General features: G+C 44.2%; 44 protein-coding genes and 1 pseudogene (1 of these 45 cut by a window edge). 8 read left to right on the top strand and 37 right to left on the bottom strand.

Annotation, left to right across the window (positions count from 1 at the left end; genetic code table 11):
- The 7 genes from KG118_RS06250 to KG118_RS06220 form a co-directional block, all read right to left on the bottom strand.
- Window positions 1-1,017: the 5' portion of a PI-PLC domain-containing protein gene (locus KG118_RS06250; RefSeq protein WP_233514879.1), read on the bottom strand. 324 nt of this gene lie to the left of the window's left edge; 1,017 of the gene's 1,341 nt are visible here — the first part of the coding sequence; it begins with the start codon at window positions 1,015-1,017; the stop codon falls past the left edge of the window.
- Window positions 1,018-1,029: 12 nt separating this feature from the next.
- Window positions 1,030-1,962: a phosphatase PAP2 family protein gene (locus KG118_RS06245; RefSeq protein ID WP_117711405.1), complete on the bottom strand. Its 933-nt coding sequence runs from the start codon at window positions 1,960-1,962 to the stop codon at window positions 1,030-1,032.
- Window positions 1,959-2,612, bottom strand: coding sequence for a CDP-alcohol phosphatidyltransferase family protein (locus KG118_RS06240; protein WP_117711404.1), 654 nt, complete (start codon window positions 2,610-2,612; stop codon window positions 1,959-1,961). The genes KG118_RS06245 and KG118_RS06240 overlap by 4 nt, the downstream gene beginning before the upstream one ends.
- Window positions 2,613-2,623: 11 nt before the next feature.
- Window positions 2,624-3,130, bottom strand: a complete 507-nt coding sequence (locus KG118_RS06235) for a GtrA family protein (RefSeq protein WP_117711403.1) — start codon at window positions 3,128-3,130, stop codon at window positions 2,624-2,626.
- Entirely contained in the window at window positions 3,115-3,588 is a 474-nt protein-coding gene (locus tag KG118_RS06230; RefSeq protein ID WP_117711402.1) for a phosphatidylglycerophosphatase A family protein, read from the bottom strand. Before KG118_RS06230 ends, KG118_RS06235 begins: the two co-directional genes overlap by 16 nt.
- Before the next feature lie 150 nt (window positions 3,589-3,738).
- Entirely contained in the window at window positions 3,739-5,028 is a 1,290-nt protein-coding gene (locus KG118_RS06225) for an inositol-3-phosphate synthase (protein ID WP_117711477.1), read from the bottom strand.
- Between the two features lie 107 nt (window positions 5,029-5,135).
- Window positions 5,136-7,673: a DUF5686 and carboxypeptidase-like regulatory domain-containing protein gene (locus KG118_RS06220; protein WP_117711401.1), complete on the bottom strand. Its 2,538-nt coding sequence runs from the start codon at window positions 7,671-7,673 to the stop codon at window positions 5,136-5,138.
- Window positions 7,674-7,851: 178 nt separating this feature from the next.
- On the opposite strand from KG118_RS06220, the gene aspT reads away from it, so the two are divergent.
- Together aspT and aspD are read left to right on the top strand one after the other, a co-directional pair.
- Entirely contained in the window at window positions 7,852-9,546 is a 1,695-nt protein-coding gene (gene aspT, locus KG118_RS06215; protein ID WP_117711400.1) for an aspartate-alanine antiporter, read from the top strand.
- A gap of 126 nt (window positions 9,547-9,672) precedes the next feature.
- On the top strand, window positions 9,673-11,298 hold the full coding sequence (gene aspD / locus KG118_RS06210; RefSeq protein WP_117711399.1) for an aspartate 4-decarboxylase: 1,626 nt from the start codon (window positions 9,673-9,675) through the stop codon (window positions 11,296-11,298).
- Here the strand turns inward: aspD and KG118_RS06205 are convergent.
- From KG118_RS06205 to KG118_RS06130, 16 genes are all read right to left on the bottom strand, one after another.
- The gene (locus KG118_RS06205; protein WP_117711398.1) at window positions 11,284-12,600 is read right to left on the bottom strand and encodes a sensor histidine kinase; all 1,317 of its coding nucleotides are present in this window, start codon (window positions 12,598-12,600) and stop codon (window positions 11,284-11,286) included. The two genes, aspD and KG118_RS06205, sit on opposite strands and share 15 nt — an antisense overlap.
- A gap of 27 nt (window positions 12,601-12,627) precedes the next feature.
- Entirely contained in the window at window positions 12,628-13,986 is a 1,359-nt protein-coding gene (locus KG118_RS06200) for a sigma-54-dependent transcriptional regulator (protein ID WP_117711397.1), read from the bottom strand.
- A gap of 119 nt (window positions 13,987-14,105) precedes the next feature.
- Entirely contained in the window at window positions 14,106-15,593 is a 1,488-nt protein-coding gene (locus KG118_RS06195) for a TolC family protein (RefSeq protein ID WP_117711396.1), read from the bottom strand.
- Between the two features lie 365 nt (window positions 15,594-15,958).
- Window positions 15,959-17,107, bottom strand: coding sequence for a bifunctional histidinol-phosphatase/imidazoleglycerol-phosphate dehydratase HisB (gene hisB / locus KG118_RS06190; protein WP_117711395.1), 1,149 nt, complete (start codon window positions 17,105-17,107; stop codon window positions 15,959-15,961).
- Window positions 17,108-17,131: 24 nt separating this feature from the next.
- Window positions 17,132-18,172: a histidinol-phosphate transaminase gene (hisC, locus tag KG118_RS06185; protein WP_117711394.1), complete on the bottom strand. Its 1,041-nt coding sequence runs from the start codon at window positions 18,170-18,172 to the stop codon at window positions 17,132-17,134.
- Window positions 18,173-18,192: 20 nt separating this feature from the next.
- Entirely contained in the window at window positions 18,193-19,485 is a 1,293-nt protein-coding gene (hisD, locus tag KG118_RS06180) for a histidinol dehydrogenase (protein WP_117711393.1), read from the bottom strand.
- An 11-nt stretch (window positions 19,486-19,496) separates the two neighbouring features.
- On the bottom strand, window positions 19,497-20,348 hold the full coding sequence (gene hisG / locus KG118_RS06175; RefSeq protein WP_117711392.1) for an ATP phosphoribosyltransferase: 852 nt from the start codon (window positions 20,346-20,348) through the stop codon (window positions 19,497-19,499).
- A gap of 255 nt (window positions 20,349-20,603) precedes the next feature.
- Complete coding sequence (locus KG118_RS06170; protein WP_117711391.1) at window positions 20,604-21,095, bottom strand: PaaI family thioesterase; 492 nt, start codon at window positions 21,093-21,095, stop codon at window positions 20,604-20,606.
- Between the two features lie 49 nt (window positions 21,096-21,144).
- Entirely contained in the window at window positions 21,145-22,521 is a 1,377-nt protein-coding gene (locus KG118_RS06165) for an MFS transporter (RefSeq protein WP_117711390.1), read from the bottom strand.
- 15 nt (window positions 22,522-22,536) lie between these two features.
- The gene (locus KG118_RS06160) at window positions 22,537-23,439 is read right to left on the bottom strand and encodes a glycerophosphodiester phosphodiesterase family protein (protein WP_187120016.1); all 903 of its coding nucleotides are present in this window, start codon (window positions 23,437-23,439) and stop codon (window positions 22,537-22,539) included.
- Between the two features lie 10 nt (window positions 23,440-23,449).
- Complete coding sequence (locus KG118_RS06155; protein WP_117711389.1) at window positions 23,450-24,649, bottom strand: ComEC/Rec2 family competence protein; 1,200 nt, start codon at window positions 24,647-24,649, stop codon at window positions 23,450-23,452.
- 1 nt (window position 24,650) lies between these two features.
- Complete coding sequence (locus KG118_RS06150; RefSeq protein ID WP_117711388.1) at window positions 24,651-26,045, bottom strand: RagB/SusD family nutrient uptake outer membrane protein; 1,395 nt, start codon at window positions 26,043-26,045, stop codon at window positions 24,651-24,653.
- A 12-nt stretch (window positions 26,046-26,057) separates the two neighbouring features.
- Entirely contained in the window at window positions 26,058-29,573 is a 3,516-nt protein-coding gene (locus KG118_RS06145) for a TonB-dependent receptor (RefSeq protein ID WP_117711387.1), read from the bottom strand.
- 259 nt (window positions 29,574-29,832) lie between these two features.
- Window positions 29,833-30,822 (bottom strand): FecR family protein, encoded by a 990-nt coding sequence (locus tag KG118_RS06140; protein WP_117711386.1) that lies wholly within the window; start codon window positions 30,820-30,822, stop codon window positions 29,833-29,835.
- A 142-nt stretch (window positions 30,823-30,964) separates the two neighbouring features.
- On the bottom strand, window positions 30,965-31,567 hold the full coding sequence (locus KG118_RS06135; RefSeq protein ID WP_117711385.1) for an RNA polymerase sigma-70 factor: 603 nt from the start codon (window positions 31,565-31,567) through the stop codon (window positions 30,965-30,967).
- Between the two features lie 112 nt (window positions 31,568-31,679).
- Window positions 31,680-32,927, bottom strand: a complete 1,248-nt coding sequence (locus KG118_RS06130; protein ID WP_117711384.1) for a hypothetical protein — start codon at window positions 32,925-32,927, stop codon at window positions 31,680-31,682.
- A 268-nt stretch (window positions 32,928-33,195) separates the two neighbouring features.
- Between KG118_RS06130 and KG118_RS06125 the strand changes: the two genes are divergently transcribed.
- The gene (locus tag KG118_RS06125; RefSeq protein ID WP_117711475.1) at window positions 33,196-34,293 is read left to right on the top strand and encodes a DUF4421 domain-containing protein; all 1,098 of its coding nucleotides are present in this window, start codon (window positions 33,196-33,198) and stop codon (window positions 34,291-34,293) included.
- 14 nt (window positions 34,294-34,307) lie between these two features.
- Here KG118_RS06125 and KG118_RS06120 read toward each other — a convergent pair whose 3' ends face one another.
- The 4 genes from KG118_RS06120 to KG118_RS06105 all read right to left on the bottom strand — a co-directional run bounded on the left by KG118_RS06120 (window position 34,308) and on the right by KG118_RS06105 (window position 38,233).
- Entirely contained in the window at window positions 34,308-34,970 is a 663-nt protein-coding gene (locus tag KG118_RS06120) for a DUF2490 domain-containing protein (protein ID WP_117711383.1), read from the bottom strand.
- Window positions 34,971-35,148: 178 nt separating this feature from the next.
- Window positions 35,149-35,817, bottom strand: a complete 669-nt coding sequence (locus KG118_RS06115; RefSeq protein ID WP_117711382.1) for a CatA-like O-acetyltransferase — start codon at window positions 35,815-35,817, stop codon at window positions 35,149-35,151.
- 62 nt (window positions 35,818-35,879) lie between these two features.
- The gene (locus tag KG118_RS06110) at window positions 35,880-37,910 is read right to left on the bottom strand and encodes a protein-disulfide reductase DsbD family protein (protein ID WP_117711381.1); all 2,031 of its coding nucleotides are present in this window, start codon (window positions 37,908-37,910) and stop codon (window positions 35,880-35,882) included.
- A gap of 23 nt (window positions 37,911-37,933) precedes the next feature.
- A complete protein-coding gene (locus tag KG118_RS06105) occupies window positions 37,934-38,233 on the bottom strand; it encodes a Dabb family protein (protein ID WP_117711474.1) in 300 nt (99 codons plus the stop codon).
- Window positions 38,234-38,335: 102 nt separating this feature from the next.
- Between KG118_RS06105 and udk the strand changes: the two genes are divergently transcribed.
- Both udk and KG118_RS06095 read left to right on the top strand, forming a co-directional pair.
- A complete protein-coding gene (udk, locus tag KG118_RS06100) occupies window positions 38,336-38,941 on the top strand; it encodes a uridine kinase (protein ID WP_117711473.1) in 606 nt (201 codons plus the stop codon).
- Window positions 38,942-39,047: 106 nt separating this feature from the next.
- On the top strand, window positions 39,048-40,385 hold the full coding sequence (locus KG118_RS06095) for an MltF family protein (RefSeq protein WP_117711472.1): 1,338 nt from the start codon (window positions 39,048-39,050) through the stop codon (window positions 40,383-40,385).
- Window positions 40,386-40,403: 18 nt separating this feature from the next.
- On the opposite strand, the gene metH is transcribed toward KG118_RS06095, so the two are convergent.
- The 5 genes from metH to KG118_RS06070 form a co-directional block, all read right to left on the bottom strand.
- Window positions 40,404-43,175, bottom strand: a complete 2,772-nt coding sequence (gene metH, locus KG118_RS06090) for a methionine synthase (protein WP_117711380.1) — start codon at window positions 43,173-43,175, stop codon at window positions 40,404-40,406.
- A gap of 2 nt (window positions 43,176-43,177) precedes the next feature.
- A complete protein-coding gene (gene smpB, locus KG118_RS06085; RefSeq protein ID WP_004290321.1) occupies window positions 43,178-43,630 on the bottom strand; it encodes an SsrA-binding protein in 453 nt (150 codons plus the stop codon).
- 8 nt (window positions 43,631-43,638) lie between these two features.
- Window positions 43,639-44,184 (bottom strand): Yip1 family protein, encoded by a 546-nt coding sequence (locus KG118_RS06080; protein ID WP_187120017.1) that lies wholly within the window; start codon window positions 44,182-44,184, stop codon window positions 43,639-43,641.
- 30 nt (window positions 44,185-44,214) lie between these two features.
- A complete protein-coding gene (locus KG118_RS06075; protein ID WP_147331367.1) occupies window positions 44,215-45,018 on the bottom strand; it encodes a hypothetical protein in 804 nt (267 codons plus the stop codon).
- A gap of 83 nt (window positions 45,019-45,101) precedes the next feature.
- Entirely contained in the window at window positions 45,102-45,602 is a 501-nt protein-coding gene (locus KG118_RS06070) for a DMP19 family protein (RefSeq protein ID WP_117711377.1), read from the bottom strand.
- Between the two features lie 471 nt (window positions 45,603-46,073).
- On the opposite strand from KG118_RS06070, the gene KG118_RS06065 reads away from it, so the two are divergent.
- Both KG118_RS06065 and KG118_RS06060 read left to right on the top strand, forming a co-directional pair.
- Entirely contained in the window at window positions 46,074-46,775 is a 702-nt protein-coding gene (locus tag KG118_RS06065) for an iron-sulfur cluster assembly scaffold protein (RefSeq protein WP_004290317.1), read from the top strand.
- 19 nt (window positions 46,776-46,794) lie between these two features.
- Entirely contained in the window at window positions 46,795-47,805 is a 1,011-nt protein-coding gene (locus tag KG118_RS06060) for a GGGtGRT protein (protein ID WP_004290316.1), read from the top strand.
- 381 nt (window positions 47,806-48,186) lie between these two features.
- Here KG118_RS06060 and KG118_RS06055 read toward each other — a convergent pair whose 3' ends face one another.
- The 3 genes from KG118_RS06055 to KG118_RS06045 are packed head-to-tail and all read right to left on the bottom strand — an operon-like array spanning window position 48,187 to window position 52,837.
- Window positions 48,187-50,808 (bottom strand): Lcl domain-containing protein, encoded by a 2,622-nt coding sequence (locus KG118_RS06055; protein ID WP_117711363.1) that lies wholly within the window; start codon window positions 50,806-50,808, stop codon window positions 48,187-48,189.
- A gap of 15 nt (window positions 50,809-50,823) precedes the next feature.
- Complete coding sequence (locus tag KG118_RS06050) at window positions 50,824-51,723, bottom strand: FimB/Mfa2 family fimbrial subunit (protein ID WP_117711362.1); 900 nt, start codon at window positions 51,721-51,723, stop codon at window positions 50,824-50,826.
- 1 nt (window position 51,724) lies between these two features.
- Window positions 51,725-52,837: a fimbrial protein gene (locus KG118_RS06045; protein WP_117711361.1), complete on the bottom strand. Its 1,113-nt coding sequence runs from the start codon at window positions 52,835-52,837 to the stop codon at window positions 51,725-51,727.
- A gap of 452 nt (window positions 52,838-53,289) precedes the next feature.
- On the opposite strand from KG118_RS06045, the pseudogene KG118_RS06040 reads away from it, so the two are divergent.
- Window positions 53,290-54,508: pseudogene (locus KG118_RS06040) on the top strand (IS256 family transposase).
- Window positions 54,509-54,786: 278 nt separating this feature from the next.
- Here the strand turns inward: KG118_RS06040 and KG118_RS06035 are convergent.
- Both KG118_RS06035 and KG118_RS06030 read right to left on the bottom strand, forming a co-directional pair.
- Window positions 54,787-55,680: a dihydrodipicolinate synthase family protein gene (locus KG118_RS06035; protein ID WP_117711360.1), complete on the bottom strand. Its 894-nt coding sequence runs from the start codon at window positions 55,678-55,680 to the stop codon at window positions 54,787-54,789.
- Between the two features lie 67 nt (window positions 55,681-55,747).
- Window positions 55,748-57,226: a sodium:solute symporter gene (locus tag KG118_RS06030; RefSeq protein ID WP_117711359.1), complete on the bottom strand. Its 1,479-nt coding sequence runs from the start codon at window positions 57,224-57,226 to the stop codon at window positions 55,748-55,750.
- Between the last annotated feature and the right edge of the window lie 445 nt (window positions 57,227-57,671).

The raw sequence follows: 57,671 nt of genomic DNA, 5'->3' as shown, positions 1-57,671 counted from the left end.
GCAAGTTACCGGGAAAGGCTCTCCATCAACCACCGGCGTATAAAACCGAAGCTGATAGCCGATATACTCTTTCACCCCATCCTTCATATCTTCCAATTGATATGAATTAAAGAGGACTATTTTTCCCCTTGTTTCACCCAATACGGGAATCACCACTCCATGTTCATCTTTTACACCGGCTCCGGAATATTCCTCAGACCAGCTCCAGAACCATTGCCGATAACGCCCTATCACTTCCTTTTCCAAAAGGTTTCTGTAAGCGGACTCATCCTGAGTATTTTCCGACTTTACACGTAAAAGAACCGTTTCATCCGGATGCTCGCCCAAAAATCTCACCAATGGCTGCATAGCGTCTTCCGACACCAGCTTCAAATCCGTAGCGCCATGATAAAAGCGCATCGTATGGTCCAAACGAAGGTCAAAAAAGCGTGCGCCCATTTTAAGTTGCTCTTCCAAAGATTTAGCTTGGCAGGCCGCCGTAGCATCCAGAATAAGCCCCCATTTTTTTTGTTCTATTACCTCCTTTATGAGATTCTTATGATAGCACGTATAGCTCATAGTATCATGGGTACCGGGAATTGAAATTCCGGATAATAGAGTATCATCCGGCACGCAGGACATCCAATCTTCATGCTCCCAACCCCAATTGCCAGCTTCAACAGGTTCACCGGTCGGAATTTGTTCCAATTCGTTTTCCGGAAGCACCTGTATCTTATCGGCGGCAAAGCCCATTTCATCAAAAGTGACAGAATCAAGAATCGGCAGTTTCAGGCAGCCATTTACACTCAAATAAACTTTATTGTCCGAGTCTGCCACCAACCGGGACGAAACAGACAAGAATTCGCCATCCGGCAACACATTCAGGCATTTGTCAGTAACCCGCGTATAATACGGGCGTACAAATAACTTCTCCATGACTTCATCGCCTGCAATCGCATATTTCTTGCCATGAAGGACCAAATAGGTACTGTCGCCGCTTCCTCTGACAACAGCACAATTTAAAATCCTGTGTTTCATACCTTTCTATGTTTATCGAATATATTGACTGTATCTTTCAAAGAAACGTTTAAACGTCCCCCACTTCATCAGCCCTTGCTCAAATACCAGAATACCCAGCAGAGAACAGGAAATGCCCAGCATTACATCAATCAAATAATGATGTCCGGAGTAGACAGCCGTCCACCAGATGCCCACCATGACAACAGAGAACAGAGCTATCAGCCACTTCTTGCAACGCCCCATAGCGGCATATGCCACAGCTACCACCATATAAGCTGCGTGCAGCGAAGGAACAGCAGCAAACACGTTGGCATTCCGCCCGTAAATGGAATTAAAGATGGAGCACCCCAACAGTTCGTCAAAACGCCCCAACCCCGCCACATTACCCGGCGTATCGAGAATCGGCTCAAAGCCGTAGTTCATAGCATACCAAGGTGGTGCTGCCGGATGAATATAATACCCGGCAAACCCGATAAGGTTTACCAACAAAAAAACCATGGCAAAGCGAAGATACAGCTTGCGTTCGCCTTTCAGATAAAGCCACAAGCCGAATGCAATGGGAACAGGAACCCAGCAGAGATAGAATATGCCTGCCAAGAAATCACCTGTCGCACAGTGGTTCTGCGCAAAATATTCACAGGGAATCAACGTTGTCCCGTTAATCGAGATACCGAATAACGACTTCTCCGCCTCATACAATCCCTGCACATCAATAGGATTCACCTCATAATTGGGATATACCCGCATCCAGTCGTAAGAAATGCCGAAGATGATAAAAGGAAGTAACGCTACCGCCAATTTACGGGTTGTTTTTCCTGCAAAGAAGAGCACCAGAAACAGACCCGCCATCAGAAGATGTTCTGTGCGCAGCCCTATACAAACGGCTGTCAACAACAAGAACAGTACCGTAATAACAACAACAGGCAACGCTTCTTTGACAGAAGGGAAGATATTTTTTCTCATCGTTGCTTCTTTAAGAGTTTATTGCAATGCGCAATACGTGCAAATGCCGTCAAATTAGCAAGGAAAGCTATCACAGCCATCGGAACAATCAGTATCAGCATGGGGTCAAACGCTTCGCAATCTCCGAAAATGCCGCAAAACAAAGCACCGAGACTGGTCAGCACCACACGTTCGGGACGTTGCATGAAACCTACCTTACATTCCAGCCCCAACCCTTCGGCACGTGCACGCACATAGCTCACCATAAGCGAGCCAATCAATGCGACAAAAGTTATCATCGACCCCCACAGATAACCTTGCAGAATCAAATAATAGAAGATACCGAACAACGTCACCATCTCGCTATAACGATCGAGCACCGAGTCGTACAATGCTCCAAATGTGGAAGACATATTGCCTACACGCGCCACACGCCCGTCCATCATATCGAACAAACCGGCAAAGAGGACAATTCCTCCTCCCCAACCCACATAGGCCAGTTCACCCGGTTTGTACATACCCGCATACACAAATACGCACGCAGCCACGATGTTCATCACCAGTCCGGTGGTAGTAATAAAATTAGGCGTAATGCCCACCTTAATCATGCCATGTACAATCGGATTTATAATCTTATAAATCAACTGTTGCAGCCAATCTCTATAATTCATATCAGTTCTATTTAGTCTCTAAAATATTGTCGTATAAATTTTCTGAAATTATGATTACGATATACGAATACCCGTTGCAGATGATAGTTCCAGAAAAATGCCACCAGAACAGCTACGATAACTTTGGACAGGATAAACACATCGTTTATGTAATGTCCCAGCAATCCGTCCACCCAGTGCATACCCGTCAGCCACTCCGTCAGGGCAAATGTACCCCATGTATTCAATAAAATACTACCTCCCCAGACAAAAAGATATTTCAGCGCAACGTGCGTCTTTTTGCAGTCATCCGCATGAAATACCCAACCGTAGTTAATGACACAATTCACCATGCCGCCAACCACAGAGCCTAAGAAAGTAGCATACAAATAAAAAAGTCCGGATAGTTTAACCAGTAAAATAGTCACCAAGAAATCCACAAGACTTGCCACATACGACGAAAGCTGAGCCTTGACAAAGACCCAAACAGCATGACGCCAACCTGCAAATCCCGATATTTCCTTTAGCCTATCAGCCATCTTACTCCGATTAAGACTACAAAGCTATAAATTCCCGCCAAAATATCATCCATCATTACTCCAAATCCGCCCGGGAAACTTTCCATGCGACGGATTCCTAACGGCTTGAAAATGTCGAACAGACGAAAAAGGGCGAATGCGCCCAGCGCATACCATACATTACCCGACGGTGCAGCCAGCAATGCAATCCATACTCCTACCATTTCGTCCACCACCACGCGCGAAGGGTCTTCCCCCCAGCAAGGTTCAAGACGATTGGTTGCCCATATTCCCATTACCGTAAAGACAAGAATTAAGGCCACTGTCAGCCACATCAGGCATATTTCCGGAACAATGAAAGACAATCCGAACCAAATAAGCGTAGCCAGCAAAGCGCCTGCCGTACCCGGAGCGAAAGGAGAAAATCCCGAACCGAAGCCCGTACCTATGAGAACCGGGAAAAAAGAGGGTTTCTTCATTGATAAAAAGGGGATAAAAAGGATGATAATGTGATAGGGGTGATAAAGCGATAAAAGTGGTAAGGTAGTAGAGTGATAAAATCTCGAAACACGAAACTTACTTATCACCCTATCACCTTATCACTTTTATAACCCTACCACTTTCTTATTTTAGTCCAAATAGCTCGGTGCAGTTTCACCTACCATGTTGCGGAGAGTTTCTTTCACCATTCTCCACTGTTGGAACAAGTCGTGTACCGGCTCGTGTTCAAAGTCGTGCATCGGGCTCTTGCAGAAGAATGACAGCCAGGTTTGGATGCCACACATACCTGCACGCAGAGCAAGGTCACTGAAGATAACCAAGTCGAGTGCGATAGGAGCTGCCAAGATAGAGTCACGGCACAGGAAGTTAACTTTGATTTCCATCGGATAACCCATCCAGCCGAAGATGTCGATATTATCCCATGCTTCCTTGTTGTCCTTACGAGGCGGATAATAGTTGATACGTACTTTGTGATATACATCACCGTACAAATCGGGGAATTTTTCAGGTTCGAAGATATTGTCGATAACAGACAGCTTGCTGACTTCTTTTGTCTTGAAGTTTTCCGGTTGGTCCAGCACTTCGCCGTCGCGGTTACCCAAGATATTGGTAGAGAACCATCCGCTTACGCCCAGCATACGAGTCTTGAACATCGGGGCGAGTACAGTCTTCATCAAAGTCTGTCCGCTCTTGAAGTCCTTACCGGAAATAGGCACATTCATCTTCTTGGAGAATTCCCACATAGCCGGAGTGTCTACGCACAAGTTAGGAGCACCCATGATGAATGGAGCACCTTCTGCGATTGCAGCGTAAGCGTAACACATACTCGGAGAAATAACTTCCGTATTGTTTTCCTTCATAGCTTTTTCCAAAGCGGCGAGAGACTTGTGCTCTTCAGCCAAAGGAACATAAATTTCAGTACTTGCAGCCCACAATACTGCGATACGGTCGCAGTTATTATTTGCCTTGAAAGTGCGGATGTCCTCACGCAACTGTTCCACCATATCCCAGCGCGTAGCGGCATTCTTGATGTGTGTACCGTTCAGACGTTTTGCAAAATTGTGGTCAAAAGCGGCAGGCATAGGTTTGATGGCCTTCAACTCATCCTTTACGAGGTTCAAGTCCTTTTCTTTCAAAACTTCTGCATACATTGCAGCTTCATACGCATCATCTGCAAAAATATCCCAACCGCCGAAAACGATATCGTTCAAATCAACCAAAGGCACTACATCCTTAATCAGATGCTCTTTGCCGTCCTGCATACGCATAGTAGCCATTTGTGCGATTGAGCCTATAGCTTTTGCCAACCCCTTACGGGCAGCTAATGTACCTGTAATCATAGTGGTTGCAACCGCACCACCTACTCCGACTACCAGTACGCCTAACCGACCGGTTGCCGGCTTAATGTTTTCTTTCATTGCCATTGTATTATTTAGAGTTTAAAAAATTGCTCAAATTTAGGGTATTTTACCCAATTGGGATTAGTCATTTTATCCGATTTAATGCTCTGTTAGTAAGATTTAAGTTAAAATGTCATATGCAGGCTGATTCTAAGCCCGGATTTATCTATATTTGGTAAATCCCGGTAAGTTAAACGCCATACATAATCCACCCGCAGCACTTTCAAAATATTCTCAATCCCCACCCCGACTTCCACGTACGGAGTATGTCCCATGGTAGTGCTTCCTGCCGGAAAAGCAAATAATCCTTCACTGAATTCGGGATTGTTCTTGTTGCTCAGGTTTCCATAAATTCCCCGGCAGGACAATACTTCACGCCATTTCAGTTTTTTCAACAACGGAATGCGGTTAAAGAGAAAACCGTTCAAGAAATAAGTCACATCCCACGAGGCATATTCATCGTTCATAAATTCCATCGCATTCATCAGTGAATAAGACTCCGGCTGAATAGTGTAAGACAGATTGGCATTGGGAATAATAAGCAACGGGAAAGGGACTTTATTCCACACCTTACCGGCTTTCAGTATGACATCCGTATAGCCAAAGGCCGAAAACCAGAAACGTTTCTGGAAACCCGCCTCCGTATAGTGGTAGGTATAATCCCCACCCAACACACCTTTAGCCGCCATAGTATGCGTCAGCGTAAAAACCGGAGCGTCCAACGACACCGGAAAACGGTTCCATTGGGTCTGGAAGAATTTTTCGTTAGGAGCATAACGCAGCTTCAATTCCAGTTCACTTGTAGAAATACTTTTTACAAACTCATCTCCGGCATCTTGCTTCACGAAAGGAATAAGATGTGAAGATTCGTCTTTCCGCAGGCGCGTAGTCAGCTGGAAAGAAAAGCCCGAATGAAATTCGTTTGTGTACGTCAGTTCCGCCTTCCGCTGATAGCCGATGCGGTCGTCCTTCTGGCGCTTCAAAGCCAGAAAGACATTATCCTGACTGGTATAGAGATAATGCTGCCCGTATTGGTTGACATCGGACAGATAGCGAAGTTTCAAGGAATGAATCGGAAACTCGTTGGCATACTCCTTTTTCTTGTGAAAAGAATATTCCAGTTCCGCCAGCCCTTTCACACGCTCATCACGAAATCCGTACGCCATATATCCCCTACCGAACAAATGCGGATTGAGCCAAGCGGTCGTCATTCCGCCGGCACGTACACGAACCCCCTCCAGCGCATTACCGCTGATAGTGGTATTCATCATGCCGATATAGAACAAGGGAGCTTTCTCTTTAGGAGCCGGGATATACCCCGTAAACAATACTTTCAGCACCTTCTCCGTCCAATAATAAACCGGATAACTGCGCAATTGAGCCATCATCTTGTCTACGGAAGTCTCCTTTTTGCTCACTTCCGCAAGCCGGTTGGCATCCCAATAAGCGTCGGAATGAGCGGAAGAATCCATGCCCTCAATCACTTTCTCGGGCTTTCGGAATGCCTGCAAAGCATCAGCGGTAAGTTCGTAGGCATAATCCTGATAATATACATCCCGCTTGGCATAGATACCGTCACTGTTATCCACCAATTTGAATTCCGTCGTGATACTTTCATTCATCAGCTGCCTTGTACCGTCCTCCGCACGGCCAAAGTTCTGTTCTATCTTCATGTAGTCCACAAAGTTCAGGTTGATTTTCTGAGGAAAGTTCATCACTACGCGACGCACGAAATACGTACTGTCCAGCATGACGTACAGATGCCCCGTAAAGCCGAACGACTCGGAGTTGAAAGGTACAAAAGTCAAGTCCACACAAGGCTTCCCGGCAACGGTCAGTGTATCCATCAGGTAATACTTGTAGAACGAAGGTCCCAAAGAAGATAGCGGACTGACGAACTTATTGGTAAACAGCGTTATATTGTTCTGATAAATATCTACATCGGTCATGGTGACGCTGATAGCCTGCTCCATGCCTTGCTGTGACAGCATTTCGTCCACACCTGCCTGCCGCCGTGCCTTTACCCATTGCTTTTCGCTATGGGGCGACTTGCGGTAATAATCCGTAGCCAGCAGCTCGCGGTTGGATACCGCCAATACAGGTTTTCCGGTAACGGCGGAAGTATCTACATAATCGGTCAGGAACTTAAACTTGCGGTACAGCCACTTCTGCTGCTTTACGCTATCGAAATTGTTAATGGCAAACGTCATTTTTTCATAACGTTCACGCTGCCAGAAGTCACGTTCATCCGGAGAATAATCGTCCCGGTGCTCTATCATCTTCCGTACAAACTCCACAGCCGGATTGTCCTTCTTTTTGTAACGCTCGCGCTTCGGCTTCACCACCACCTCGTTCAGCGCATAAGTAGCAGGGGCAAGCGCAACTTTTATACGCTCCCCGCGTGCCGGATGAATCAACCGGGTGTATTCATTATAACCCACAGCCGAGATTACCAGCCGCGCTTCCGGACGATAGGTCTTGAAAGAAAACACGCCCTTGTCATCAGTCATTCCCCCCTCTGTGGTTCCTTTCAGATAGACCGAGGTATATGGCAACGGCTCCCGTGTCAGCGAATCAGTGACAACACCTTGCACTACATATTGCGCCCTCAAGGGAACTACAATTATCTGCATCAGCAGAAACACCCTAATAAACAACCTCATACCTTACCTATCTATCATTCAGTGCGCAAAGGTACGGAAGAAAACTTTTTATAAAAGTTCGGTTTTGCGGAATAAATGTTCTAAAAAACCACTTTTATTCAAAACACTTCCCGTTAAAACCCGTTGTATAGCGAAAACGACTTGCAAAAGACGTACAAACCGACCTAAATACTTAATTATGGAATGGATTTTCAATCAACTCAGAGAACGTCCCGAATTAGCCATTTTCCTCACCATTTTCTTGGGGTTCTGGCTGGGCAAGCTGCGCATCGGCAAGTTCACTTTAGGAACCGTCACCAGTGTGCTGCTGGTAGGCGTAGTGGTGGGGCAGCTGAATATTGCCGTACCCGGCCCTATCAAGTCAGTATTTTTCTTACTGTTCCTGTTTGCCGTAGGCTACAAGGTAGGACCGCAGTTCTTCCGCGGACTGAAAAAAGACGGACTGCCGCAGGTGGCATTTGCGGTGCTGATGTGCGTATCCGTATTGGGAGTGACTTGGCTTCTTGCCTTGCTCATGGGATATAACATGGGAGAAGCGGCAGGATTGCTTGCCGGCTCGCAAACCATATCCGCCGTTATCGGAGTAGCGGAAGATACAATGGCCAATATGGGGCTGGACGAAGCGCAACGGCAGAGTTACGTCAACATCATTCCGGTATCCTATGCCGTAACTTACATTTTCGGCACTGCCGGCTCGGCTTGGGTACTATCGTCCATCGGACCGAAAATGCTGGGCGGGCTGGATAAGGTGAAAGCCGCCTGCAAGGATTTGGAAGCCCGCATGGGTAATTCCCAGGCAGACGAGCCCGGCTTCATGCACGCCGCACGTCCCGTCACCTTCCGCGCCTACCGCATAGAAAACGAATGGTTCAAAAACGGGAAAAGGGTTATAGACCTCGAAATGTACTTCCAGCAACAGGACAAGCGCCTGTTTGTGGAACGGCTCCGCAAAGCGGGCACTATCCGCGAAGTCAGCCCCAACGTGCAACTGGAGATAGGAGATGAAGTTGTGCTCAGCGGACGCCGGGAATACGTTATCGGTGAGGAGGACTGGATAGGTCCGGAAATACAAGACCAGCAATTACTGGACTTCCCTGCAGAAAGGCTGCCCGTCATGGTAACAAAAAAGACTTTTGCAGGAAAGACCGTTTCGGCAATCCGCAGCGAAAAGTTCATGCACGGTGTCAGCATCCGCAGCATCAAGCGTGCAGGCATCGACATCCCCGTCATGGCACAGACCACAGTAGATGCCGGCGACGTGGTAGAAGTAGTGGGAACCAGACAGGAAGTGGAAGCTGCCGCCAGACGTTTGGGCTATATAGACCGTCCTACCAACCAGACAGACATGATTTTCGTAGGGCTCGGCATCCTTGTGGGCGGACTGTTCGGTGCATTATCCGTTCACATCGGCGGCGTGCCAATCAGCCTGAGCACCAGTGGCGGAGCATTGATAGCGGGATTGTTCTTCGGTTGGCTGCGTAGCAAGCATCCCACCTTCGGACGCATTCCCGAACCGTCGCAATGGGTACTGAATAATGTAGGGCTGAATATGTTCATCGCCGTAGTAGGCATATCGGCAGGTCCCAGCTTTGTACAGGGATTCCATGACGTGGGCATCAGCCTGTTCCTTGTAGGTGCGGTTGCCACCACTCTCCCGCTGATTATCGGGCTGCTGCTGGCAAGGTATCTGTTCAAGTTTCACCCCGCCATCGCACTTGGGTGCTGTGCAGGTGCAAGAACCACTACGGCAGCCCTCGGAGCCATACAAGATGCTGTAGAGAGCGAAACGCCTGCATTGGGTTACACAGTGACGTATGCAGTAGGCAATACCTTGCTTATTATATGGGGAGTGGTTATCGTCCTGCTGATTTAGCGTACAAAGGCTCTAAGCAAACAATAGCTATTCTCCAAACAAACTAAGAATTACAGATGCCCTTGAAATCATAATATTTTATTAAATAATGCGAAGCAGTAATTAAATACCTAAACCTCAGATTATATGGATACAAAACTTTTAGAAAAGAAGATGGAAAACATCAGCCCTTTCGAGCTGAAAAACCGTCTCATTGATATGGCAGATGAAAGTCTGAAAAAGACCGCGCGTACCATGCTGAACGCCGGGCGCGGTAATCCCAACTGGATTGCAACCACTCCACGCGAAGCCTTCTTCCTTTTGGGAAAGTTCGGGTTAGAAGAATGCCGCCACACCATGTTCCTTCCCGAAGGCATCGCCGGCATTCCCGAAAAGCAAGGCATTGCCTCCCGTTTTGAGCAATTCCTCAAAAGCAATACCTATCAGCCCGGAGCCAAATTGTTGGAGCAAACCTACAACTATATGCTGATGCAGCATGCCGTCGACCCGGACAGCCTTGTCCACGAATGGGCGGAAAGCGTTATAGGCGACCAATATCCCGTGCCCGACCGCATTCTGCAATTCACCGAAATGTTGGTATGCGACTACCTGAATCAGGAAATGTGCGACAACCGTCCGCCACGAGGAGCGTTCGACCTGTTTGCCACCGAAGGCGGAACAGCCGCCATGTGCTATATCTTCGACTCCCTGCAAGAAAATTTTCTATTAAACAAAGGCGACGGCATCGTTCTCATGGTTCCCGCCTTTACACCTTACATAGAGATTCCCCAACTGAGCCGCTACCGGTTTAAGGTGACCGAACTGCATGCCAACCGCATGAACAAAGACGGACTGCACCTGTGGCAATACAGTGACGAGGATATTGACAGGCTGAAGAATCCGGCGATAAAGGCATTGTTCGTTACCAATCCGAGCAACCCGCCCAGCTACACGCTCAGTCCGGAAACAATGGCACGCATCGTAAACATTGTAAAGGAAGACAACCCCAACCTGATGATTATTACGGATGATGTGTACGGCACATTCAGCCCGCATTTCCGTTCGTTCATGGCAGAAATTCCGTACAATACGCTTTGTGTATATTCATTCTCCAAATATTTCGGCGCCACCGGCTGGCGCAATGCCGTCATAGCACTGCACGAGTACAATGTATTCGACAGGCAAATATCCCGGTTGCCAAAAGAGAAACGCGAAGCCCTCAACCGCCGTTATGCCACACTGACCCTGCATCCCGAGAAACTGAAGTTCATAGACCGCATGGTAGCAGACAGCCGCCAGGTAGCATTGAACCATACGGCAGGACTTTCACTGCCTCAGCAGATGCAGATGAGCTTATTCGCCGCTTTTGCATTGCTGGACAAGGAGAACCGATACAAGCAAAAGATGCAGGAAATCATCCGGCGCCGTTTGCAGGCTCTTTGGGACAACACCGGGTTTACATTAGTGGAAGACCCCTTACGGGTGGGCTACTATACGGAAATCGATATGCTGGTCTGGGCCAAAAAGTTCTATGGAGACAAGTTTGTGGAATACCTCAAAAAGACGTACAGCCCGCTGAACGTCGTGTTCCGCCTTGCCCAAGAAACATCCCTGGTACTTCTGAACGGCGGCGGCTTCGACGGGCCGGAATGGAGCGTGCGCGCTTCCCTTGCCAATCTGAATGAGAACGATTACGTCACCATCGGCCAAGGCATCAAGCGTATATTGGATGAATACGCGGAGGAATGGGAAGGAAAATTAAAAATTAAATAAGATTCGGAAGCGGGTCAACCCGTCATTGTATGTGCGCAGGGAGAATGTACAACCATGACGACTCAATACTTCCCTGATAAACACCAAGCCAATCCCCTGCCCGTTCGGTTTGGTGGAGAAGAAGGGACTGAAGAGTTTAGCTTCGGCCTCCTTACTTATTCCGGGACCATTGTCTACGATTTCTATGAAAGCGGGGGCGGTGGTCCTTACTATTATTTCACCTTGCTTGCCTGCCGCTTCGCCGGCCCCCTCTATACTTTCGGCAGCGTTCTTAATGATATTTACCAAAACTTGCTCAAACAATGAAGCATCCAGACGAACCTGTCCCACTTCAGGGTCACATTCCAAGCGGAGGATAATGTTACGGTCGTTGCACATCCCTTCCATGAAACGCTTGCACATGGATACCAATTCATTCAGCCGAACCGGCGCCACCGTAGGTTCGGGAATCTTCACCACATCGGCAAAACGGGTAATGAAACGGCTCATAGAGAAACAACGCTCCGTACATACGCGCATTACATCGCAAATGTCTTCCATGCCCTCTTCCGTAGAAAGGGCTTGCTCCACCGTATCCAAAGTAGAGGTTATGCCGGCAGTAGTATTGTTCACTTCGTGGGCAATCATGCGGATAACCTTTTCGTATGCACGTTTTTCCGCTTTCATCACTTCGTCCGTCATACGTTCTATCAAGAAGAAAGGATGCTTGAATCCTCTGTCGATAAACGAGGAATGGGTACACTTATAAATATTCGCATCATTCAGCCGCACTACGGAAGTTTCCTCTTTAGGAAGCGATGCCAGTTCTTCCGCCAAAGGCGAATCAATCTTCTCCAGTTTCTTGTTCTGCGCTTCTTCAGGACGGACACCCAACATCTTCACAGCCATTGGGTTGAGTTGCGACACTTCGCCATCCAACGTCATAATGATAACTCCCATAGGCGATGCCTGAATCAACAAGTCGAGAAAATGGTTCTGCTCACGCATACGCAGACGCTCGTTCTTGAGCTGCTCCATCATGCGGTTGAATATGTTTACAATACGGTCGGCCTCATACTGCCCCACCTGACTGAGCCGGCTGCTGAAGTCCTGTTCGCGCAGCAATTCCATACCGCTTCCTATCGTACTCATCGGCTTGACAATCTTGCGATAAAACACCACCAGATAAATAAGTATAAATGCGATGATGCCCTCCACTATATACAGGTGGACGGTTTGCATTTTATCTGCCAGGCATATCAATGCCCCGCCAAGTCCGAGCAGAAACAGCACGAGGATGAAAAAATAGAATTTGATGCGCACGATAAATGAGTTATGATGAATCAGAAATTATAATTCATATTTTATTCCGTATTTCTCCAACCGCCTGTACAGTGCAGCCCTGCTGATGCCCAACCCTAATGCAACCTGACTGAGATTGCCTTTATGTTGTTCCAAAGCCTGCAGGATAGTCTGCCGTTCTATTTCGTCCAGCGTCATGCCGGCAAAAGACGTTCCTTCGGCGGCCTTTGCGGGTTCGTCATGGCGCTGATATTGCGATTCAAAATCAGAAGCATCTAAAGTCTGTTTTCCGCTGACAAGAATGGTACGCTCCACCAGATTCTTCAATTCGCGGATATTACCCGAATAAGGCAGGCGGGAAAGGAAATTCAGTGCGTCCGCCGAGAATTCGGTATGTGGCAAACCGTTTACAGCTGCCTGACGGTCGGCAAAGTGGCGTGCCAACAGAGGAATATCCTCACGACGTTCGCGCAAGGCGGGAAGTTTTACGGTTATCAGATTGATACGGTAGAAAAGGTCTTCGCGGAACGTGCGTTCGGAAACCATTTTGCGCAAATCGGCATTGGTGGCGGATACTACACGTACATCCACCTTGCGCGGGCGGCTGTCTCCAAGCACTTCAAAAGTCTGGTCTTGAAGCACACGCAACAGTTTTACCTGACAAGACAAATCCAAGTCGCCTATTTCATCCAGAAAGATAGTCCCTTTGTTTGCCAGTTCAAAACGGCCTATACGGTCGGCGCTCGCATCGGTAAAAGCGCCTTTCTTATGACCGAACATCTCGCTCTCGAACAAACTCTGCGAAATACCGCCGAGATTGACCTTCACGAAAGGTTGCTTGGTACGCTGGCTGTTGATATGGATGGCCTCGGCTATCAGTTCCTTACCTGTACCGCTCTCACCGGTGATGAGTACGGAAGCGTTGGTACGGGCTATGCGGGCTACGGTATTCAGTACTTCCATCAGTCCTTGTGACTTTCCTATGATGTGGCTGCGGTTCAAGCCTTCCGCCTGCTCTTCCGGCACTTCCTTCGGAGCGGCGCTCAATTCCAAAGCGGTTTCGATGCGCTGCAAAAGGGCGGCATTGTTCCACGGCTTGGTAATAAAGTCGAAAGCACCCGCCTGCATACCCTGTACGGCAAGCTGTATACTGCCCCATGCTGTCATCAAGATAACGGGGACGTCGGAGCGGAACACCTTCACCTGCTTCAACAGCGTAAGCCCTTCCTCACCGGTAGTGGAGAGCGTAAAGTTCATATCCATCAATATCAGTGCGGGAGATTCTGCACGAACTATATCCATTGCTTCACGGGGACCCGGAGCTGTTTTTACTTCATAACCGGCACGCTTCAACATAAAACTAAGTGAAGAACGTACGGCACTATCATCATCGACTATCAGTATCATAGCATTTTGTAGTTAGTTGCTTGCAAAAGTAAGTTTTTTCACCACAGTTCATACAGATTTGCACTCTTTTTTTGTTTTTTCCCTTATAATCTTACAAATCGGTATGTTTTGTACCGGAATCAGCCTTTGATTATATCTTCAAAGTCGGCTTCCAACTCCATGTTCCGTTCAAAATCCCAAAGAGTCAGGCTACGGAGCTGATAGAAATAATACCAATAGTAATAAAGTTCGGAGATGTGTTTTTGCCGTGCTTCGTCTTTGGAGTTCTGCGCATCGTTGAGGTCAAGAGTGCTTATTTTGCCAATCATAAAAGTCTCCACACTGGTCTTGTAACGTTTTTCGGCTATCAGGTCGGCTTCTTCGGCTATTTCCAGTTGCTGGGCTTGGTTGTTGAAGTTTGCCACCAGCAAGAAGATGTCCTGATTGAAGTCCATTTGTTCCTGGCGGATTTTGGAAAGCACCACTTCGCGGTTGCTCTTCGCCACTCTCACCTTGCCGCGACGTTTGCCCCAGTCGAGGATAGGTATTTTTACACCGACTTTCACAATCTGGTTATCCAGCAAATCCTGATAGGCAGAGGAGAATTCATAGTTTTGTCCGGTATAGCCAACGCTGGCAAACAAGTCAATACTCCTTAAATTTCCACGTGCCGTAGCCACTTCATAGTCGGCTTCCAACTGGCGGCGGCGTATATTCTGGGCAAACGAGTTGCGTTCCAAAGCCTTGTTCAGGACGCGGTCATAGTCCATTTTAATACCCGAAACAGAAGCGGGTATCACAGGGTTCAGTCCCTCGCTCTCCGACACGCCGAGGAATGAACGCAACTGGAACATCTTGGCGTTCAGTGTGCTTTCGGCTTCGGTTACATCGGCTTTGCCTTGCAGGGAGTTCAGTTTGAGCTGCAACAGGTCGTTTTCTGAAATCTGCCCCATTTTGCGTTTGGCAATGGCCACTTCATATAGGCGGTCTGAATTCGCTTTATTTTGCTGTGCTGTGGCAAGCGCTTCCTTTGCCAGCAATAATTCGAAGAAGTAGGTGATGGTTTTCATCGTTACTTGTTCCGTTGCCGAAATAAAGGCAGCCTTTGCCTCTGCATACCGTACAGGTTCGATACGGCGGTTCCACTTCAAACTGTTCACGCCGAATATGGGTTGCGTCAATTCAAGGCTTACGGGCACGGACATAAACTGCTTATTACCGTCGGAGCCCAACTGCTTGATGTAATCGAGGGAAGAAGCCAACGACAGCTTACCACCTGTGAACCAGATATTCTGGTCGATGGAAAGTGCACCGGACAGTCCCAATGTATTGTTACGGACAAAGCTATAAGAACCGTCTGAATTCTGATAGGTGCTGTATGACTTGTTATAATTGGGCAATGTTCCTGTAAAGTTTACTTCGGGCAGCAGGTCTGCTCGGAAAGTACGGTATTCCCAATAGGCTGTTTTCAACTCGTTGAGTGCCACCGCAGCATCTACAGACTGGGTACGTGCCAGGGCGATGGCTTCTGCCAAAGTAATGTCACGTTCGTGCGTCAGAGTATCATTTTGTGCCGATGCAATCAGCGGCATCAAAAAACAAGCGGCGAGTAAAATATTCTTTTTCATGTTCGGTCTTTAAAATTGTCGTTGATAGAAAAGCAAAGAGTGTGCCAAGCGGGCAGGAAGGCATTACGCAAGGGGGAGTGTCCGAAATCGGACACTCCCCCTGTTCGTTTGCGGACAATCGGCGGCGATTCTGTAACGTGCCAATAAAAAGCCAGCCCATGTGCCATTTTTTGGGCTCATTTCCAGACGAATAGCCCATTTTACAGCCAATGCTACTGCCAGTCTACTGACACAACATAATTAATAAAGAAAAGATATACTAAAGTATATCTGTCGGAGAGAGAAAACTGATGATGCGTTCGGGCAAGGCAGATGATGCGTCCGGGCAAAGCAGATGATGTATTCGGACGCAACGCATCATACATTTACAGTACCCCTTTCGAGCTTGGCAGTTCATAGTGATAGATATCACGTTTCACTGCCATTTTCAGGGCTCTTGCCAAGGCTTTGAAGATTCCCTCTATCTTATGATGTTCATTCTGTCCTTCCGCTTTGATATTTAGATTCATCTTGGCCGCATCGCTCAACGACTTAAAGAAATGCAGGAACATTTCCGTAGGCATCTCTCCTATTTTCTCGCGCTTGAACTCGGCATCCCATACCAGCCAGGGACGTCCTCCAAAGTCCAGACATACCTGACACAGACAATCGTCCATAGGCAGTGCGTACCCGTAACGCTCTATGCCGCGCTTGTTGCCCAATGCCTGATACAGACACTCACCCAAAGCAAGGGCGGTGTCTTCTATCGTATGATGTTCGTCCACTTCCAAATCGCCTTTCACGTGAATTGTCAAATCCATACTGCCATGCTTGCCTATCTGTTCCAGCATATGGTCGAAGAAGCCGAGCCCGGTATGAATATCACAATGACCGTTACCGTCCAAATTCACAGCTACGTAAATATCCGTTTCTTTCGTGGTACGGCGTACTTCCGCTTTCCGTTCACCTGCAAAAAGAAATTCAGCGACTTTATCCCAATCTTTCGTTGCCAAAGCACAGACATCCTCCAAGCCCTCACAGGCAGCTTCACCGCCGGATGATTTCGGCTTCAGCATATTCGTATCTTCCTGCAAAAAGATGGCACGACATCCCAAGTTCTTCGCCAACTCCACATCCGTAGGGCGGTCGCCTATCACAAAACTGTTTGCCAAGTCGTATTCGGGATTGTCGAGGTACTTCGTCAGCATACCGGTACGCGGCTTGCGGGTCGGTGCATTGTCTTCGGGCATACTACGGTCTATGCAAATATCATCGAACGTAATTCCCTCCCCTTCCAGCGTCTTCATCATCAGATTATGCGCCGGCCAAAAAGTTTCTTCCGGAAAAGACGCCGTACCCAGCCCATCCTGATTGGTAACCATAACAAGCTCAAAATCCAGTTTGCTGCGGACAAAGCCAAGGTTACGCATCACTTTCGGATAAAACTCCAGTTTCTCCAACGAATCTAACTGATAATCTACAGGCGGCTCAATAACCAACGTCCCGTCACGATCTATAAAAAGTACCTTCTTCATACTTTGTATTTTATATCTTATACTTTATACCTCATATTTCCTCAACGCCTCAAGCAACCTGTCATTCTCGTTTCTTGTACCTACCGTTACCCTCAGGCAGTTTCCGCAAAGCGATACGGAGTTACGGTTACGCACAATAATACCTTCGCCCACCAGATAATTATAAATCTTCACAGCATCCGTCACGCGGGCCAGAAAGAAGTTGGCATCAGAAGGAAACATTTTCACCGTACAAGGCAACTTAGCAAACGCCTCCTCCAAACTTTCGCGTTCCTCTTTCAGGGTCTTTACCCAACGCTCTATCTCATAGTAACGGTGCAACATCTCTATCGCCTGTTTCTGCGTCAGCAGGTTCACATTATAAGGATACTTTATTTTGCTGAGAATCGAAATAATCTCCTGCGAAGCAAAAGCCATGCCCAAACGTATGGCAGCACATCCCCATGCTTTAGAGAAGGTTTGGAGCACAACCAGATTAGGGTATTTATCCAGTTCTTCCAAGAAAGAAGGCGCTTCCGAAAAGTCGTTATAAGCCTCATCCAGTATCACCAGCCCATCGAACCCACGGATAATTCGCTCAATCTCGCAACGAAGCAAGTCGTTTCCCGTAGGATTATTGGGAGAACAAAGGAATATCAACTTCGTATGCTCGTCCGCAGCCGCCAGCAGCTTATCTGCCGAGAACTGAAAATTCTCATCCAGCAATACTTTACGGTATTCCACATCGTTCACCTCCGCACACACCTGATACATACCGTATGTAGGGTCTATAGCTACCACATTATCCATACGCGGCTCGCAGAAAGCACGGAATAGAAGGTCTATCGCCTCATCACTGCCATTTCCCAGAAAAATATGTTCGGGGCTTACCTTCTTTATTTTCGACAGTTCTTTCTTCAATTCCCGTTGCATCGGGTCCGGATAGCGGTTGTGCGGCATATTGTACGGATTTTCGTTTGCATCGAGAAAAATGGACGCGGCAGCGCCATTATATTCATCACGTGCCGAAGAGTAAGGCTTCAAGCGCCACACATTCGGCCGGGTAAGTTCTTCTAAAGTTCTCATGGACAGATGTTTTTTTATTTTCAATTCTCAACTCTCAATTTATCAAGTCTGACAGTTACCGCATTCTTATGTGCATCCAGATGCTCGTTGGCAGCCATTTCCTCTATAGCCGGGCCAATGGTGCGTATTCCTTCCGGCTTAATCTCTTGGAAAGTAATCTTACGTATAAAGCTATCAAGACTGACACCGCTATATGCTTTGGCATAACCGTTGGTGGGCAGCGTATGGTTGGTTCCCGAAGCATAGTCTCCTGCGCTTTCCGGAGTGAGAGAACCCAAGAATACCGAACCGGCATTAACTACCCGTTCCGCAACGGACATATAATCCGCTGTTTCGATGATGAGGTGCTCCGGTGCATAGGAGTTGGTCAGTTCAACGGCTTCGTCCATATCGCGCACTACAATCAGTTTACTGTTGGCAAGAGACCTCTCCGCAATCTCCTTACGGGGCAGCAAAGCCAACTGACGCTCCACTTCTTCTTTCACCGCCTGTTGCAACGCCGGGGAAGTGGTAATCAGTATCGCCTGACTGTCTACACCATGCTCTGCCTGACTCAGCAAGTCGGCAGCCACAAAAGACGGATTGGCTGTTTCATCCGCCAGCACCTCCACTTCCGAAGGACCCGCCGGCATATCAATGGCTACATCACGCAAGCTCACCAACTGTTTGGCAGCCGTTACATATTGATTGCCCGGACCGAATATCTTATACACTTTCGGCACGCTCTCCGTGCCATAGGCCATTGCCGCAATGGCTTGCACACCACCGGCTTTGAAAATGCGGCTTACACCCGCCACCTTAGCCGCAAACAAAACGGCAGGGTGCACTTTTCCATCTTTGCCCGGAGGAGTACAAAGCACTATCTCCTTGCATCCCGCAATCTTTGCCGGAACAGCCAGCATCAGTACGGTAGAAAAGAGCGGGGCTGTTCCGCCGGGAATGTACAAACCGACTTTCTCTATGGCAACCGCTTTCTGCCAACAAGTAACACCCGGTTGAGTCTCTACCCGTTTGCCCTCAAAGCGTTGCGCCGCATGAAAGGTCTCAATATTCTGTTTGGCAAGACGGATGGCTTTTTTCAGCTCTTCGCCCACCAATGCGGCAGCTTCCTCCTGTTCTTCTTCCGTCACAGCCAATGCGGCCAGCGACACTTTATCAAACTTTTCTTCGTATTCCAATACGGCACGGTCACCTTCCGCTTTCACACGGTCTATAATAGCCCGTACCGTATCGAAGAGGTTTTCCGTGTTCATCACCGGACGTTTCAGTAATTCCGCCCATTGAGATTTATCAGGATTAGTAATCAAGTTCATACCACTAACTTTTAAAGTATCATTTTTTCAATCGGCAACACCAAAATGCCTTCTGCACCCAATGCCTTCAATTTACCGATAATCTCCCAAAAACATTTTTCATCCAGCACTGTATGTACTGAACACCAACCCTCTTGCGCCAACGGCATCACCGTAGGGCTCTTCATACCCGGCAATACGGCTATAATTTCATCCAGTTTTTCTTTCGGCGCATTCATCAACACATATTTCTTGTCTTCCGCCGTCTTTACTGCATTCATACGGAACAGCAATTCATCCAGAATCTCCTTCTTCTCCTCACTCATATTCTTGTTGCCAATCAACAGAGCTTCGGACTTCATCACCACTTCCACTTCTTTCAGGCGGTTGCTCACCAAAGTAGAACCGGAACTTACAATATCAAAAATCGCATCGGCCAGACCAATACCCGGAGAAACCTCTACCGAACCTGTAATCACGTGTATCTCCGCTTTCACTCCCTGTTCTTTAAGGTATCGGGAAAGAATGCCGGGATACGAAGTGGCAATTTTCCTACCTTCAAACCACTGCGGACCCGTATATTCAATATCCTTAGGCAGGGCCAGTGACAAACGGCATTTGCTGAATCCCAAACGCTTTACAATTTCAGCATCTTCCGCCTTTTCCATAAACTCGTTTTCACCGACAATACCCAAATCGGCCACTCCCGTAGCTACCGTTTGCGGAATATCATCATCGCGCAAAAACAAGACTTCCAAAGGAAAGTTGGAAGACTGTACCAATAGTGTGCGTTTCGTTGCACTCAGTTTAATATCCGATTCTTCAAGGAATGACATTGTTTCGTCAAAAAGACGGCCTTTGGCCTGTACTGCAATTCTTAACATGATATTATTTTATATTTTATGGTTTGCTAATAAAAAAACGAGGTTTACCAGTGTTCGGCAAGCCTCGTTCATTATATGTTCTTCGTTATACACATATCCTCATACGCCCACCGAGTTATTCGTCAGGATGATAATGGTGATGATGTGCAACGATATTCTTCATACTTTCTCTACTTTTGATGCGACAAATGTAAACGATTTATTTTAAACAACCAAAGATTTATCACAAAAAGTTCACTTTTTCTTTCACTTTCATCAAATAAGCGGTAATATTTCATCCGGTTCTACATCACAGTGATGAAAACACATTTCTTTTTCCGCCTTTTCCTGCGGGAAAGTAAAGTAGGTGCATGTGGCTTCCGTACAGAGTTCGCCCATGCTGTTATACAGCCTTGCTTCTATAATGGCAATATTACGTTTCTGTTCACGTAGCGACGCCCGCAGTACCAAATGTGTATCATTAGTAGATATGGACTTACGAAAACGAGTCTCCATTTTAGAAGTCACTCCCCCGGTCTGCAACTTGCGGAACACCACCCAGCCGCAAATTTCATCCAGCAATACGGACTGAATGCCGCCATGCAATGTGTTCAACCATCCCTGATATTCCGGACGGGGCTTCCAGATACTCACTACTTCATCGCCGTCTTCATAGAATTCCATTCTTACACCTGCCTCATTATCAGGAGAACAACCAAAGCAATTATAGCCTTCCATGTTTTTCCATGGGTTGATAATCTTCTTCATATACTATTTTTTCTGTAAAGATAAGCTATTCTATGAAATCCACACAACTTTATTCTTTACTTCTCGCATTCCACACCAGCAACGCCAATAACACAGACATCAAAGCCGCACCTATCCAAAACCAGTTGATATAGGTAAAGTCGTACACCTCCACACCATCGACAAGCCGCTTGTTGCCTTCAATCAGCACTCCGCTCATCACATCCTGCAAGCCGGCACCGATATAACTCGCAATGCCTACCACGCCCAAAGCAGCACCCGATGCGTTACGGGGAGCAATATCCACAGCCATCAGTCCGCCCAGAAAGCAAATCAACACACCGATACCCAAGCCAAAGAGAATCATTGCCAAAGCATCCACCCAAAAATGGACACCCGGAACAAGAAGAAAAAGACACAGGGCAACCACATTCGTCAAACCGAATATCAAGGCGGGAATATTGCGACGACCTCCGAAAAGCTTATCCGAGATAACCCCGGAAAACATAGTCCCTACAATACCGCATACCGAACTTATGGAAATGATGAAGCTGGCATCCAACGTGGAATATCCCTTCTCTGCCTGCAGATAGAACACACCCCAGCTATTCACCGCATAACGGCTGATATACATAAAGGCGCTACTGAACGCAAGTATCCAAATGGCAGGATTTCTCAACACCGCTTTCTGGGCACGGTTGAACTCTTCTGTTTCCAAAGCATTCATTTCCTTTTTCTCCGCAGGGGCATTGACGGCAGGAAGTCCCTTGCTCTGAGGAGTATCATGAAAAAAACGCCAGATTATCAAAGCACCAACCAGACCAACCAGACCTGCACCCAGAAAACCGTAACGCCATCCCAACGCACTTACAATGGAAGCCACAATAATAAATGTCATTGCCTCACCGATATTATGGCTTGCGCTCCAAAAGCCATAAAAAGAGCCGCGTTCCTTGTCCGTAAACCAACGGGAAAGACCTACCACACAGGAAGCCGCACCCATAGACTGAAACCACCCGCTGATACCCCAAAGAATGGCAAACAGAATAAAAGAATGTACAAAACCCAAACAAAGGTTGACCAATGCGGTCACCAGCAAACCGGTTGACATGAAACGGTTGATATTACTGCGGTCTGCCAAAAAACCATTCGTAAACTTGCCGACAGCATAGGTAAAGAACAGTACCGCACCAATGATTCCCAGTTCGGTTTCCGAAAAGATACCCTCATCCACAATAGGCTTCTTCACTACATTCAGACTCAAACGGCAGACGTAATACATACCATAACCCAAAGTGGCGGCAAGGAAAGTGGACCACTGTAAACGCTTCAAACGTTGCTTCTGTCCCATCAGGCAGTCATCGGAAGAGGAGTCATCAGACAAAGCTCCGCCATGACCGGATTTCGGTTGCGAAACCCGGTAGAAATCAATAATAGACTTAAACATGATGATTTTCAATCTTTATTCATGCAACTTCTTTGCTTTCAGATACTCCAGCAACAGAGCCGGACGGTCCGTCTGAACCAGTTTAGCTCCCTGACCGATTATCCACCCCCAACTTTCATCCGGCTGATGCAACTCTACGGCACGGTCATCATCATGTCCGCCGCAGAGTTCAGGCCAGAGGCTGTTTATAAAGATTTTTGCACCGCTATCACGAACTTTTTTTATTAAACGCTGAACTTCGGGACCATCATTATTAAATACCAATTCAAAAGCCTGTGGTTTCATGTGTTTCAAATAGCTGTCTATTACAGCTTCAGCACCTTCCTTATGCAAATTCACAACAGGCATGAAAATCATTTTATCCAGCACCTCACCATTTTCAGCCTTTACCTGTTCGTAAGGCAAACCGGCTTTCATCACACACTGATTTACCGTACCCGTTTTTTCAAGAATAGCATATGCATCTTTAAAGTAATCATAACCTTTATCCACATTCACCATTATCTTACCTTTACACAAAAGCATCACCTCTTCAAAGGTGGGTATAAGATGACGTGTTTTATGTCCTGCACCGTTACGCATACGAAACTCATGCAATTCTGCTAAAGTAAAATCTTCCGGACGACCTTTTCCTGTTGTAGTACGGTCAATTGTTTTATCATGCATCAGAATCAGATGTCCGTCCTTGGTACGTTTTAAATCTATCTCGACCATATCAACTCCCATATCAATACAATTTTGAATAGCCTGCAAAGAATTCTCAGGAGCATTACGCCAATCGGCACGATGAGATACAACCAACACTGATTCACTGGCTGGTGCATTAAATCCTTCCAAAATATGGTCTACGGTTTGTTGAGCAAGTACATAACCTGCCCATATCATACTAACGTAAATGAATAATAAAATTTTCTTCATAACCATAAAATTATTTCGTACAATCAAATGTACCCAATTCTTTTTTAATTAAATGTTTGGAATCACTGTCATTCAGTATATAAATACTGTATTTTGCCCCGCCCGGATACACACGAACAACAATATGTCCTTGAGTAGATGCCATCTTATCCGTCAAACTTCCTATAACTATCTTTGCAGCCGGATGTAAATTAGTAGATATCACATTCCTACTTTCCGGATAAATCTCTTTTGATAAAGCCCGGGCTAATACTGTATGATTAGGATGTAAAGCATCCCACGCAGACATTATTATATTCTGAGGGGATAAACGCGCCAAAAAATGCTCATTTGTACCATCTTCATTTCCATGATGATTTAAGACCGCAACTTCAACCTTACCCACAACATCAGAAACAGGAGACTCAATATCATGCCATAGTGGACGTCCGGGACGTGGATAGCCGGGAATATCCCCACCTGTGTAATAATCAAATAACCCATAAGTCAGTTTAACTACACAGCTATACATATTTTCCCGGGGCATCTCTTTTTTGGTATAAAGAATTCGGTCAGAAAACAACGTATCAATCTCACCGTTTTTCAAAGCTAACATACCATTGGCATATATATTCCGGATATGAAAAGAAGGATAACTCAGTCTATCATACAGCAAACTAAATTGTTTATCAGTACCCACTTTAAAAGTTTGATGTTCCACCTTATTGTCTATAGATTTTATAAAACGGCAATAATTGGAATAACAAGAATCGGAAAAAGAAGGTGGAAAAAAGTCTCCTCCTCTATCAACGATTGTATGTGCCGGAAAATGCTGATAAACATCTGTAACTCCGGTTAAATAATAACGTTTTTTCTCTTCTTTTACGCGAAACAAAGCACCAATATGATCAGAATGGTGGTGAGTCAACAAATAATAATCAATATACTTCCTGCCATTTGGAATAAAGGAAGCAATATAATCTGCAATCCATTCACCTGCTCTTTTTAGGTTATCCGGTTTGGGGGCAACAACTCTCGTATTAGCTTTTATTTCTCCTGCATCAATCAATAAAGTTGTACCATCCGGAAGAATACAAAAAGTACAATCACCACGTCCGGTATTTATGTGATGAATATCCAAATACCCCTCTTCCCATTTCTCCAAAGTCTGTGAGAAGACGGTTGTGGCGGCAAATGCCGCCACAACCAATAATAAAATATACCGATTCATATTAATTATACCCCGGATTTTGAGGGAATGTTACAGGATTATTAATCAAATCAACCTCTGTTTTCGGAAGCGGATATAAATAATCATTCTTCGTAATTGTAAATCCAACCTTAGACATGGCATCTATTGCTGTATCTGTACGAATCAAATCAAACCAACGGTGCAGTTCAAAAGGAAATTCCAAACGTCTTTCCTCTAATACAGCCTTACGAAAGCTATTTTGATCGTTCAATTCTGTTGAAGTATATGCAACCGCTTTTGCACGTCCTCTAACCAAATTTAAAGCACTCATAGCCTTACCATCCTCCGTTCCATCGTAAGCTACCTCATTATGAGCTTCTGCACACATCAACAAAACATCAGCCCATCTCAATAAAGGAAGATCAAAACCGACCTTAGCTGTTGTTGCATCAAACGTATCATAATATTTAGCTATCACATTATTATTAGCATCCACCTTTTTATATTCAATCATATCACGACGTTCATCCGTAGTGCCATAAGAAGCCTTTAATTCACTATAAATAACAGATTTGTCCTTAAAATAATCATTGTATCCATGTCCCTCTCCAATAACAGACTTTGAATAACGGACAGCAAACAATATTTCTTTGTTCATCTCATTATTCACACTAAACACATCCGCAATATTATCTAATAAGCCATATTGTGATGAATATGTCTGTATCAAATTATCCAATAGTGTAACCGCATCCGACCACTTCTTCTCAGTCAGATACACTTTACCCAACAAAGCCTCTGCTGCAACGGAAGTTGCGCGCCCTAAATCGTCACTACCATACGAGGGTTCCAACTTTTTAGCTGCATCCTTTAAATCATCTTCGATAACTTTATAAATATCTGCTATAGGAGTACGGCCATAGTTCACTGCATCCACAGCTTTAATCGGCTCTAAAATAAGAGGAGCATCTCCCCATAAACGGACAATATTAAAATAAGCCAAAGCACGCAAGAAAGCCGCTTCTCCCTCATATTGTTCCCTCAATTCATCATTAGCAACAACATGGCTATTAGCGAGTACATTGTTACATCTATAAATCTGATTATAAAGTTCTTTCCAGGCTTGACGAATAATATTATTTCCAGAAGTTGCCGTAAAATTATCTATAAAATAAAATACACCGGCTGCACCCCCAGGATTAATATCTTCTACATTGTCAGAACGAAGTTCCATTAAAGCTATAAAGTATTCTCCATATTGATAAGTGCCTTGCAATGAACCATAACAAGCTGTTAAAGCCGAATTTATATCTGAGGTATTTTTATAGTAATTAACAGAAGAGGCTTCAGATATAGGAGTTAGGTCCAAAAAGTCGCTACAACTTGTCGCCGACAATAGAGCGAATAAACTAACTATATAATATTTTATCTTCATAATCTATACTATTTAAAAGGTTACATTTAATCCAAAAACAAAGGACTTAGCCAATGGATAAGTTCCATAATCAATACCGGGTGTAAGAGAGTTGCCTTTCATATTTACCTCGGGATTATATCCGCTATATTTTGTAAAAGTAAACGGATTCTGTGTAGACAAATAAACGCGGAGATGATTAATACCTACATTAGACAACCAAGATTTAGGCAATGTATAACCTAACGTTATATTTTTTATTCTCAAATAAGACCCATCCTCAATATGCCAAGTTGAAGTAGTACCATTCATTCCGGTAGCGCTTCTATTGGCTCGTACCACCAATCCACTTCCCGGGTTACTCTCTGATACCCAACGATCCAAAGCATCAACCTGACAGTTGTTTCCACCTTCCATATTATCGATATAACGACGGAATATATTAGCAATTTTATTCCCCTGTACTCCTTGTAAAGACACGGCTAAATCGATATTCTTATATTTCATCTCGGTAGAGAATCCATAAGTAAATTTCGGCATATAGTTTCCTGTAATAGTACGGTCATTTTCATCGATTTCTCCACTTCCGTCTACATCTTTATAACGGAAATCTCCCGGTTTGGCACCTTTTACATAAGCATATTTGCGTTTAGTTTTATCCGGATCTTTAGAATTATCTATCTCCGCTTGATTAGCAAAAACACCATCTGTAACCAAAGTATAATAGTTACCTATCGGTTCGCCAACTTTCGTAATAAATGTCACACTTTCTGTTGTTGTCAGCATCTCATCAACTCCCCCTAAATCAACAACTTTATTTCTATTAGCGGAAATATTAAAACGATTATTCCAAGTAAAATCTCCCCACTTATTCGTTGTAGCCAAAGAAAACTCAATACCTTTATTGCTTACCTTACCGATATTCATAGGAATTGTACTGAAACCGGAAAATTCTGCAACAGGAACATCCAATAACATATCACTGGTAGTACTTGTATACCAGTCCAGTTCAAAGGTAAACATATTAAATAAGCCAAACTCCAATCCTAAATTCAACATAGCTGTTTTTTCCCAGCCTAAATCCGGATTTCCAGCAGTTGACGGATATAAACCATTTGCCAAAGTTCCGTCATTTTTTCCATAAGCATAGTTATCCTCGCTTAAAGTCGCATAATAATCATAATTGCCAATATTAAAATTACCGCTCACACCATAGCTGGCACGCAACTTCAAAGAAGAAAGCCAATGTAAACTCTTCATAAAGTCTTCTTCACTGACATACCATCCGGCAGATACAGAAGGGAATGTCCCCCAACGATTGTTTTTCCCAAAACGGGAAGAACCATCAGCACGAATAGCTGCCGAAAGCATATATTTTCCTTTATAAGAATACTGTGCACGTGCCAATGCAGAAAGTAAAGACCACTCATAAGCCGTAGCGCTCCAATTCGTAATAGCCGATGCCGCATTTATAGTATGCACCAAATCATTTGGATAACCATTTCCTGCAATCAAAGAGGTATTAGCAGACTCTTTTTGAGCCGACCAACCTGCCACAGCAGACAAATGATGATCTTGCTTAAATGTTTTCACATAAGACAGCGTATTCTCCCATACCCAGTTCAACAGGTTTTTATCACGTTTCGACCCTTCCGGTACAGAAGGCGGTACTCTATTCAATGATGTCGGCAAAGTAGAAGGACGGTAATACGAACGACTATAACTATTAAAATCAACCCCAAAACTAGTCTTAAATTTCAAATCCTTATACAATTCATATTCTCCATATACATTACCCAAAAAACGATACCTCTTCATTTGATCCTCTTTTTCATTAGCCAATGCCACCGGATTTACAATTTGCGGATGCTTATATTGCCAGTTCCATTGATCAAAGTTATAAGACCCATCAGGATTGTACACAGGCATAATAGGAGCCATTGCCAGTGCAGAAGCAACAATAGTTTCATTCTTATAACGGTCTTCAGTAGGCACAATGTCATACACTGAATAGTTAAAAGATAGATTAGCTCCAAAAGCAAATCTCTTATAACTAGTATCAACCTTACCTCTTGCGCCCATTTGTTCAAATTCAGAGCCAATAACAATACCTTCTTCTTTCATGTAATTCCCTGAAATAAAGTATCTGGTAGAGCTATTTCCACCGGAAAGAGAAAGATTGTGACTATGAGTCAAAGCAGTCCGCATCACCTCATCCTGCCAATCAGTATTAGTCAAGCCTGTCTCACCATTTATATAAGGCATAATTTCCGGTGGCAACAAATATGCCTGATTTATAGTGCCCGGTTTCTTTCCAAGTTTAGTATTACGTTCATCATTAGTATCAGTAATGCTTCCTTGTATACCTTTACTCTCTAATAAGTCAAGATATGCATTATTATGCCCGTCATAACTAAGTTTTGCATAGTCATAAGCATCCAGCATATCTATTTTTTTTGTGCGTTGTTGGAAACCTACATATCCGTCATATTGTACTGTCGGTTTCAAATCCTTGCCTTCTTTCCCTTTTTTGGTCGTAATAATTACAACACCGTTAGCGCCTCTCGAACCATAAATGGCCGCAGCTGAGGCATCCTTCAATACTTCAATAGATTCAATATCATTCATATTGATAGTACTCAAAGGAGAAACACTTTGTCCTGCCCCATTACCGGCATCACTAGACATTGGAAAACCATCTATTACATACAAAGGATCTGTACCCGCGGTAATACTGCCGCTACCTCTAACTTTTATAGATAATCCGCCACCGGGTACCCCATTCGGTTGAGTAACTTGTACGCCAGCCATCTTACCGACAAGGGCCTGATCCACACTTGACACAGGAACGGCTAACTCGCTGGCTTTCATTGATGATATAGAAGTAGTAACATCACGCTTACGCTGTACACCATAACCAACGACTACCACCTCATCAAGAAGTTCATTATCTTCTTTTAAAATAATTTTAGCCAAATCTCTATTATCCGCCTTAAATTCAGCTGTTTTATAACCGATATAAGAAAAAGAGATTGTCCCTTCTTCCGGAACATCAGACAAAGTATAGTTCCCATCAACATCGGTTATTATACCATTAGTTGTGCCTTTTACTACCACGCTTGCACCAATAATAGGCTCTCCCGTTTGGTCAACTACTCTACCTGTAATTGTTTTAGTCTTTACTTGCTTACCCGTATTTGAATTTTTCTGTTTGCCTACAGAAATCGTATTATTTTCCCTATTGAAATATAACTTTGTTTGAGAAGATATTTTATCCAATACAGATTGTAAAGAAGCATCTTTGACACTTAAAGACACACGTGATACATTATTTATCACTGTTTCATCATAAAAGAATTTCAATCCGGTTTGTTTACTCAGTTGATTGAAAACATTTTCTACCGTTTCATTTTGAACACTTAGCGTAATATTGTTCTGATTTTGTGCTTGAACACTATAAGGTACAAATGACAAGCATACGAATAGTAAAAAAGCTAAAAACGAATATACATTTCTACTTTTCCTTTTAGAATTAGGAAGAATATTCATAAATTTGTGCGTTTTAGTAATTAAATAAATTATTTAAAACAAAGGTTTTAGTAATCCGCGATACGTTATTCACACGGGGGAAAACGAATGAATATCCGTCCGGACTATGATAGGGGCTTCTCTGAGAGACAGCTCCTATTTTTTTAAGAATTAAGGATGTGTTTTCATACTTGCTTTTTCTTGAATTAAAGGTTAATATTCACGAGGTTTACATATAATACACTATTACTTCAATGCGCTGGGGTTTCATTAACATATTTTATTGCTTATACAATAATACCTGATTTCCACTCTTCTTATAACGAATGCCACTTGTGTACTCAATAGACTGTAGCACAGCCTCCAAACTCTTATTATCATGCTCACCGGAAATAAGGTTGCTAAAGTCTTGACCTTCAGCAAAAGTGATACGACAATTATACATACGCTCCAATTCTTTGGCTACATCACGTATCGGAGTAGTGTTAAAGCGCAAGCTACCTTTTCGCCAAACAGCTACAGCACGATCTTCGTGCCGCTTGTTATATTCTCCCGAAACTGTATTGATAAGTACCTGTTCCTTAGCTTGCAGACGCATCATTGCTTCGGGCATATCGACCTGCACTTTACCGCTTTCTACATCTACAGAAACCACTTCATCCGAAGAATAGGATTTGACATTGAAACAAGTACCCAACACACGCACGTCAAAATGACGGGCATTTACAATGAAAGGCTGTTTTTCGTTATGATATACACGGAAATAACCTTCACCCTCCAACTCTATTCTGCGTTCATCATCGACAAAATGATTCGGATAACGCACACGTGAACAGGAATTTAAAGTTAAGTATGTACCGTCAGGAAGTTGTATTTCTTTGCGTTCACCGAAAGATGTGGAAGCTTCCAAATAGGATATCTGTTGCCGGTCTATATAATGTATATAACTGATACTGCCAAAAATAAGGCAAACCACAGCAGCCACACTTGCTACCGCCGCCACTGTCCGGCGAAACCATGTCCGTTTTTTATGCTCAATATGCTTCAACAACAATCGAGCTTCCTTTTTATATTGTTCGCGTTCAAGATCAGTACGAGCCTGACGAACGGAAGATTCTTCCCAAATATCGGTTGCCAGTTCTTCAAAACCGTCAATACCGTGATGTTCCGAACACTGTAAACCATCCATCAGCCTACGTGCATCTTCCGTAGTATACAGGTCATCTAAATAACGGCGAAACAATGATTTATCTCTTTCACTATTCTCCATAGTTCCTAATTTTAATAGTACAAAGGCTATCAAAAATAAACCTTTTATATGGAGATATACACGTAAGAGAAGAATTACAGGGGTGCGATTAGCGTTTTTTAAGAAATAAAATTCCTGCCAAATGGTCTGGTCGTGCGTCTTCCTACAAATTTAAGCAAATAAGAAGCAAAACAAGGTCTGCACCCGCTACTGAGTTCTTTTCCAAATAAGTACGCAATATCCGTAATGATATAGAAATGGATTCCTGTACTGTATTGACAGAAATACCCAATGCTTCGGCTATTTCACGATGAGACATTTGCTGTTCCCGGCTCATTTCAAATATTTCACGCTGGCGGGGTGTCAGTTGTTGCAATGCACGAACAATGAACTGCCGCAAGTCATTGGCAAAAACAGTCTCTTTCGTATTATTTGTATAATCCACCGCTTGCGAGAGTATCTGTTCCCTAAGTTTATCCTGATTGGCCAAGTCACGCAACTGATTCAGTATGCGGTTGCGTACAATCGTATATAGATAAGCCGAAAAAGATGCGTCCGGATTGATAAAACGACGACCTTGCCAAACTACCGTGAAAGCATCCTGAAAAATATCCTCTGCATACTCGCGTGACTTCAAAAAGCGCATGGCAAAGTATATCAAACGATTTTTATAGGCAGCATAAAGTTCGCAGAAAGCATCCTCATCCCCCTCTATCAGACGGAGAACAAGAGCATGCTCATCATTAAGAATTCCGGTTGCGTACATACTGTATTTTTAAAGTTTGCCTACAAAGGTATCGCTATGATGTTACAAACCTATGTAAAATTCGGGAAATAAAAAAGAAATAAAGCAAATCTCTACATAGTTAAGTCGGCAACTAATGTTTGCTAAACATAATCATTATAACACTAATCAACAGCAAAGTAATTGAATATAAATAGAAAATTGTTTTCATACTCTTCAATAAAGCTATAAACTTTATATTGGGACTTGGTACCCAAATCAGTCCGACTGATAAACAGGCACAAAAGATATTAGCAATGAAAAGAACAAATAATTCTTCCGGAATATTGCCAATAAAAGATACGCTGAGCGGTAATAAAAAAGTAATGATAGTAACTATACCACTTGTATTCTTTTCAACCACAACAACTCTGTGCTCATACCATGCAAATTTATCTGTAACATTCTCAGCATCATTATAAAAACTAAAACAAAGATTAAAACCGAAAAAGATATTTCCCAATATCCATGGGAAAAAGTAGATATAAATATTGTGTTGCAGAATTTTGGAATATAGTAAATAAATAATCAAAAGATTCCATAATAACATAGCGACATAATAGGCAATACTACTCAGATCTATCTCTACAATTTCTTTATTGGGTAGTCGAGTTCGAGACTTGGTAAATAGCATTTGAAATATTAAATAGCCACAAGTCTGCAATAATATATAATTAGAAAAAGTCCATGTAAAAATATAATCTCCCATCAGGTACGAAGGAACTCCACTTCCTAATGCAGAAATAGTGCTGCACAAAAGAGAAGGTAACAGAGCAATGCAAACAGTATAGAAAAGCAAATGAAGATCCTTATTAACAATTACTTTTATAATCGTTACAACAAAAGTGGCAGAAGCAAATGTATAAAGAATCGTAATCCATGTATGAGAATTGAATATACAAAATAAAATATATAGGATAAATAAAATCAATAGCAAAAAGTTATATTGTGAAAGATAAAATATCCCTTGTGCATATTTATTCCTATTTGGTATTTTCAACCGTTTCAAGGCAAAGAAAGCAACAAGTAATAGAAAAATCTGAAAAGTATTAACGATACAATTTATTAATAATATTTTCAAAGGAAGCTCTAAAACAAATCCACATATTAAAAATGACATCACTCCAATAACTATCCCCCAATATTGAAGATACATAATACAAGTAAAAAGTATGACTACCGTAATATAAAAGGGCAAACTTGTATAGAAGATTGCAGAATTATTATTCAATAGTAAAGGAATAATACTTGTCACTACGGCGATTAGCATCATTATGAGTAAATTCGCACAAACTCTCGTTGTCTCCAGCTTATAGGTGTCACTATGTGAAGATTGTATCATATTATTTCCAGTATTAATCAAAATAAGTAATGTACAAAAATACGAATATATATCAAAAAGAAAAGATATGTATCCGGCAAAGTTCAGAATTTCAGAAAAGTTTCTCCCCTTTTTCTTAAGAAATAAACTAAATTCTCTTTTTACATACTGTTTTTTTCATATCTTCGTTTATCCAAATGGTCTGTCAGTTAGAATGGGCAAGAGTCGCAATACTTTCATCCTTCAGTTTGTTTATATTTATACAAACCGAATAATTAATAAAAGAAGAATGCTTAGAGGTATCAGCTTTTGTATAGGTGTATTGTTAACACTTTCTTTGTTTGCCCAAAACAAAGAAAATGATTCAATTATATCCGACAGCATATCACGCAGGAATGACAGTCGATTCAAGAAAGTGATTAAACGTTTCCTCAATTTCAGCGATTTTGATACCACTTATATCAGTCCAAACCGCTACAACTACGCTTTGATGCTCGACCACTTCACCAACTATGAATATTATTCCGTAGGGAGTGGCACTCCCGAACCTCAACGCCTCCGGTTCTCACCCAAACCTCATAATAAAATAGGAGTCTATTTTGGCTGGCGCTGGATTTTCTTGGGGTGGGCTGTCGATGCGGACGGCCTTTACGGAAAGAAAAGCGGGAAAAAAAGAGGAACTGAATTCGACCTCAGCCTTTACAGTTCCAAGTTAGGAGTGGATATTTTATATAAACGTACAGGTAACTCTTACAAGATACATAACGTAACAGGATTCTCCGACCATATACCTGCCAATTATTCTGAAGACTTCAACGGACTGAAAGTAAAGATGAAAGGACTGAATTTATACTATATATTCAACAACCGGCGCTTTTCTTATCCTGCCGCTTTCAGCCAATCCACCAACCAGCGGCGTAACGCCGGCTCTTTCATTGCCGGATTCTCCGTATCAACTCATAATCTGGATTTTGACTATACCAAGCTGCCCGACGTTATTCTGGAAACAATGAATCCGGGTATGAAAGTGAACCATATAAAATACACCAATATCAGCCTCAACGCCGGCTATGCCTATAATTGGGTATTTGCCCGCAACTGCCTTGCCTGCATTTCCCTCAATCCGGCAGTGGCTTACAAAACCTCACGCATTAAAAAAGCGGAAGGAGAAATGGACGAGTGGTACAAGAACTTTAATATCGACTTCATCCTGCGTGCAGGAGTGGTATATAACAACAGCAAGTATTTTGTAGGCACTTCATTCGTAGGCAGAACATATGACTATTACCGAAACAACTTCTCTTTGAACAACGGCTTCGGTACATTGCAGGTATATGCAGGGTTCAACTTCTGTCTGAAAAAGGAACACCGCAAGAAAAAGCGATAACAAACCTGTTATAATCAGAAGGAATAAGTACAAGCCACCCCTACTATATCCTTTCGCCCCTTGCTCTCCCATTGGCGGCAATAAAAGATATCCGCTTCCCAATCGGAAGAGAGCGGAAGAACCACTCCGCCACGATAGCGCATACGTTGTACATCAAACCGTTCTCCACGATTCAATCCGTTATACATTTCAACCGAAGCATACGGCTCTATTTTACATTTGGGAATATCATAGGCCAACTTAACGCGTGAACGCCAGCGGAACTCATCACCATTGCTATCGAAAGTGTGTTGGAAACGTTCGCGAAGCGAAACTTTCAGCCTTTGTACGCGAGTGGAAAGCGTTCCGTCAAAATGATAACGGTGACGGAATTTCCAACCCGCTTCTCCCCGGTTGCGATAATGGACTTCGTAGCCCGCAGCCACTTTCAGAAAAGGGAGCACAGAATATGCCCCGCCTATATCCAACCCCCAACGGTCTGTCTTGTCAAGATTATCTTTTGTACGCCATTCCAATTTTCCGGACAGGGTAAATGCCGGTTTTACCTTATATTTAAAACCGGTACTTGCCCAAGTGGTAAAGTCCCTTTCCTGTGCATACAGAGAAATAGGCACAACAAATAATACCGCTACCAGCAAGCCACAGATTCTCCATACACCAAAATTCTTCTTTACCATAATTATTTCAAAATAAGTAAATACACATAATTAGCTTATGCTATCTGTCATTCAGAGCGTAGCGAAGAATCTACTCTCTTGATGTATACACAGAGAAGAGATTCTTCGCTACGCTCTGAATGACAGATGCTCTTGATATAAACATTTAACATCGGTTTCACATCTGCAAAGCTAAAGATTAATTCTGTAATAATTCTGTAATTTCTTTCAAGTGTTTCTCTATCTTCTCAAAAAAGGAAGCCAGATGCGAACCGTCCACAAAAGCATGATTCACATAAATGGAAAGCGGAAACACCAGACGCTCTCCGCGAGACACTACTTTACCGACGGTCATCAGGGGATGGCTACAACCGTTACCGGCTTCGGCAACGGTATAAGTGGTCGATGTGAAGTACATTTTGGGCACTGCACTCAGATGCACCACATCGTAATCTCCTTGCTGCATCAATGTCTTTTCCGCACCGTAAGGGTCACCGTCTTCGGGAATATTCGTAATCAGAGCATACGCTTCGGCATAAAAGCGTTTGAAGTCTTCATGGTAAGGAATACGAACTGTATAGAAAGTCTTTCCCGGAACTGCAATCGGGGAAATAATGTCTACCCGGTCGTGAAATACAACCTGCCCGTCCTTATCTATGCGGTAACGGAGTTCGTTCACCTCATTAGCCGAACGAAGAACCGCATACAAGTAATAAAGGAAAAAAGAGTGTTTTGATTGCTTTGCCGCAACACTGGCCTCCGTACAATCTATTTCGGTAGTCACCGAATACCATGAGTTTAAAAATGTACGGAAAAAACCGTAATTGTCACGACGTTCCCAAGTGTCAATGTTGATAATGTGTTTCATAAATAAAAAAATGGATTACGAAAAAAGGATACTTATACAGCATCCTTTCTTCTATTCAGTTATTATTTTTCTTTTTTATAATTTTCCAATCCTGTCTGCAGGAACTCGATGTACTTTGGAATACTTTCATCATAAGAATATGACTTGTTCAGCGGCTCACCTTCATTGTTTATCAACACATAGAAAGGCTGGGCATTGGCGCCGAACTTCACCCGCTGCAAGTAGCTCCACTTATCGCCCACCGTACGCAAGGTACGTTCCGTTCCGTTCTCCACAATCTTCACCGGTGAGGGAAGCGGAGTCTTATTGTCTACATAGAGCGTAATGAGCACATAGTCGTTATTGATAATATCGCTTACTTTCGGGTCTGTCCATACGGCAAGTTCCATCTTACGGCAATTCACACAACCATAGCCGGTAAAGTCCAACATCACAGGCTTGCCCTGTTGGCGGGCATACTCCATACCGAGGTCGTAATCATCGAACTTGGCATGCACCTCATTATTATAAAGATTGAAGTCTTGCGTCTGCATAGGCGGTGCAAAAGCGCTGACAGCCTTCAACGGAGCCCCCCATAACCCGGGAAGCATATATACGGCAAACGCCAGCGAAGCCAGTGCCATAAAGAAACGAGGCACACTGACTTTTACATCGTCATCATCGTGCGGGAACTTGATTTTGCCCAACAGATAGAAACCAAGCAGGGCAAACAGTACAATCCACAATGCAAGGAAAGTTTCACGGTCGAGTATGCGCCAACCGTAAGCCAAATCGGCCACGGAAAGGAATTTCAGCGCAAACGCTAATTCAAGAAACCCGAGTGTCACCTTGATTACATTCATCCAGCCGCCTGATTTGGGCATTGACTTCAGCCAAGACGGGAACAGTGCAAACAGAGTGAACGGCAATGCCAAAGCAATAGCAAAACCCAGCATCCCGATAGCCGGAGCTATCATGTTGCCGGTAGTGGAAACCTGTACCAGCAAGAAACCGATAATAGGGCCAGTACACGAAAATGACACCAACGACAGCGTAAACGCCATCAAGAATATACTGAGCAAGCCGCCTGTCTTTTCCGCTTTAGAGTCTACCGCATTGCTCCACTTGGAAGGAAGCGTAATTTCAAAAGCTCCGAAAAAAGACGCCGCAAAAACTATCAGCATCAAGAAGAAGAAGATGTTGAAAACAGCATTCGTTGACAACGAATTCAAGGCATTAGCACCGAAAAGCCCTGTTACCAGCAGCCCCAAACCAACATATATCACTACGATAGATGCACCGTACGTCCAAGCGTCACGAATACCTTTCTTCTTGTCTTTGCTACGTTTCAGGAAGAAGCTGACAGTCATTGGAATAATAGGCCACACGCAAGGTGTAAACAATGCCAGCAACCCGCCGACAAATCCGGTGATAAAGATGTAAATCCAAGACATATCTTCCTGCGAGGTGGTTTCGCCCAATGCTTGCAATTCATTGATAACCGGTTTCCAAAGGTCGATAGTTCCGTTATCGGCAACTTTGATTCCGGTAGTTCCTTCCGCCCCACCTATAATAGTCGCCTCTCCGGTTTCGGCCGTTTCGGAAGAAACTTCCGGTTTCACCGGTTGGGCATCGGCCGCCGGTTCTTTAGGAACCACGCCTTCCGCATTGCCCGAAAACTTGAACGGCACTTGTGTAGGCGGCAAACAGTTTTCGTCATTACATGCGCCATATTCCAAATAGCCTTCCACCTTATATGCACCACCGGTCAGCTTCAGCTTCTGTACAAACTGAACGGAATTTGCAAAATAGCGCACCTTCATCTCGAATAGCTTGTCGAATGCGGCAATTTCTTTTCCTATCGGCTTGAGTTTCCCGATAAGTTCCGCACCTGAGATTTCTTCGACATTAAATGTTGCCGAAATAGGACCGCCGTCACCCAAATCGGTTGAGTACACATGCCAGCCCTTATCAATAGTTCCTGTAAATACGACCTCTGCCTCACCTGCCTGCAAAGTCTTTAACTCCGACTTAAACTTGACAGGTTCCTGTATCTGCGCCTGCACCACCACGGCGAAAAGCAACAGAAGAATGGAGAATATGCTTTTCTTCATTTTATTCTTTCGTTTTTTTTAATTTATACTTCATAATCCACGCAGGCACGGCTTTCTTTAACCTCTGCAATGAGCTTGCCGGCAGCTACATGGTCGGGATGCGTAGCGTAGAACTTCACATCGTCCAACGTATCGAATTCGCTGTAAAGAGCAATGCTCCAAGTCTCGGCAGGATTGATGTTCAATCCGACTTCAATCTTACGGATAACGGATATCTTAGCGGGAAGCGCTTCAATAGCCTTCTTAAAATTATTCATTGCAGCTAACTTTTCGTCAGCGGGAGCTTCGTCTTTCAGCTTAAATAATACAATATGCTTTACCATAACTTTGTTATTTAAATGATTTATACCTATATTTGTCAACCGAAACGGTTGCTTTTAAAACCGCAAAAATACTCGTTTTGTTTCAAATATATACTTAAACGGATGTTAATAATAGGAATTGCAGGCGGAACCGGGTCGGGAAAGACCACCGTAGTACGTAAAATAGTCGAAAGCCTGTCGGCAGGTGAAGTGGTATTGTTACCCCAAGACTCTTACTACAAAGACAGCAGTCACGTCCCCGTAGAAGAACGGCAGAATATTAATTTCGACCACCCGGATGCTTTCGACTGGGGACTTTTGTCCAAACACGTATCCATGCTTCGTGAAGGCAAAAGCATCGAGCAGCCCACATATTCCTATCTGACCTGTACCCGCCAGCCCGAAACCATTCACATCGAACCGCGGGGAGTCATCATCATCGAAGGTATACTTGCCTTATGTGACAAAAAGCTGCGCAGCATGATGGATCTCAAAATCTTTGTCGATGCAGATCCTGACGAACGTCTCATCCGCGTAATCCAGCGTGATGTCATAGAGCGAGGACGTACTGCCGAAGCAGTAATGGAACGTTATACCCGTATCCTGAAACCGATGCATCTGCAGTTTATAGAACCCTGCAAGCGATATGCCGACCTTATCATACCGGAAGGCGGAAGCAATCAGGTAGCGATTGATATCCTCACGATGTATATCAAAAAACACTTGTAACCAACTTAATTCTGCATATATGGCCGAGAGTGCTCCCCTTGCCAAACGCAAATTGTCAGTTTTCCACTGTCAATTGCTGATAGCAATCGTGTTGCTTTGCAGCGTCATGGGATGCCGCGGCAATCATAGTGCGGCAAGCGAAAAGGAAGAAACCGGTGATTTGCAACAGATAAAGGATAGCGGAGAACTGGTAGTGCTGACCTTATACAGTTCTACGTCCTACTTCATCTATCGCGGACAAGACATGGGTTTTCAGTATGAACTGAGTGAACAGTTTGCCAAGAGCCTCGGCGTGAAGCTGAAGATTAAAGTTGCCGGAAGCGTACACGACCTGATTGAAAAACTCCTTGCGGGCGAGGGCGACCTCATAGCCTACAACCTGCCCATAACCAAGGAATGGAAAGACAGCCTGATATATTGCGGAGAAGAAGTGATTACACATCAGGTCATAGTGCAACGCGCAGGCGGACGTACAAAACCGCTGAAGGACGTAACGGAACTCATCGGAAAAGATGTGTATGTGAAACCCGGAAAATACTATGAGCGTCTTGTCAATCTGGACAAGGAATTGGGTGGCGGCATCCATATCCACAAAGTAAGCAATGACAGCATCACGATAGAAGACCTGATTATGCAAGTATCGCAGGGTAAGATACCTTACACCGTGGCGGACAATGATGTAGCCCGGCTCAACACTACCTATTATCCCAACCTGAACATCGGGCTTTCCATCAGCTTTGACCAACGGGCCTCGTGGGCTGTACGCAAGGATTGTCCGCAACTGGCGGAAGCCGCCAACAAATGGCATGAAGAGAATATGACCTCTCCGGCGTATACAGCCAGTATGAAACGATATTTTGAAATCAGCAAAGCCATTCCCCACTCTCCTATCCTGTCTCTGCGGGAAGGAAAAATATCGCATTTCGACCCTCTTTTCAAGAAGTATGCACCGGACATTAATTGGGATTGGCGTTTATTGGCATCCTTGGCCTATACGGAATCCAACTTCGACACTACCGCTGTTTCTTGGGCAGGTGCAAGGGGATTGATGCAACTGATGCCCGCCACGGCACGTGCCATGGGAATGCCTCCGGGCAAAGAGCACAACCCGGAAGAAAGTATAAAAGCCGCCACAAAGTATATTGCCGCTACCGCCAAAAGTTTCTCGGCCATTCCTCAAGAGGAACGGATTAATTTTGTATTGGCATCCTACAATTCCGGTATCGGACATGTGCTCGATGCCATGGCTTTAGCCGAGAAATACGGAAAGGACAAATACATATGGCGGGACAATGTGGAGAATTTCATCCTCTTGAAAAGCAATGAAGAATACTTCACCGACCCGGTTTGCAAGTACGGTTACTTCCGCGGAATAGAAACTTATAACTTCGTAAGGGACATCACCGCACGATTCGAACAGTACAAGAAGAAGATTAAAAGCTGATACACCTCAGGGCTTTTCTCAAAACAATTTCAACCGGTTTGCCTTTGCCTCTTCTAGGGAAACTGTCTTAATCTGTTTCTCCTGATTCTTCTCGCGCAATTGTTGATACTCGGCGGAGAGGCTTTCCATCAACTCGGCTTTTTGATTGGGATTCATCAAGCGGGCTGCTATCGTTGCGTTCTGCGAAGCGTCTTTTAAGTGAATAACCGGGGCATGGTAAACCGGAGCTATCTTCAACGCCGTATGCAAAGGAGAAGTAGTAGCGCCGCCAATCAACAACGGTATATCCACTCCCGCTTTTTCCAATTCAATGGCAACGTGCACCATTTCGTCCAACGAAGGGGTAATGAGGCCGCTCAGCCCAATCATATTCACCTCTTCTTCTATGGCACGCTGTACAATCGTTTCAGCGGGAACCATCACTCCCAAATCAATTATCTCATATCCGTTGCAAGCCATTACGACGGAAACTATATTTTTGCCAATATCGTGTACGTCGCCTTTCACCGTGGCAAGTAATACCTTGCCGGCAGAGGTTGCACCTTCCTGCTTCTCCGATTCGATAACCGGCTGAAGGATAGCTACCGCTTTCTTCATGGTACGCGCCGTCTTGACAACTTGCGGAAGGAACATTTTACCTGCACCGAACAAATCGCCCACATAATTCATCCCTGCCATCAGAGGACCCTCAATTATATCTACGGCCTTCGGATAGTTCTTCAGGGCTTCTGCAAGGTCTTCTTCCAGATAATCTCCGACGCCCTTTGTCAAAGCATACTTTAAACGCTCCTCTACGGTACTCTCACGCCAGAAAAGTTGAGAGTTGGGAGCTGAAAGCCGTGAAGTACCGTTTGGAGAAGAACTCTTGGCAGCTTCCGCCTCGGCTTTCAGGCGTTCGGCAGTCTCAATCAAACGCTCGGCAGCATCTGCGCGGCGATTGAGGACAACATCCTCGATACGCTCCAGTACATCAGCGGGTATATCGGTATAGAGCACGGAAGTGGCAGGATTCACAATGCCCATGTCCATCCCTTCACGAATGGCATGATAAAGGAACACCGCATGCATTGCTTCACGGATATAATTGTTGCCGCGAAACGAGAAAGAAAGATTACTAACCCCGCCGCTGACATGAGCGCCGGGCAGGTTCTTCCGTATCCAAGCGGCAGCACGAATAAAATCGACAGCATAATTATTATGCTCGTCCATCCCCGTAGCTACTGCAAGCACATTCGGGTCGAAAATAATATCGTGCGGATTGAAGCCGGCTTTATCTACCAACAGACGGTAAGCACGTTCGCATACTTCGATTCTGCGCTCGTATGTATCAGCTTGTCCCCGTTCATCAAAAGCCATTACTACCGTAGCTGCACCATATTGCTTTACAATACGGGCGTGCTCAAGAAATATCTCTTCACCTTCTTTCAAAGATATGGAGTTGACGACAGACTTACCTTGCACGCATTTTAATCCCGCAACTATCACGTCCCATTTGGAGGAGTCTATCATTACGGGAACACGTGCTATTTCCGGCTCGGAAGCTATCAGATTGAGGAAAGTCGTCATTTCCCTTTCCGCATCCAGTAATCCGTCGTCCATATTTATATCGATAATCTGCGCTCCGTCTTCTACCTGTTGACGAGCGATACTCAGCGCTTCATCATATTTCTTCTCGTTGATTAGACGCAGAAACTTGCGCGAACCGGCAACATTGCAACGCTCGCCTACATTGACGAAGTTATTTTCCGGCTTTACTTCCAACAGTTCCAGACCGGAAAGCCAAAGGTTAGCGGGTGCAGGAACCGGAATACGCGGCACAGCATCGGTTATCAATGATGAATATGCAGCGATATACTCGTCCGTCGTACCGCAACACCCGCCGATTATATTTACCAGCCCTCCACGAATGTACTCTTGCATCTCAACAGCCATCTCAGCCGGTGTTTGGTCGTATGAGCCAAGACTGTTGGGCAAGCCTGCATTGGGATATGCGCTTATGTAATAGGGGGCACGAGCGGACAATTGTTCGAGAAAAGGTTTCAGCTGTCGGGCTCCGAAAGAACAGTTGAGCCCGACGGAGAAAATATCGGCATGCTGCACAGAAGCCAGAAATGCGTCCAACGTTTGTCCGGACAAAGTGCGCCCGCCTACATCGGAAACCGTTACGGAAAGCATCAACGGTACGCGAACACCGGTAGCCTTCATTGCCTGCTCGGCAGCGTATATAGCCGCTTTCGCATTCAATGTATCAAATATAGTCTCAATCAACAACGCATCGACTCCTGCTTCGAGCATCGCTTCCATCTGTTCGCGATAAGAAGCGGCCAGTCCGTCGTAAGTCAATGCGCGAAAAGCCGGATTATTCACATCCGGACTCATGGAACAAGTCTTATTGGTAGGCCCTACGGAACCTGCCACGAATCGTGGCTTATCAGGAGTTAAAGCCGTAAATTCATCGGCAACTTCACGTGCCAGCCTCACAGCCGCAAGATTTATCTCACGCACATATTCCTGCACGTGATAGTCTGCCATACTGACGCTTGTAGAACTAAAGGTATTGGTTTCGATAATGTCTGCACCTGCCGCAAGATATTTGCGGTGAATGTCTTGTATTACATCCGGACGTGTCAAACAAAGTATGTCATTATTGCCTTTCAGCTGTCCGGGAATCTGCGCAAAACGTTCTCCGCGGAAATCTTCCTCCGTTAAGTTGTATTGTTGTATCATGGTGCCCATAGCACCGTCCAGAATAAGGATGCGCTCACGCACCTGATTTTCAATAGAAACCATAATTATCTTTTGAACATACGCGCCATATCGCGCTTATCATCTTTTTCTTTCAAAGCCTCACGTTTGTCATATTGCTTCTTACCCTTTGCAAGAGCAACAACAACCTTTGCCAGTCCTTTTTCATTGATAAACAAACGGACGGGTATCATGGTAAAACCGGGATCTTTCGAGCCTCGCTGCAGTTTATCCAGCTCTTTTTTTGTCAACAGAAGTTTACGCTCCCTGCGTGCGTTATGGTTATTGTACGAACCATAAAAATATTCGGCGATATGCATATTCTTTACCCACAGTTCGCCGTTGGCAAAGTAACAGAATGTATCTACCAGACTGGCTTTTCCCAAACGGATAGACTTAATCTCCGTACCGGTGAGCACAATGCCCGCAGTATAGGTATCTACCAATTCGTAATCGAATGTAGCACGCTTATTCTTAATATTTACAGGAGCTTGTTTCATAAAATCAATCAGTTCAGCACTACCGTCAGCTTATTGAATATGAATTCTATCACTGCCGGACAAGCTATTAACAAAATAGAAGAAAGAATGGTGAACCTCAAACGGTCTTTTTCCGCTACTTTCATCACAATAGCGCTTCCTTCCCACACTACATACACAATATAAAATTGAAGCAACAAGGCTATTATGCTGAAATCGGGCAATATGCCTATAATGATTTTCAACAAGAAAGGGACTACCAACGCATAACCTGCAAACTGTTGCGTCAAAGGAATATCATTGTCCATAAAAAACATACGGACACGCAACCCATTGATGAGATAGGCTGCCAAAAAATATCCCCCGAACAGGGATACCGCCACCGCACAGCATTGTGTCATGGCATACTGAAAACTTTGCGGACCGCCCCAGCCTTTCGCCATCAAAGAACCGATAAAGACTGACAATCCGCATAAACCAATCATAGGATAGACAAAAGCTGTAAACACCTTTCGCCTATCCTCTTCCAAACGAATTTCCTCCCAGGCACGTGCCGGAGAGGAAATCAGTTGCATTGCTATATGAAATAATTCCTTGTAATTCAATTATTTATCATCTGTTTTAAATGAGTAGCTTACCTCATAGGACTGAAGCTCGTCTTTAGCGTTCTCCAAACTATTTGAATCAGCTTTCTGACCTTCATTTGCCCAAATCTTTATTTTCGTAGGAGCGCTTTTGCCTGTTTTTGCCTTAAATACAGAAAGAGCCTCCTCTATGCCAAATGCTTTATAAATATTACCATCAGCTTTTACTTCAGTGTCAGTTGTCTCATAACGCAAATACAGTTCTAAAGTCGTATCATCAGCCGGCTCCTGTGATTCGTCATAAACCAAAGTAAAGTGATGCTTGGTTAAATCCGCTGAATTATATAAGAAAACAACCGGTATCAGGATAGTCTCCTTATCATAGTAGCTGATACCATTATTAGAATTTGAATAATCGCTGGCGAAGCCGATTTTTTTAATTGTCGCATTTTCAAAGTCATCAGCCCCTGTACTATTAAGCACATAACTTGCGGTAGCTGTACTCAGATTTTGAATGCCTGCAACAGTTACTTTTATTTCTTTAGTCTGTTCTGTCACAGGTTGTTCTTCTGAATTATAACTCCATGCAATCTGTACAATATCACCTGAATTTAATTTTAAATCAGTATCTGTAATCAACTTGCTGGCATTCACAGCAGTGTATTTAATATCACTATCCGCAAATTTGAATGAGCAATAAATAGGGTCTACCACTTCCATTACAAAAGTACCGCCCACAGTAGGATCACTATCTCCCATACATGAAGTTAAAGAAACACCCATCATCAGGGTAAAAGCAACCATCAAGAATTTTAATTGTTTCATAAACATATTTTTTTAGAGTTTGCAAAGATATAAATTTCAATTCACATAATGTAAATGCAGAAACTTAAAAAATACTGCAAACACTACTTTATTATTTTTGCAAATAAATCCAGATGTTCGTCTACATAGCTGGCAACCAACGCTGTATATTCTTCCTCTTTTTCCAAAAATTCATCTTCCAACGCATCAAAAGCTTCATATTGCTCGTACATAGCCATAAACTCATCATCCGTACGCTCACGTTCCAAGTCTTCACGGTGAGCATCATATATCTTCTTGGCAGCATACACCAGCTTGCTTAAATCGCCCACTCCCCACAAGCGCATAACCTTGGCAAACGGGTTAGCAAAGATATAGCCCCCATACCCGTTCTGTATCAATTGGCAAAATCCACCCTCCATCAGTTCGTCGCGGAATATCTGATATGCCAGTAACGAATGTTGTTCGCCGGTGAGCAAAGGCATCGTTTCAGCAGTCAGCTCGCCACCTGTTTTTTCCTTGTACGTATCTGTAAATACTTGAATGAAAGCATCCATTCCTTCACCTGCAGCTTGTTGCAGAACTTTATCCGCTATTTCTACCATAATCTTAATTTTCTGTTTTTAAGTATATAGCGGCAAAGATACCAAAATTATTCAAGGAAATGCAATAGTACACCTTTAAGCTGTCAAAGGTCAGCTTTACGTTGCCAAAGGTCAACTCTGCAACGCTAAACCTCTACTCTGCAAACAAAGCATTGTGACACCCTGTCACCATACTTACATAACTTTCCCTCGCGCGCGCAGGAGATTTTTTTTAGAATGTATGAAACGTGCATTTCCTGCACGCGCGTATGAGGAAAAAGTTATGCAAGTATGGTGACAGGGTGTCAAGCTGCCAATCGTATTGCAATCTCTACATTGCAATACGCTAAGTCTCTATCCGTTATTACCTATTTTTAGAAAAAAAGTCAAATTGAACGGTTGGCAGAAAGCAAGAAAACGACTACCTTTGTGACCGTTTAATAAAACATAGAACTACGTTTTTTTTAATTATAACTTAAAAAAGAGCTAATTATGACTTATTCACACGAAGTGGAACACATGTGTGTTGTAAAGAAAGGTCCTAACCACGGACCGGCTCCCATACCCGAAGAAGGCAAATGGGTAAAATCAAAAGAAATCGTTGATATTTCAGGTTTGACACATGGTGTAGGTTGGTGTGCTCCTCAGCAAGGTGCTTGTAAACTGACTTTGAACGTAAAAGAAGGTATCATTCAGGAAGCATTGGTCGAAACAATCGGCTGCTCCGGTATGACTCACTCAGCCGCTATGGCAGCTGAAATCCTTCCGGGCAAGACAGTACTCGAAGCATTGAATACCGACCTCGTTTGCGACGCTATCAATACAGCAATGCGCGAACTCTTCCTGCAAATCGTTTACGGACGCACTCAGTCGGCTTTCTCAGAAGGCGGTTTGATTATCGGTGCCGGTTTGGAAGACTTGGGCAAGGGTCTGCGCAGCCAGGTAGGTACTCTGTACGGTACTTTGGCAAAGGGTCCTCGTTACCTGGAAATGGCAGAAGGTTATATCAAGACTATCGCTCTTGATAAGAACGATGAAATCTGCGGATACGAATTCGTTCACATGGGTAAATTCATGGATGAAATCAAGAAAGGTACTGATGCCAACGAAGCATTGAAGAAAGTAACCGGTACTTACGGACGCTTCACTGCAGAACAGGGAGCTGTTAAACACATTGATCCACGTCACGAATAATATAAGGAGGAAAGAAACTATGATTAGAGAAGTAAAATTTGAAAGTCAAGACCGTCGTATCAAAGGTATCATCGAAGCCTTGAACGCTAACGGCATCAAAGACATCGAGGAAGCTAACGCTATCTGCGAAGCTGCCGGACTCGATCCTTATAAGACGTGTGAAGAAACTCAGCCCATCTGTTTCGAAAATGCAAAATGGGCTTATGTGGTAGGTTGCGCCATCGCTATCAAAAAAGGTTGCAAGAACGCTGCTGATGCTGCTGAAGCTATCGGTATCGGATTGCAGGCATTCTGTATTCCGGGTTCTGTAGCCGACGACCGTAAGGTTGGTATCGGTCACGGTAATCTGGCTGCCATGTTGCTTCGCGAAGAGACTAAGTGCTTTGCTTTCTTGGCAGGTCACGAATCTTTCGCAGCTGCAGAAGGTGCAATCAAAATTGCCGCCAAAGCTGACAAAGTACGTAAAGAGCCTTTGCGTTGTATCCTGAACGGTTTGGGTAAAGATGCAGCACAAATCATCTCTCGTATCAACGGCTTTACTTATGTTCAGACTCAATTTGACTACTATACAGGTGAACTGAAAGTAGTTCGTGAAATCGCATACAGCGACGGTCCTCGTGCCAAAGTAAAATGCTATGGCGCTGACGATGTTCGCGAAGGTGTAGCCATCATGTGGAAAGAAGGCGTAGATGTATCTATCACAGGCAACTCTACTAACCCGACTCGTTTCCAACACCCCGTTGCAGGTACTTACAAGAAAGAACGTGTTCTTGCCGGTAAACCTTACTTTTCAGTAGCATCAGGTGGCGGTACAGGCCGTACACTTCACCCGGACAACATGGCTGCCGGTCCTGCTTCTTACGGCATGACGGACACGATGGGCCGTATGCACTCAGACGCTCAGTTCGCTGGTTCTTCATCAGTTCCCGCTCACGTGGAAATGATGGGCTTCCTCGGTATAGGTAACAACCCGATGGTAGGATGTACAGTAGCTTGCGCGGTTGACGTGGCTCAGGCTTTGAGTAAGTAATATAATACATTGCTAATATATAAATCCCTGTAACTGTAATGGTTATGGGGATTTATATTTTAGTTATAGTGCAATACTTATCCCCTATCTAATACTCATTTCCTCTTGCTATTCTTTTTATAATTGATTGTAGTTGGGACAAGAACAAGCAACAAATACTATTATCGGAGAAATTGCATGATGCGTAGGGGGCAAACGCATTATCTATTAAAGTCAAACACATCATGGGTTTACCCGTAATAGATGATGTGTTTGACTTATCATACTTCTTACTGAAGCTTAAAGAATAGGTGGCAGTTAATAATAAGTAGTTGTATCCTTTCGCTTTCTTCCTAAATTGACACATTAAACCTTTTGTTTTTTGATGAAAAAAACTTTTTCTTATAGGTCGCGGATGCAGCGTACCCGGTATTGGCTTGTCTTGCTACGGTTCATCATTGCCCCCAAAGCAAAATCCATAGTCCACGCTTCGGATGAGGAGTTGGTCGTGGACGACCAGTATTGGGTTCCGTCCATCAGGAAGTCTGTAAAGCCTGCGAGACTGCTAAGCAACTCTTTTCTCACGGTATATATCAGATACAACTCCCGTTGGGTGGGGACACGCCAGCTACCGGCGGGTGCACCGAGTTCGGAGTAAGCCTGACATCCGGTGGCGGGTGAGGCAATAGTGCCTGTTCCCGATGAACTGTTGGCAGCGGAAGTCCAGCCGTTGGCTGCTGCCCAACTCACATTGACAATGTCTGCTTTGGCTACGACGAATCGTGGAGATACCGTACGGTTTGTGGCATCGGAATATAGATGTACGGGTACGGGATGCGATACGGCGCTACTTTTCAGCGAGGTACTTTTGAAGCCGTTGTTGTTGATGATACCGCTTAGCGTTTCTACATACGGACTGGTGAGTCCGCCGGTACCGCTTGCCACTGCACGTACGCAGCGTACGTAGAGCGTGTTGCCTTTGGCGGTGGTGGTGCTTCGCCCGTTGTCAAAGCGAGTGTAGATGGCATTGTCTTTTCCACTCTGCGATTCGGTACTCGAATAGTAAAGATTGGCAGATATCTTTTCGGCAGAGGTCTGACTTAGTGAGGGTTCTCCCGCATAAATCAGCGCCAATTCGTCTTCCGATGGCAGATACCATTTTATTTCGTCTCCCAGTATAGAGCCGTCTCCGTTGGTGTCACGGTTCTTCTCGAAGCAATAGCGGGCGGCATAGGTGTTGAAAATGGGGTCGTAAAGGTTTTCGGCTATCACATTCTCACCGGTGCGCGGATAGGGCTTGTGCAGAATGGTGGACGAGGGCAGATACACGAGGTTGTTGGTGTTGTCCAGCCCGGCGCGCTTGTAGTAATCGAATACCACCTGTGGCAACACGGCCTGCATATCCGTAGAGGGAAATCCCCATTGCATGGTGTAGGTCTTTTCCAGCCCGGTATCGGCTCCCGGTGTCAGTATCAGCCCGGTTTCCTCCACATTCTCCACGGCAAGTTTATAGTCGCCGGTGGGGAGCAGGACGCCCGGCAGACTGTATTTGCGCATACCCACTGTACCCATCGTCTGGTAGCCTTTCTGGGTGATGGGTACGTCTACGTAAGCTCCTTGTGCATTGGTGATGCGCAGGGTGGCGTTTCGGGTTGTTCCTTCCGAGAGGTATTCGTCGGCATACAGATAATAGGTTTGGAAGGTCATCTGCGTGGCATCCGTAAATGCAATGCCGCTGATGGAGGTTTTCATGTCTGTAGACGGATTGTACGTGGGACGTGCCCACATACTGGTGCCTGCCGGTACAAACTTATTGATGTTGAGCGCAGAGACTTTCAGCCAGAAGGTGGAGGTGGCGGGAAGTCCCGAGTTGTCCAGTATTTGCAGGCTGAGCGTGTTGGCAAACGAACCGAGCCTGATGGGACGCCAATCGTAATGGCAGTCCAGCGTGGTGTTCTGCACGGATGCCTGAAAGCCCGAAGCCGCTCCCTCGATACGTGAGTCGATCTCTATGTCATTGATGCCGTTGACGGTTATCTGGTAGGTATACTCTTTGCTCCGTTCCAAGTTGTAATCATTGTAGCTGTTTGCTCCCAGAAAGATGGTGGCTTTGATGCCGGTGTTTGCACCCGACTTTTGATAGAATCCGTTGGCTATGATGGCTGTGGCGCGTGCAGGGGCATAGAGATTCTTGTTATACGGGTTGGTGTCGGCAGGCGAACCGCCGGTACGGCCGCCGCGCCGGTTTTCAAAGAGGTAGAACACGGTCGCCTTGCCGGGTTTGGACGCCCCGTTTACGGTGAATGTGGTATCGGTCCAAGCAAAGGTGGCGATGGACGACAAGTAGTCCGAAGCGTTCGCTGGGTTCACGGCATCACTGCTGCGCGGTATGAGGTAAGACAGGCGGGGGAAGTCCTGCAACTTCCAGTCCGACCAAGTTACCTGTTCGCCGGCAGGCACATTGTTTATCAAGTTGACGTGTATTTTGGAGACTACATAACTAAGGTTCAGGGATACGGTTATACTGCCCGGATTGACGGGGATTGCCACGTTGGAAGCATATCCCCACATCAACATTTTACGGTTTATCTCCATATCGCCTCCTGTGGTGTACACAATGAGGTTGTTCATGTCCGTCAGATTGTGAATATCGTTCACTGCTTGCGTAAAGTTGGTGTTGACCGCAGTCAGATTGGCTATGGCGTATATGCTCATATTGCTTCCCGACAAGGTGGAAATGTTCTGAATGTTCGTTAGTCCGTTGGCATCACTGTAAGATGCGTTGGTTACAATCTTTCCTGTATGGTCGAATATGAGGATTTGGATAGAACTGACTTTCTTCTCTTCGGCAGATGTCAGTCCGGTGCTCCGTGTCTCCAGTTCACGGTTTTTCAGCTGCAGATGTATCAAGGCAGGCATTCCCTCTTCCAAGTCGGGACTGGTGGGGAGATCGTCTTCACGGGCGCACGACGCTATGAAGAACAGGCAGGCAAGGGCTGAAAGAAGAAAAGTAGTAGGCTTCATAGGGTGGTAGAGGTTTTAAAATTCCTGATTTATGTTTGATTCGTTCCACGGGTTGATGATGAAACTGACGTTTACTTCGGGGTTGCCTCCCAAGTCGATGAAGACGGAGAGCAACTTGCCTGTTTCGAGAATGAGCGGCTTTCCTTGATTGTCTGCCGAGGTTTCGTAGACCGGAGTGCCTCCTTTATAGAGTGTGACCGTCACAGCCTTGCCCTTTGAGGGGAGCGTGCGGAAAACGGGTGCCACCAGCTCCTGCAAAGTATTGAATCGGCATTCGGGCCGGTACTTGTTGCGCGTTGTCGACAATTCGCCAAGGAAGTTGATACCCTCTGCCGTCTCGCTCACTTGTAAGGTAAAATCTGTATCCGAAGTATCAAAGCGTCCCGAAATTCCTTTGACGAGAATCTCCATGGAAGCAACTCTTCGTTGTAATTTCAGTAAATGGGTGATAGTCGAGGCGCGCGTGGCGGCTGAATAATCAATATTTACAAAACCGAAGAATAAGTCATCGGGCGACAGGAGGTATCCATCGGTAGAATGGAGCAACGTCATTTGCAAATTTCCCAACAGTGCGCCCGCAGTGGGTTGCGGCATATTTTGGCTACTGCTTCGGCTGTTTCCCCAGCCTGCGATGGTGATTCTCTGCTGTTCGGGATAGTCGATGCCCACAGTCTCGTTCTCTTTGCAAGGAATGCTCTTCAGAAAACGGTTCTGTGCATCGAATACATACAGCATTACTTCGGAAACGGCATCTGTACCGATGATTTCGTTACCCACTCCGTCGTACGAGCGAATCGTGAGGACGTGTTGTCTTTTGGGGTGAGGGCAGTTATCGTGCTCATCGTCATCACAGGCTGCCTGCATGAGGCAGAGCATCAGCAGGCAGCAACCGGTGTAGATAAGGTTAGGTTTCATGTTAGTTGAATTCCTGATCTATCTGAATCACAGGGTTCCATGCGGCAGGCGTAATGGTTACGTTGATGGCGCCTTTGCTGAGGGGAGCATAGGGGTCGTTGTTGCCGAAACCTTTAATGATAGCTTTCACATTATAGATATTGCCACGTTGCACTACCAGCGATTTGTCGCCTGCATTGGTGGCGTTGTTTGCGCCCGAACCGTTCTGGTCGCCATTGATGATGATAGGATAGTAGTAAGTTTCGGCTCCCAATTTGCCTTCGAGGGCTACGATTGTGGGCGACTGGCTGTTGTTCTCCAACGCATAGAAGTAATTCTTGGCGAATCCTTTGTCGGCACTAAGGTCGGCAATTTTCAGTGCGGCATCGTACGTATTGGTTGCGGGTGATACGGGCAGGTAGCTACCGGTAAATCCGGTGATGTCACTCTTTCCGTACAAGAAGGAAGTCACGTTGGCGGTGAGGTAAGTACCGGGGGCTGCGAAGTAATCTGATGCCGACTTTACGTTGAGCAGGTAAGCGCCTGTGATGGTGAAACCCGTCATGTTGGAGGGCAGTTGAAACAAATCCCAGTCAAGGTGGATGCGTGAGCCGAGGAAGTGCAACTGAACGGTAGCCGTGGCAGGCGAAGCGGTAGTTGCGGCAGATGCGTCGATGTTTTCGGTAAATCCGCTCATCCCCAAGTTAGTACCTGTGCGCATGGCTGTCAATTGGTACTTGGCGGCAAGGTTGTAGAGGTCGGAAATGCGGGTCACCCCGGCAAAGTCGGCTGCATTGCTGATGTTGGCAATGACGTAGACGTGGCGGTTGGCGCCGGCGGTAATATTCACGCTTACAGCCGTATTGCCGCTTGTGGAGAAGTCGAAGGTGGTTTTACCGTCAAGTACGGGGTTGAGACTTGTGCCACGAAACACGAGGATGATACCTTGTCCTATCTTGGATTCGTCATTGGCTACCGGGGCACCGGATGCCTTTGTGTTCACGTCGGATGCAAAGGTCACTTTGAGTAAGGCAGGTGTGCCCGGTTCGGCAGGTTCTGTAACCTCATCATTCTGATTACAAGAAGCCAAAAACATACAGCTGATAGCTGCGAAAGAAAGAAACAACTTTTTCATAATGAATTAATTTTAAGAAAAACATAAATATATTGGGTTTAGAGAAAATATTAAAACAAGTATGTTCCTATCTAACATCAATCATATGAATTAGTTCTTTGAAAAGTCTCATTTTTTTATCCGAGCGGGAAATATTTTTGGATAATGCAGCTGATGCCTTTCAATACAATTGACAAGAATGCATTGCCGGGTAAAACTTCGACAATACATTCTTGTTTTTTTATATAAAATCACACCATGATATTGGACTACGCTTTAAATAAGAGACTTAGAGAATATTTCTGTTTGAATGGGTAATGACTTGGCAACGGTCATAAATTCAGCGTTTTACAATACTATTCAATCAAACAACTCTTATTGGGCACTATAAAATATTTTGTGTAAATGTAAATACGGGATTCAATATGGGTTCCGTATTTTTTATTTAATAGCTTTGCAAAATGAAGAAAATTATGAAAGAGAAGAATCATGTAGTGCCTGATGAGGTATTAAGTAAGGAGTTCCTTAACCAATTCAAGACAGAAGCTGATGTCAGCAAGTTTCTGAAGCAACTACACGCGCAGGTATTGGAGTAAATACTTGAAGGTGAGATGGATGCGCATCTGGATTATGAGAAGAATTCGGTTTCCGGTCATAACAGCGGTAATTCCCGTAACGGCAGCTACCCCAAGAAAATCCAAACCGAACACGGTGAAGCGGTCATACCTATTCCCCGTGACCGTAACGGTGAATTCGAGCCCATAGTTGTTCCCAAACACGAGAGTCGTGGGCTTTCCATAGAAAAACTTGTTATCTCCCTATATGCCAAAGGAATGAGCGTTTCTGACATTGAAGAGGAGATGCGTGAAATCTATGAAATAGAACTGTCCACATCAGCCATTTCCATCATCACGAACAAAGTCAACCAGGCTGCTCAGGAATGGCAGAACCGCCCTTTGGATCCTGTCTATCTAATCGTTTGGATGGACGGTATTGTCTTCAAGGTTCATGACAACGGAAAAATCATCAACAAGACTGTCTATCTCTGTGTCGGTCTGAAACAGAACGGCTTGAAGGAAGTCCTTGGCATGTGGGTGGGAAAATCAGAAAGTTCTTCATTCTGGATGGGTGTCCTGACAGATTTGAAGGCCCGCGGAGTGCAGAACATACTGATTACCTGCACTGACAATCTGAACGGGTTTACCGACACCATACGTGCCGTATTTCCTCAATCTTCCAGCAAATATGTGTCGTACATCAGATCAGGAACTTCTGTAAATATGTCGTTTACAAGGACAAGAAAGAGTTTACAGCCGATATGAAGAACATCTATAACGCGCCCAACAAGGAGACTGCTGCCGTGGAACTGGATAATTTGGGAAAAAAATGAGGAGGGAAGTACCCTTATGCCATCCTCTCATGGAGGAATAACTGGAATGACCTGACTGTTTTCTTCCAGTTTTCATTGGAAATCAGGAAAATAATCTACACCACAAACCTCATAAAAAATCTGAATGGAAAAATCAGAAAGTACACTAAACAAAGCTTTCATTCCCTTCGGATGATGCTGTGAAGAAAATGGTATACCTTTCTCTGACGGAGATTGAGAAGAAATGGACGATGCCGATTACTAACTGGGGATTGATTATGAACCAATTTATGCTTATTTTTGAAAACAGAATTCAGATATAAGAGAACTTATAACTGAATTCCGTTTACATTTACACAAAATTATGGACAGTGCCGGCTTTGAGTAAGTAATTTTAAGTAATTGCTATACACCCCTGTAACTATATAAATTACAGGGGGTTATATTTTATATCCATAATAATACCTATCTCCTATTCTGATACTTATTACCTCTTACTATTCTTCTTATAATTGACTATGATTAGATAATGGAATTGAAGCAAATTATTACTTAAAGGGAACTAAATTGAAGCTATATTATCCCAATAAACAAAATCATTTTAATCATACAAACTATTGCGGATTGTTTTATAACGTTCAATCAATTCATTACTTATTTCACGGTTTATAAAATCAATTGCAAGGATTGGTTCCCTAACAATATTAGTTTCATATATTCCCAATGAATACAACATTTCCTTGAAAAAGTGGATTGATATATCAAGATGCTGATTTGAATAGGATAATATTGGCAATATTTTCTCAAAAAGCTCACACGCCTCCGCTTTACGTCCATCTTGGAATAGGGTATAAATCCTTACATATATTTCATGCATGGCTGTTGGCATAAAACAATCTACACCACGCTCCAATCCTTCTATCATCTGTCCAACTGCCCAGCCACCAGCCAACAATAAATTCCCTTTGGTAAGCTTCTTCACATCAGTGTACTTCTTCCCTGCGGGCACAACCTCAACCTTCAGCATTTTGAAACTTTCTATTTCTCGATAAAGATGTCCTATAAAATCTAAAGGTAATCCATACCCTCCTGCATCCCAATCCTGAATTACAATCATTTCAGGAGACAATTTATCTAATTGACTTATTTCATCAAAATAGTCATCAACTGAAATCAATGGAATATTCACCAATAAAGCTCGACATCCCATTGCCTGAAACTTGACAAAATTTTCATATCTTTCTTTGCGCGTATAAGCAGATGTTCCGGCTACAACAGCCACTTCTGTCCCCGCCTCCTCAAGAGCGATACCAACAAGTAGCTCTTTTTCCGATTCCGACAATTTTAGCACTTCACTTGCCATAGCCGGAATCAAAAAACCTTTTACTCCAGAATCAATGGCATATCTCAAATGCTTACGCAATCCATTTTGATCGATTTCTCCATTATACCTAAATGGAGTATTAATTACTGTAACTATTCCTCTCAAATCCATTTTTAATTATGGTTTTATTCATCAACAGAATAAATCTTTGATATTATAAACTTTCATAGTTCCTCTATTAGTCGGTCTTTTTCATAAATTTTGTAAGTAAGAATCCTGTTAGAAATATAACAGTCGTCCCAAAAACGATCGTGAGATATGTGTGTAACGAACTATGAAAACAATAAAACGGCATTCCTTCATTGATTAAAGGAGAGAGACTCATCCATGCAATGGTTAACAACCCAAGTATTACAGCGATAATGGCATGCACGCGTTTGACATTGCGACAAACTACACCCAACAAGAACAGACCAAGCATTCCACCACTGAAGATTGATGCCAATTTCCACCAAGCATCCAACACACCGTCAATATGCATCATCATTAATCCCATAACAATACCCAATGCTCCTACAACAAACGAAGTAATATATAAAACCCTCATACTTTTTTTCTCTGGCAGCTCTTTTTTAGAAAGTCGCTTTACGAAATCTGTCAATACAATCGTTGCCGAAGAATTAATACTCGTAGCAATAGTAGACATTCCCGCAGAAAATAAAGACGCAATAATAAGACCAGTAAGACCAGTAGGAAGTCCGTGAACGATGAACCAAGGAAATACCTGATCAGATGGTGTTCCTACGGGTAATAACTCAGGTTGAGCCGTGTAGTAAGAGAATAATGCTGTTCCAATGTAAACAAAAATAAGGGATACGGGAATATAGAGCAAACCGCCAAAAAGAGTAGACTTCACAGCTTCAGCGGTCGAGCGGGTTGTCATATAACGTTGAACATAATTCTGATCTATACCATAATTCTGCATATTAACAAATAATCCATAAATCAGAACAACCCAAAACGTTGGTTCTGTTAGACTCGTACTGAAACTCCCAAGACTGAATTTATCGTGTTCCCAAGCTATCGCAAAGAGCTGATTAGGCCCCTCAGGCATGGTAAAAGTAAGAATTAGTGCGCATACTACAGCACCCACGATAAGTATAATTCCCTGTATGGCATCTGTCCAAACTACAGCAGCAATGCCTCCCAACAAAGTATATACAAGGGTAACTACACCTGTACCAATAATAATAGTCTGAATATCCCACCCAAACATGGTATTCAACGGCAGAGCCAGTAATAACAATATCGACCCTACACGTGCGAGCTGTGTAAGTAGGTAACAAACAGCCACATAACAACGTGCCCAATACCCGAAACGCATCTCAAGATAATGGTAAGCTGACACACTATTAATCCCTCTATAAAGAGGAATAAACACTTTTGCAGCAAGCCACGTAGCAATCGGTATCGAAAGGCTAAATACAAATGGATTCCAATTACCATTGTAAGCATCTCCGGGTAATCCCAAAAAACTGATACTGCTAACAAACGTAGCAAAAATTGACATACCTACGATCCACGTAGGTAATGTTCCCTCTGCAGCGGTAAATGCCGCCGCTCCTTTACAACTGCGAAAATAAAACGAGCATCCGAAAAGTGCAACTCCGCCTACAAAAATAAAGAAGACGAAGTAATCAAGTAAAGTTATATCCATTTTTATATCAGATTAAATAGGTTGACAATATATTACTTTAGATTAGTATTCTTTTATACAGCGTATATATAATTAAACTCGCCATTACTCCTAAACGGGATGAGCCGGAATATTTCTTTTAATCATGTTCATTTGTGTTGTTTTTATTGATAATTAATACAAAAAAGGTCAGTTATATTTTTCATACCTTACAGATTTCTCTACATATACAGAATGCAAGTGTTTTTACAAATATCCATTTAAAAATATAGATACTTACTTCATTTTTTAGATTTACACTTCATTTTAAAACGTTTTAGCTTTATTCCGTAAAAACGAACTTCCATCCTAAATACTTTTGCCTATAACAATTATATTCATCATTAATAATTTTATTATTCGCAATAAAGGCTACATACCCTAACTAATAAGTTTCCCGCTTCTACAGCCATATTTATAGCAACTT

The sequence above is a fragment of the Bacteroides propionicigenes genome, from assembly GCF_018390535.1.
Lineage (GTDB): Bacteria > Bacteroidota > Bacteroidia > Bacteroidales > Bacteroidaceae > Bacteroides > Bacteroides propionicigenes.
The sequence above is the reverse complement of the archived record's forward strand: the minus strand, read 5'-3'. Positions and strand labels throughout refer to the sequence as shown.

What these genes read in the sequence shown, in the direction of transcription:
- KG118_RS06245 (WP_117711405.1), bottom strand. Translation starts at nt 1,962, where the DNA reads ATGAGAAAAAATATCTTCCCTTCTGTCAAAGAAGCGTTGCCTGTTGTT.
- KG118_RS06240 (WP_117711404.1), bottom strand. Translation starts at nt 2,612, where the DNA reads ATGAATTATAGAGATTGGCTGCAACAGTTGATTTATAAGATTATAAAT.
- KG118_RS06235 (WP_117711403.1), bottom strand. Translation starts at nt 3,130, where the DNA reads ATGGCTGATAGGCTAAAGGAAATATCGGGATTTGCAGGTTGGCGTCAT.
- KG118_RS06230 (WP_117711402.1), bottom strand. Translation starts at nt 3,588, where the DNA reads ATGAAGAAACCCTCTTTTTTCCCGGTTCTCATAGGTACGGGCTTCGGT.
- KG118_RS06225 (WP_117711477.1), bottom strand. Translation starts at nt 5,028, where the DNA reads ATGAAAGAAAACATTAAGCCGGCAACCGGTCGGTTAGGCGTACTGGTA.
- KG118_RS06220 (WP_117711401.1), bottom strand. Translation starts at nt 7,673, where the DNA reads ATGAGGTTGTTTATTAGGGTGTTTCTGCTGATGCAGATAATTGTAGTT.
- aspT (WP_117711400.1), top strand. Translation starts at nt 7,852, where the DNA reads ATGGAATGGATTTTCAATCAACTCAGAGAACGTCCCGAATTAGCCATT.
- aspD (WP_117711399.1), top strand. Translation starts at nt 9,673, where the DNA reads ATGGATACAAAACTTTTAGAAAAGAAGATGGAAAACATCAGCCCTTTC.
- KG118_RS06200 (WP_117711397.1), bottom strand. Translation starts at nt 13,986, where the DNA reads ATGATACTGATAGTCGATGATGATAGTGCCGTACGTTCTTCACTTAGT.
- KG118_RS06195 (WP_117711396.1), bottom strand. Translation starts at nt 15,593, where the DNA reads ATGAAAAAGAATATTTTACTCGCCGCTTGTTTTTTGATGCCGCTGATT.
- hisB (WP_117711395.1), bottom strand. Translation starts at nt 17,107, where the DNA reads ATGAAGAAGGTACTTTTTATAGATCGTGACGGGACGTTGGTTATTGAG.
- hisC (WP_117711394.1), bottom strand. Translation starts at nt 18,172, where the DNA reads ATGAGAACTTTAGAAGAACTTACCCGGCCGAATGTGTGGCGCTTGAAG.
- hisD (WP_117711393.1), bottom strand. Translation starts at nt 19,485, where the DNA reads ATGAACTTGATTACTAATCCTGATAAATCTCAATGGGCGGAATTACTG.
- hisG (WP_117711392.1), bottom strand. Translation starts at nt 20,348, where the DNA reads ATGTTAAGAATTGCAGTACAGGCCAAAGGCCGTCTTTTTGACGAAACA.
- KG118_RS06170 (WP_117711391.1), bottom strand. Translation starts at nt 21,095, where the DNA reads ATGAAGAAGATTATCAACCCATGGAAAAACATGGAAGGCTATAATTGC.
- KG118_RS06165 (WP_117711390.1), bottom strand. Translation starts at nt 22,521, where the DNA reads ATGTTTAAGTCTATTATTGATTTCTACCGGGTTTCGCAACCGAAATCC.
- KG118_RS06160 (WP_187120016.1), bottom strand. Translation starts at nt 23,439, where the DNA reads ATGAAGAAAATTTTATTATTCATTTACGTTAGTATGATATGGGCAGGT.
- KG118_RS06155 (WP_117711389.1), bottom strand. Translation starts at nt 24,649, where the DNA reads ATGAATCGGTATATTTTATTATTGGTTGTGGCGGCATTTGCCGCCACA.
- KG118_RS06150 (WP_117711388.1), bottom strand. Translation starts at nt 26,045, where the DNA reads ATGAAGATAAAATATTATATAGTTAGTTTATTCGCTCTATTGTCGGCG.
- KG118_RS06145 (WP_117711387.1), bottom strand. Translation starts at nt 29,573, where the DNA reads ATGAATATTCTTCCTAATTCTAAAAGGAAAAGTAGAAATGTATATTCG.
- KG118_RS06140 (WP_117711386.1), bottom strand. Translation starts at nt 30,822, where the DNA reads ATGGAGAATAGTGAAAGAGATAAATCATTGTTTCGCCGTTATTTAGAT.
- KG118_RS06135 (WP_117711385.1), bottom strand. Translation starts at nt 31,567, where the DNA reads ATGTACGCAACCGGAATTCTTAATGATGAGCATGCTCTTGTTCTCCGT.
- KG118_RS06130 (WP_117711384.1), bottom strand. Translation starts at nt 32,927, where the DNA reads ATGATACAATCTTCACATAGTGACACCTATAAGCTGGAGACAACGAGA.
- KG118_RS06125 (WP_117711475.1), top strand. Translation starts at nt 33,196, where the DNA reads ATGCTTAGAGGTATCAGCTTTTGTATAGGTGTATTGTTAACACTTTCT.
- KG118_RS06120 (WP_117711383.1), bottom strand. Translation starts at nt 34,970, where the DNA reads ATGGTAAAGAAGAATTTTGGTGTATGGAGAATCTGTGGCTTGCTGGTA.
- KG118_RS06115 (WP_117711382.1), bottom strand. Translation starts at nt 35,817, where the DNA reads ATGAAACACATTATCAACATTGACACTTGGGAACGTCGTGACAATTAC.
- KG118_RS06110 (WP_117711381.1), bottom strand. Translation starts at nt 37,910, where the DNA reads ATGAAGAAAAGCATATTCTCCATTCTTCTGTTGCTTTTCGCCGTGGTG.
- KG118_RS06105 (WP_117711474.1), bottom strand. Translation starts at nt 38,233, where the DNA reads ATGGTAAAGCATATTGTATTATTTAAGCTGAAAGACGAAGCTCCCGCT.
- udk (WP_117711473.1), top strand. Translation starts at nt 38,336, where the DNA reads ATGTTAATAATAGGAATTGCAGGCGGAACCGGGTCGGGAAAGACCACC.
- KG118_RS06095 (WP_117711472.1), top strand. Translation starts at nt 39,048, where the DNA reads ATGGGATGCCGCGGCAATCATAGTGCGGCAAGCGAAAAGGAAGAAACC.
- metH (WP_117711380.1), bottom strand. Translation starts at nt 43,175, where the DNA reads ATGGTTTCTATTGAAAATCAGGTGCGTGAGCGCATCCTTATTCTGGAC.
- smpB (WP_004290321.1), bottom strand. Translation starts at nt 43,630, where the DNA reads ATGAAACAAGCTCCTGTAAATATTAAGAATAAGCGTGCTACATTCGAT.
- KG118_RS06080 (WP_187120017.1), bottom strand. Translation starts at nt 44,184, where the DNA reads ATGCAACTGATTTCCTCTCCGGCACGTGCCTGGGAGGAAATTCGTTTG.
- KG118_RS06075 (WP_147331367.1), bottom strand. Translation starts at nt 45,018, where the DNA reads ATGAAACAATTAAAATTCTTGATGGTTGCTTTTACCCTGATGATGGGT.
- KG118_RS06070 (WP_117711377.1), bottom strand. Translation starts at nt 45,602, where the DNA reads ATGGTAGAAATAGCGGATAAAGTTCTGCAACAAGCTGCAGGTGAAGGA.
- KG118_RS06065 (WP_004290317.1), top strand. Translation starts at nt 46,074, where the DNA reads ATGACTTATTCACACGAAGTGGAACACATGTGTGTTGTAAAGAAAGGT.
- KG118_RS06060 (WP_004290316.1), top strand. Translation starts at nt 46,795, where the DNA reads ATGATTAGAGAAGTAAAATTTGAAAGTCAAGACCGTCGTATCAAAGGT.
- KG118_RS06055 (WP_117711363.1), bottom strand. Translation starts at nt 50,808, where the DNA reads ATGAAGCCTACTACTTTTCTTCTTTCAGCCCTTGCCTGCCTGTTCTTC.
- KG118_RS06050 (WP_117711362.1), bottom strand. Translation starts at nt 51,723, where the DNA reads ATGAAACCTAACCTTATCTACACCGGTTGCTGCCTGCTGATGCTCTGC.
- KG118_RS06045 (WP_117711361.1), bottom strand. Translation starts at nt 52,837, where the DNA reads ATGAAAAAGTTGTTTCTTTCTTTCGCAGCTATCAGCTGTATGTTTTTG.
- KG118_RS06035 (WP_117711360.1), bottom strand. Translation starts at nt 55,680, where the DNA reads ATGGATTTGAGAGGAATAGTTACAGTAATTAATACTCCATTTAGGTAT.
- KG118_RS06030 (WP_117711359.1), bottom strand. Translation starts at nt 57,226, where the DNA reads ATGGATATAACTTTACTTGATTACTTCGTCTTCTTTATTTTTGTAGGC.